The sequence below is a fragment of the Streptomyces sp. NPDC001980 genome, assembly GCF_040296885.1.
Lineage (GTDB): Bacteria > Actinomycetota > Actinomycetes > Streptomycetales > Streptomycetaceae > Streptomyces.
Genome location: NZ_JBEOYD010000059.1, coordinates 1 through 51,510 on the forward strand (window position 1 = coordinate 1; position 51,510 = coordinate 51,510).

43 protein-coding genes and 3 pseudogenes are annotated in these 51,510 nt (G+C 71.4%); 24 read left to right on the plus strand and 22 right to left on the minus strand.

Going from position 1 to position 51,510, the window contains the following annotated elements; genetic code table 11:
* Together ABT137_RS46185 and ABT137_RS46190 are read right to left on the minus strand one after the other, a co-directional pair.
* Nucleotides 1-683: maltotransferase domain-containing protein (locus ABT137_RS46185; protein WP_351718983.1), on the minus strand; the 683-nt coding region annotated here is incomplete at its 3' end.
* Between the two features lie 254 nt (nt 684-937).
* Complete coding sequence (locus tag ABT137_RS46190; RefSeq protein WP_351718986.1) at nt 938-2,176, minus strand: S8 family peptidase; 1,239 nt, start codon at nt 2,174-2,176, stop codon at nt 938-940.
* A gap of 196 nt (nt 2,177-2,372) precedes the next feature.
* Here ABT137_RS46190 and ABT137_RS46195 point away from each other — a divergent pair, with 196 nt between their 5' ends.
* The gene (locus ABT137_RS46195; protein ID WP_351718988.1) at nt 2,373-4,997 is read left to right on the plus strand and encodes a glycosyltransferase family 1 protein; all 2,625 of its coding nucleotides are present in this window, start codon (nt 2,373-2,375) and stop codon (nt 4,995-4,997) included.
* A 44-nt stretch (nt 4,998-5,041) separates the two neighbouring features.
* On the opposite strand, the gene ABT137_RS46200 is transcribed toward ABT137_RS46195, so the two are convergent.
* The 9 genes from ABT137_RS46200 to ABT137_RS46240 form a co-directional block, all read right to left on the minus strand.
* On the minus strand, nt 5,042-8,614 hold the full coding sequence (locus ABT137_RS46200; RefSeq protein ID WP_351718990.1) for a trypsin-like peptidase domain-containing protein: 3,573 nt from the start codon (nt 8,612-8,614) through the stop codon (nt 5,042-5,044).
* Between the two features lie 4 nt (nt 8,615-8,618).
* Nucleotides 8,619-8,960 (minus strand): trypco2 family protein, encoded by a 342-nt coding sequence (locus tag ABT137_RS46205; RefSeq protein WP_351718993.1) that lies wholly within the window; start codon nt 8,958-8,960, stop codon nt 8,619-8,621.
* Nucleotides 8,961-9,066: 106 nt separating this feature from the next.
* The gene (locus tag ABT137_RS46210; protein WP_351718995.1) at nt 9,067-9,582 is read right to left on the minus strand and encodes a DUF1990 domain-containing protein; all 516 of its coding nucleotides are present in this window, start codon (nt 9,580-9,582) and stop codon (nt 9,067-9,069) included.
* Between the two features lie 71 nt (nt 9,583-9,653).
* Nucleotides 9,654-11,297 (minus strand): M4 family metallopeptidase, encoded by a 1,644-nt coding sequence (locus ABT137_RS46215; protein WP_351718996.1) that lies wholly within the window; start codon nt 11,295-11,297, stop codon nt 9,654-9,656.
* Nucleotides 11,298-11,547: 250 nt separating this feature from the next.
* Nucleotides 11,548-13,593, minus strand: coding sequence for a M4 family metallopeptidase (locus ABT137_RS46220; RefSeq protein WP_351718999.1), 2,046 nt, complete (start codon nt 13,591-13,593; stop codon nt 11,548-11,550).
* A gap of 336 nt (nt 13,594-13,929) precedes the next feature.
* Nucleotides 13,930-15,681 carry an ABC transporter ATP-binding protein gene (locus ABT137_RS46225; RefSeq protein ID WP_351719001.1) on the minus strand — a complete coding sequence of 584 codons (1,752 nt, stop codon included), beginning with the start codon at nt 15,679-15,681 and terminating at the stop codon, nt 13,930-13,932.
* Entirely contained in the window at nt 15,678-17,462 is a 1,785-nt protein-coding gene (locus ABT137_RS46230; RefSeq protein ID WP_351719003.1) for an ABC transporter transmembrane domain-containing protein, read from the minus strand. The genes ABT137_RS46225 and ABT137_RS46230 overlap by 4 nt, the downstream gene beginning before the upstream one ends.
* A 32-nt stretch (nt 17,463-17,494) precedes the next feature.
* Entirely contained in the window at nt 17,495-19,363 is a 1,869-nt protein-coding gene (locus tag ABT137_RS46235) for an ABC transporter ATP-binding protein (RefSeq protein ID WP_351719005.1), read from the minus strand.
* Entirely contained in the window at nt 19,360-21,303 is a 1,944-nt protein-coding gene (locus ABT137_RS46240) for an ABC transporter ATP-binding protein (protein WP_351719007.1), read from the minus strand. Before ABT137_RS46240 ends, ABT137_RS46235 begins: the two co-directional genes overlap by 4 nt.
* Before the next feature lie 192 nt (nt 21,304-21,495).
* On the opposite strand from ABT137_RS46240, the gene ABT137_RS46245 reads away from it, so the two are divergent.
* Genes ABT137_RS46245 through ABT137_RS46265 form a run of 5 tightly spaced genes read left to right on the plus strand, consistent with a single transcriptional unit; the run spans nt 21,496 to nt 26,011 of the window.
* Nucleotides 21,496-22,404 carry an ABC transporter ATP-binding protein gene (locus ABT137_RS46245; protein WP_351719010.1) on the plus strand — a complete coding sequence of 303 codons (909 nt, stop codon included), beginning with the start codon at nt 21,496-21,498 and terminating at the stop codon, nt 22,402-22,404.
* Entirely contained in the window at nt 22,401-23,135 is a 735-nt protein-coding gene (locus ABT137_RS46250) for an ABC transporter permease (protein WP_351719012.1), read from the plus strand. Before ABT137_RS46245 ends, ABT137_RS46250 begins: the two co-directional genes overlap by 4 nt.
* Nucleotides 23,136-23,163: 28 nt before the next feature.
* Nucleotides 23,164-24,420, plus strand: a complete 1,257-nt coding sequence (locus tag ABT137_RS46255; RefSeq protein ID WP_351719013.1) for a sensor histidine kinase — start codon at nt 23,164-23,166, stop codon at nt 24,418-24,420.
* Nucleotides 24,410-25,054: a response regulator gene (locus ABT137_RS46260; RefSeq protein ID WP_351719015.1), complete on the plus strand. Its 645-nt coding sequence runs from the start codon at nt 24,410-24,412 to the stop codon at nt 25,052-25,054. The genes ABT137_RS46255 and ABT137_RS46260 overlap by 11 nt, the downstream gene beginning before the upstream one ends.
* 39 nt (nt 25,055-25,093) lie before the next feature.
* Nucleotides 25,094-26,011: a dihydropteroate synthase gene (locus ABT137_RS46265; protein WP_351719017.1), complete on the plus strand. Its 918-nt coding sequence runs from the start codon at nt 25,094-25,096 to the stop codon at nt 26,009-26,011.
* Here the strand turns inward: ABT137_RS46265 and ABT137_RS46270 are convergent.
* On the minus strand, nt 26,008-27,423 hold the full coding sequence (locus ABT137_RS46270) for a sulfatase family protein (RefSeq protein ID WP_351719019.1): 1,416 nt from the start codon (nt 27,421-27,423) through the stop codon (nt 26,008-26,010). The two genes, ABT137_RS46265 and ABT137_RS46270, sit on opposite strands and share 4 nt — an antisense overlap.
* A gap of 105 nt (nt 27,424-27,528) precedes the next feature.
* A complete protein-coding gene (glgX, locus tag ABT137_RS46275) occupies nt 27,529-29,808 on the minus strand; it encodes a glycogen debranching protein GlgX (RefSeq protein ID WP_502984693.1) in 2,280 nt (759 codons plus the stop codon).
* 243 nt (nt 29,809-30,051) lie between these two features.
* Here glgX and ABT137_RS46280 point away from each other — a divergent pair, with 243 nt between their 5' ends.
* The 7 genes from ABT137_RS46280 to ABT137_RS46310 all read left to right on the plus strand — a co-directional run bounded on the left by ABT137_RS46280 (nt 30,052) and on the right by ABT137_RS46310 (nt 37,128).
* Entirely contained in the window at nt 30,052-31,287 is a 1,236-nt protein-coding gene (locus tag ABT137_RS46280; RefSeq protein WP_351719020.1) for a L,D-transpeptidase, read from the plus strand.
* Nucleotides 31,288-31,442: 155 nt separating this feature from the next.
* Complete coding sequence (locus ABT137_RS46285) at nt 31,443-32,678, plus strand: L,D-transpeptidase (protein ID WP_502984695.1); 1,236 nt, start codon at nt 31,443-31,445, stop codon at nt 32,676-32,678.
* Nucleotides 32,679-32,766: 88 nt separating this feature from the next.
* On the plus strand, nt 32,767-33,534 hold the full coding sequence (locus tag ABT137_RS46290; protein ID WP_351719024.1) for an enoyl-CoA hydratase/isomerase family protein: 768 nt from the start codon (nt 32,767-32,769) through the stop codon (nt 33,532-33,534).
* Between the two features lie 290 nt (nt 33,535-33,824).
* Nucleotides 33,825-34,328 (plus strand): ATP-binding protein, encoded by a 504-nt coding sequence (locus tag ABT137_RS46295; protein ID WP_217547724.1) that lies wholly within the window; start codon nt 33,825-33,827, stop codon nt 34,326-34,328.
* 150 nt (nt 34,329-34,478) lie between these two features.
* Nucleotides 34,479-35,249: a polysaccharide deacetylase family protein gene (locus ABT137_RS46300; RefSeq protein WP_351719026.1), complete on the plus strand. Its 771-nt coding sequence runs from the start codon at nt 34,479-34,481 to the stop codon at nt 35,247-35,249.
* On the plus strand, nt 35,249-36,442 hold the full coding sequence (locus ABT137_RS46305) for a YncE family protein (protein WP_351719029.1): 1,194 nt from the start codon (nt 35,249-35,251) through the stop codon (nt 36,440-36,442). Before ABT137_RS46300 ends, ABT137_RS46305 begins: the two co-directional genes overlap by 1 nt.
* A 77-nt stretch (nt 36,443-36,519) precedes the next feature.
* The gene (locus ABT137_RS46310; protein WP_351719031.1) at nt 36,520-37,128 is read left to right on the plus strand and encodes an ADP-ribosyltransferase; all 609 of its coding nucleotides are present in this window, start codon (nt 36,520-36,522) and stop codon (nt 37,126-37,128) included.
* A 3-nt stretch (nt 37,129-37,131) separates the two neighbouring features.
* Here ABT137_RS46310 and ABT137_RS46315 read toward each other — a convergent pair whose 3' ends face one another.
* Nucleotides 37,132-37,767, minus strand: a complete 636-nt coding sequence (locus tag ABT137_RS46315; protein ID WP_351719034.1) for a GNAT family N-acetyltransferase — start codon at nt 37,765-37,767, stop codon at nt 37,132-37,134.
* 64 nt (nt 37,768-37,831) lie between these two features.
* On the opposite strand from ABT137_RS46315, the gene ABT137_RS46320 reads away from it, so the two are divergent.
* Both ABT137_RS46320 and ABT137_RS46325 read left to right on the plus strand, forming a co-directional pair.
* Nucleotides 37,832-38,746, plus strand: a complete 915-nt coding sequence (locus ABT137_RS46320) for a helix-turn-helix domain-containing protein (protein WP_351719036.1) — start codon at nt 37,832-37,834, stop codon at nt 38,744-38,746.
* A gap of 47 nt (nt 38,747-38,793) precedes the next feature.
* Complete coding sequence (locus ABT137_RS46325; protein WP_351719038.1) at nt 38,794-39,006, plus strand: EF-hand domain-containing protein; 213 nt, start codon at nt 38,794-38,796, stop codon at nt 39,004-39,006.
* 133 nt (nt 39,007-39,139) lie between these two features.
* Here the strand turns inward: ABT137_RS46325 and ABT137_RS46330 are convergent.
* Both ABT137_RS46330 and ABT137_RS46335 read right to left on the minus strand, forming a co-directional pair.
* A pseudogene (locus ABT137_RS46330) lies at nt 39,140-39,319 on the minus strand (ATP-binding cassette domain-containing protein); the annotation flags it as partial.
* Between the two features lie 7 nt (nt 39,320-39,326).
* Nucleotides 39,327-39,634 (minus strand): annotated as a pseudogene (locus ABT137_RS46335) (hydroxymethylglutaryl-CoA lyase-like TIM-barrel protein); the annotation flags it as partial.
* Here ABT137_RS46335 and ABT137_RS46340 point away from each other — a divergent pair.
* Nucleotides 39,632-40,102, plus strand: a pseudogene (locus ABT137_RS46340) (FCD domain-containing protein); the annotation flags it as partial. The pseudogenes ABT137_RS46335 and ABT137_RS46340 sit on opposite strands and share 3 nt — an antisense overlap.
* Here ABT137_RS46340 and ABT137_RS46345 read toward each other — a convergent pair.
* On the minus strand, nt 40,099-41,130 hold the full coding sequence (locus ABT137_RS46345; protein WP_351719041.1) for an AraC family transcriptional regulator: 1,032 nt from the start codon (nt 41,128-41,130) through the stop codon (nt 40,099-40,101). The pseudogene ABT137_RS46340 and the gene ABT137_RS46345 sit on opposite strands and share 4 nt — an antisense overlap.
* 90 nt (nt 41,131-41,220) lie before the next feature.
* Here ABT137_RS46345 and ABT137_RS46350 point away from each other — a divergent pair, with 90 nt between their 5' ends.
* A complete protein-coding gene (locus ABT137_RS46350; protein WP_351719043.1) occupies nt 41,221-42,222 on the plus strand; it encodes a zinc-dependent alcohol dehydrogenase family protein in 1,002 nt (333 codons plus the stop codon).
* A gap of 95 nt (nt 42,223-42,317) precedes the next feature.
* A complete protein-coding gene (locus ABT137_RS46355; RefSeq protein WP_351719045.1) occupies nt 42,318-43,016 on the plus strand; it encodes an NADPH-dependent F420 reductase in 699 nt (232 codons plus the stop codon).
* 84 nt (nt 43,017-43,100) lie between these two features.
* Here ABT137_RS46355 and ABT137_RS46360 read toward each other — a convergent pair whose 3' ends face one another.
* From ABT137_RS46360 to ABT137_RS46370, 3 genes are all read right to left on the minus strand, one after another.
* Entirely contained in the window at nt 43,101-43,661 is a 561-nt protein-coding gene (locus tag ABT137_RS46360) for a glycoside hydrolase family 25 protein (RefSeq protein ID WP_351719047.1), read from the minus strand.
* A 98-nt stretch (nt 43,662-43,759) separates the two neighbouring features.
* The gene (locus ABT137_RS46365; protein ID WP_351719048.1) at nt 43,760-44,803 is read right to left on the minus strand and encodes a phosphatidylinositol-specific phospholipase C domain-containing protein; all 1,044 of its coding nucleotides are present in this window, start codon (nt 44,801-44,803) and stop codon (nt 43,760-43,762) included.
* Between the two features lie 133 nt (nt 44,804-44,936).
* Nucleotides 44,937-45,182: a hypothetical protein gene (locus ABT137_RS46370; RefSeq protein ID WP_351719066.1), complete on the minus strand. Its 246-nt coding sequence runs from the start codon at nt 45,180-45,182 to the stop codon at nt 44,937-44,939.
* 496 nt (nt 45,183-45,678) lie between these two features.
* On the opposite strand from ABT137_RS46370, the gene ABT137_RS46375 reads away from it, so the two are divergent.
* Nucleotides 45,679-46,299: a TetR family transcriptional regulator gene (locus ABT137_RS46375; protein WP_351719050.1), complete on the plus strand. Its 621-nt coding sequence runs from the start codon at nt 45,679-45,681 to the stop codon at nt 46,297-46,299.
* A gap of 42 nt (nt 46,300-46,341) precedes the next feature.
* On the opposite strand, the gene ABT137_RS46380 is transcribed toward ABT137_RS46375, so the two are convergent.
* On the minus strand, nt 46,342-46,992 hold the full coding sequence (locus ABT137_RS46380) for a ScbR family autoregulator-binding transcription factor (RefSeq protein ID WP_351719052.1): 651 nt from the start codon (nt 46,990-46,992) through the stop codon (nt 46,342-46,344).
* A gap of 173 nt (nt 46,993-47,165) precedes the next feature.
* Entirely contained in the window at nt 47,166-47,936 is a 771-nt protein-coding gene (locus tag ABT137_RS46385) for a response regulator transcription factor (RefSeq protein WP_351719054.1), read from the minus strand.
* Nucleotides 47,937-48,064: 128 nt separating this feature from the next.
* On the opposite strand from ABT137_RS46385, the gene ABT137_RS46390 reads away from it, so the two are divergent.
* The 5 genes from ABT137_RS46390 to ABT137_RS46410 all read left to right on the plus strand — a co-directional run.
* Nucleotides 48,065-48,196 carry a hypothetical protein gene (locus ABT137_RS46390; RefSeq protein WP_351719056.1) on the plus strand — a complete coding sequence of 44 codons (132 nt, stop codon included), beginning with the start codon at nt 48,065-48,067 and terminating at the stop codon, nt 48,194-48,196.
* 185 nt (nt 48,197-48,381) lie between these two features.
* On the plus strand, nt 48,382-49,305 hold the full coding sequence (locus ABT137_RS46395; RefSeq protein ID WP_351719058.1) for a ScbA/BarX family gamma-butyrolactone biosynthesis protein: 924 nt from the start codon (nt 48,382-48,384) through the stop codon (nt 49,303-49,305).
* Nucleotides 49,306-49,330: 25 nt separating this feature from the next.
* Entirely contained in the window at nt 49,331-50,263 is a 933-nt protein-coding gene (locus tag ABT137_RS46400; protein ID WP_351719060.1) for an NAD-dependent epimerase/dehydratase family protein, read from the plus strand.
* Nucleotides 50,264-50,371: 108 nt separating this feature from the next.
* Entirely contained in the window at nt 50,372-51,364 is a 993-nt protein-coding gene (locus tag ABT137_RS46405; protein WP_351719062.1) for an aldo/keto reductase, read from the plus strand.
* Nucleotides 51,365-51,418: 54 nt separating this feature from the next.
* The coding region (locus ABT137_RS46410; protein ID WP_308427085.1) for a biotin carboxylase N-terminal domain-containing protein at nt 51,419-51,510 on the plus strand (92 nt) is incomplete at its 3' end.

The following is a 51,510-nucleotide window of genomic DNA, read 5'->3' on the forward strand; positions in this document are numbered from 1 at the left end:
TCGTACCAGGAGCCGTACAGGGCCCGTTCACGCTCCACGAGCAACGGCAGCGGCTCCGAGGCGGTCACCAGCTCCCGCAGCGGATGCCGCGCCAGGACCTTCTCCACCTCGGGGGTGAGAGCGGCGGCCAGGCGCCAGGGGGCGGGCCGTTCCTCGTCGCGGAGGGCGGCGGCCGCGGTCACCAGGATTTCCCGTTTTTTTGCCTTCGGGACCCCGGCGGCGGCCCGTTCCAGGAGCCGGGCGCCCTCCTCCAGGACCAACTCGGTGTCGATGCCCGCGGGTATCTTGATCTTCGCGTGGTGGCGCCAGGTGGCGACCGGATCTCCCCATGCCTCGACCTGGTAGGTCCAGTGGCCCGGTTTCCCGTCGACGGTGACGGTGGCGCCCCAGCGGTCGGTGCCGGGGGCCAGCTCCCGCATCGGAGTCCAGGGGCCGGGGCGGCCCTTCGGGTCCTTCAGGACGACGTTGGCGGCGACGGCGTCATGGCCCTCGCGGAAGACGGTGGCGGTGACCTCGAACGACTCCCCGGTGACCGCCTTGGCGGGCCGGCGCCCCTGCTGGATCAGCGGACGGACGTCGAGGACGGGTATGCGGCCGACGGCGGTGGCCTCGTCCGCGAGGGGCGGCGCGCCGGGTGACGTGCGCCGGGTCGGAAGTGCTGACGGTTGGTGCGTGGCGGGCATGACCGCTCCTGTCCGCGGCAACGAGGGTGTGGGCGGATGGGTGGTGGGGAGGTGGGTCCTGCGGGGTGTACCTGGTGTTGTACCGCTGCCTGGTGTCAGTGCTGTGTCTGTGGGGTGTACCGGAGGAGCCTTCCCACCCTATTCGGGTGGGCAATCCGGCACTTTGTTAACTACTCAGCCGTATGTCTACGCACAAGACCGGCCCCGTTCACGGCGAACGGGGCCGATGGCGTGATCGCATACCAGAAACCGCTTTACGACTCCGGCACCCGCAGGAGCCTGTTCGGCGACCCGCGCCCCGCACCCGACACCTTCCCGCTCGCCGCCCCCGCAATCAGGGCCTTGGCGACCTGGGCCGGGGTGGCCTTGCGGTGCCCGGCGAGGTAGAGGGCGGCGGCGCCCGCGACGTGCGGTGCCGCCATCGACGTACCGGAGTAGGTCGCCCTGGCGGTGTCGCTCGCGTTCGCGTCCGAGGTGATCGCCACACCCGGGGCGAACAGGTCCACCGCGGAACCGTAGTTGGAGAAGCCCGCGCGGGTGTCGGTGCGGTCGGTGGCGCCGACGGTGAGGGCCTGCGGCACGTCGGCCGGTGAGGAGCGGGCGGCCGGGAGGCCGTCGTTGCCGGCGGCGACCGTGTAGGTGACCCCTGCCTTGATCGAGTTCCGTACGGCGGTGTCCAGTTGGGCGCTGTGGTAGCCGCCCAGGCTGAGGTTGGCGACCGCCGGTCTGCGGGCGTGCGCGGTGACCCAGTCGACACCGGCGATGACCTGGGCGGTGGTGCCCGCCCCGGTGTCGTCCAGGACCCGCACGGAGACCACCCGGGCCTTCTTGGCGACGCCGTACCTGGTGCCGGCGATGATGCCGGCGACATGGGTGCCGTGCCCGTTGCCGTCGCCGGCGGACCCGTCGTTCCCGACGAAGTCCCAGCCGTAGCTCGCGCGTCCGCCGAAGTCGGCGTGCGTGATGCGGACACCGGTGTCGATCACGTACACGGTGACGCCCGCGCCCGCCGACCCCGGCGAGGTGTACGACCTGTTCAGCGGGAGCCTTGCCTGGTCGACGCGGTCCAGGCCCCAGGACGGCGGGTTCCTCTGGATGTTCTTCCGCGTGTTCCGTTGGGTGTTCGTCCGGGTGCGCGTCAGCCGCACCCGGCTGTCCTGGACGACGGAGGCGACCCGCGAGTCCGCGGCGAGCCGCCTGGCCTGTGCAGCGCTTGCTTCGACGGCGTAGCCGTTCAGCACAGTGCCGTAAGTATGGCTTATTTTCGCCCCATACCGGGCGGCGACGTCCCCCCCGGCCGCCGACGCGCCCCTGATCCCCTCCTTGAGCGTCACCAGATAACTCCCGCCGACCGAACCGGCCCGGCCGGCGTCGACGATGGTCCCCTCCGGTACGGCGTGCGCGGGCAGGGTGGCCGTCGACAGCACCGCGGCCGTCACGACCGCGGTCAAGCCCCCCACCAGACGCAGCCGCCGGGTACACGTCCGTGCCATGGCTGCGAGTCCCCCTCCTCGGCTCAGGGGGGCAGGGTCTCGTACGGGGGCGAAGGCCGACAAGAAGGCATCTGGGGCCGAAGCGGGGGTCTGAGGGCGGCAGCCCCCAGCGGTACCCCCGACACCGGTACTGTCGGACAGACGCCGAGCCGCACAGGGTTGTACGGCTCCCCTTGCGAACTGCACGAGGTGGAATGTGAAGGCGATCCGTCGGTTCACCGTCCGTCCCGTTCTCCCCGAACCCCTCCGCCCCCTCAGCGACCTGGCCCGTAACCTGCGCTGGTCCTGGCACGCCGAGACCCGTGACCTCTTCCAGGCCGTCGACCCCGAGCGCTGGGCCGCCTCGGAGGGCGACCCGGTGCGGCTGCTCGGCAGTGTGCCGCCGGCGCGCCTCGCCGAGCTGGCCGGTGACCGTCGTTTCCTGCGCCGGCTGACCGCGGTCGCCGACGACCTGGGCGACTACGTGACCGGCGACCGCTGGTACCAGACCCGGCCGCCGTCGGCCGATCTCCCGGCCGCCGTCGCCTACTTCTCACCCGAGTTCGGCATCACGGCCGCCCTGCCCCAGTACTCCGGCGGACTCGGCATCCTGGCCGGCGACCATCTCAAGTCGGCCAGCGACCTCGGCGTGCCGCTGATCGGCGTCGGCCTGCTGTACCGGCACGGCTACTTCCGGCAGACCCTGTCCCGGGACGGCTGGCAGCAGGAGCACTATCCCGTCCTCGATCCCAACGAACTTCCCGTGGCCCTGCTGAAGGAGGCGGACGGCACCCCGGCGCACGTCTCCCTCGCGCTGCCCGGCGGCAGACTGCTGCGCGCCCGTATCTGGCTGGCCCAGGTCGGCAGGGTGCCGCTGCTGATGCTGGACTCGGACGTGGAGGAGAACGACGTCGGCGAACGCGGGGTCACCGACCGGCTCTACGGCGGCGGCAGCGAGCACCGGCTGCTCCAGGAGATGCTGCTCGGCATAGGGGGCGTGCGGGCCGTACGGACGTACTGCCGGCTGACCGGCCACCCCGAGCCGGAGGTGTTCCACACCAACGAGGGCCACGCCGGCTTCCTGGGCCTGGAGCGGATCGCCGAGCTGGTCGCCGACGGGCTGGACTTCGACGCGGCGCTGGAAGCGGTCCGGGCCGGTACCGTCTTCACCACCCACACCCCTGTCCCGGCCGGCATCGACCGCTTCGACCGGGAGCTGGTCGCCCACCACTTCGGGGCGGACGCCGAACTCCCCGGGATCGGGGTGGAGCACATCCTGCGGCTCGGCATGGAGACCTACCCGGGCGGCGAGCCCAACCTGTTCAACATGGCCGTGATGGGGCTGCGGCTCGCCCAGCGCGCCAACGGGGTCTCGCTGCTGCACGGCAACGTCAGCCGGGAGATGTTCTCCGGGCTGTGGCCGGGCTTCGACCCCGACGAGGTGCCGATCACCTCGGTGACGAACGGGGTGCACGCCCCGACCTGGGTGGCCCCGGAGGTGGTCCGGCTGGGCGCCCGGCAGCTCGGCGACCGCCGCACCGAGGAGGCGCTGACCGTCGGCGGCCCGGACCGCTGGGACGCCGTCGCCGAGGTCGCCGACCAGGAGATCTGGGAGCTGCGCCGCAGCCTGCGGGAGCAACTGGTGCTGGAGGTGCGGGAGCGGCTGCGGGCGTCCTGGCGGCAACGCGGCGCCGGTACCGCCGAGCTGGGATGGATCGACGGCGTCCTCGACCCCGACGTGCTCACCATCGGATTCGCGCGGCGCGTCCCCTCGTACAAACGTCTCACGCTCATGCTGCGCGACCGCGACCGGCTGATGGACCTCCTGACCCACCCCGAGCGGCCGATCCAGATCGTCGTGGCCGGAAAGGCGCACCCGGCCGACGACGGCGGCAAGCGGCTGGTGCAGGAACTGGTCCGCTTCACCGACGACCCGCGCGTCCGGCACCGGATCGTCTTCCTGCCCGACTACGGCATGGCGATGGCGCAGAAGCTCCTGCCCGGCTGTGACATCTGGCTCAACAACCCGCTGCGCCCCCTGGAGGCGTGCGGGACGAGCGGGATGAAGGCGGCGCTCAACGGCGGCCTCAACCTCTCCGTCCTGGACGGCTGGTGGGACGAGTGGTTCCAGCCGGACTTCGGCTGGGCGATCCCGACGGCGGACGGCGCAGGCACCGATCCCGACCGCCGGGACGACATCGAGGCCGCCGCGCTGTACGACCTGCTGGAGCAGCGGGTGACCCCGCGTTTCTACGAGCGCGGCCGCAGCGGCCTGCCGGACCGCTGGATCGAGATGGTGCGGCAGACCCTGACCCTGCTGGGACCGAAGGTGCTGGCGGGCCGCATGGTCCGGGAGTACGTGGAGCGCCTCTACACCCCGGCGGCCCACGCCCACCGGTCCATGACCCCGGACACGGCCCGTGAACTGTCCGCCTGGAAGGGGAGGGTGCGGGCGGCCTGGCACGGCGTCTCGGTGGACCACGTCGAGACGGCCACCGCCACGGCCACCGCCGAACTGGGCACGACGCTGGCCCTGCGGGTCCGCGTCCGCCTCGGCGACCTCGCCCCCGACGACGTGGAGGTCCAGGCCGTCTCCGGCCGGGTCGACCCGGAGGACCGCATCACGGACGCGGCCACGGTGCCGCTGAAGCCGATCTCCGGCCCCGACCTGGAGGGCCACTGGACCTATGAGGGCCCCCTCTCCCTGGACCGCACGGGCCCCTACGGCTACACGGTCCGCATCCTCCCCACCCACCGCCTGCTGGCCTCCGGCGCGGAGCTGGGGCTGGTGGTGGTGCCCGCGGAGGGGGCGGTCACGGGGGCCGGGGTGCTGCTGCGCTGACGGACTCGGTGCGGTTCGGGACCGGCCCCCGGACCGCACCCCCCTCAGACGCGGTCGCCCTCGTCCTCCTCGTAGATGAGCGGGCCGAGGTCCTTCAGCTCTTCGAGCAGCTCGGCACCGAGTTCCCGCGCCCAGGCGAGGCCGTCGCGCACCTGCATCCGCACGACGTCCGGAAGCTCCGGATCGGTGCCCGGGGTCTTTCTGAGCAGGTCACCGTAGGCGAGGAGCTCGCGGAACGCCATCCGGTCGCGGGCCTCCTCGTCCACTGCGGGAGCGACGTCGAGCATCGGCACGCTCATGTCCGCCGTGAGCCGCGGCAGCCACTTCGTCTTCCCTGTCCGTACCGTCCGGCGCCCCACCCGTAGCCGGATTCCGGTCAGCTGGCGCACCCGTGCCCGCCGGTGCCGCCGACGGGCGTCGCGCACCTGCCACAGCCTTGCCCGGGCGCGGCGCTCGGCGGCGAACCCGTTGGCCTCGGCGATCAGATCCCGCCAGCGCAGCGCCCCGGTCTTCTGGTCCCTGGTCTCGAACGCGTCCCAGGACACCCACGCGGCTTGCCGCAGCGTCGCCTCCAGGGCCGCGCCGAACTCCTCGGGCTGCCTCTGGGCCAGCTCACGGTAGAGCAGCAGCGCCCGGTGGACGGTGCGGCTCGCCTCGACGTGCCCGCCGATCTTGTTGTGCACCCCGGCCCTGGTCCGCAGCACTTGAGCCAGCAGCGGACGGTAGACGACGGGCTGGTCCTCCACCAGGTGCAGGATCACCCGCAGACATTCGTCGATCACTTTGGCGGCGCCCGAGTACCGGTTCAGCGCGGCCAGCTCCAAGGCCTGGTTGTGGAGCGACTCCATCAGGCTCGGCAGGTACTTGTCCGGGTGCACCTGGGCCAGCCGGCGCCGGATCAGCACGGCGTGGGTCGCCGTCTCCAGTGCCTTCTGGCCCGGCGAGCGGCGGTTGGCGAGGTTGTGGAGCGCCGCGGCGAGAAGGGCCAGATGGTGGCGGGTGGGGCGCTCGTGGACCAGCTGCTCCAAGATCTCCACGGCCTCCTCCCCGGCGACCAACGCCTCGTGCCGCAGGTCGCGGGCGGCCAGTACCACCGACAGGCTGCTGAGGGCCTGCGCCAGCCGTGCCCGGTGCGGCATCAGCTCGGCGTGGCCGTGCCCGTCCGGCTCGTCCGCCACCAGCCGCCGGTTGACCCTGACCGCCTCCGCACAATCCGTCAATGCCTGCCGGTAGCGTCCGAGTTCGGAGAGCGCCGCCCAGCGCACCCCCAGCGACTCGGCGAGAAGTGGCAGATAGCGGTCGGGGTGGGCGCGGGCCAGCCCCCGATAGAGCCGTACTGCCCGGCCGCCGGATTCCACGGCCTCTTCCCACCGGCGTACGGAACTCAGCCGAACCGTCAGATTGTGCTCGGCGCGCGCCCACTCCGCCCGCACGGCCGCCGGGGCCAGCGCCCCGCCCGAGAGATGAACACGCCGTCGGCGGACCCGGGCGAGCCGCCCGGCGATGTCCAGTGCCTGCTCGCCCAGCAGCCGACTGCGTTCGGGCACGGCCGCGTGCAGATGTTCCAGCAGGTCGAGGGGCAGATCCGGACGCTCGATCAGCAGTCGCAGCGCCTCCAGCAGAAAACCGGGGTTCTCCGAGCGCCCCGCCACCACGACCGCTGGGACGGCGAGCGCCTCGGGGTGAGCGACGATCAGTGCGCGGACCTGTGCGGCCAGCTCCCTGTGCGGGCAGGTTGGCTGGGCCGCCGCCCGGGCCAGGACGGTCAGTGCCCGTTCCGCCTCTCGATCGGCGAGTTCGGGCAGCACGGCGGCGAGCAGACCAGGATTCTCCCGGGCCCGCAGCGCCACCTGGTACTCACCGAGCAGGTCGGGCTCCAGCGATCCCCAGTACGCCCCCTCGGCCGACGGGTACAGCTCGTGCAGCCACTCCGCCGCCGCGCTCCGGCCGTCCGCGAGGCCGGGCAGAACGGCGAGCAGTTCGGCGGCCCGCTCCGGTGCAGCCACCCGGGTCAGTGTGGCCACCGCCACCGCGTCCCCCAGGGCGTCCTGGCAGACCCCCTCCAGCTTCGGCCAGGAGGCCGCGGTGCGCTGCCAGTACCGCCGTTCGTGGCCGAGGAGTTCCGCCTGGACGTCCGGCTCCCTGCCGTTGTCCCGGTGCGGGCGCGCGGTTCCGCCGGTGGCGACCTGGCGGTCGGCGGCCGTCAGCAGGTCCAGCAGGGCCCGCATCTGCAGGTGCAGCGCCGAGCCGTCGGTGAGCCGGCGCTGTGCCCCGCCCGAGGACACCGCGCGAACGACCGAGGCCCAGTCGACCCTGGCGTACTCCGGCAGGTCCTTCAGTGCGGGCAGCCGCCGGCCCAGCGCCCGCACTGCCTCCCGATACATCAGGGCGCGCTCGGCCGGCGTCGGCGCCAGGTCCGTCAGTTCCACAGTGCGGGCACCACTGAGCACTCCGGCGCTGCGCGGGGTCGCGCCCGGCAGCTGCTCCCACCATTCGCCCGCGCTCCGGGCGATGAGCACCATCCGCACGGGATGGTGGCCGCCGCGTGCCTGTAGCGTCTCCAGGACGTTACCGACCAGTTCGGGGCTGGTCTCGGCGTAGTCCATCACCAGCAGCATGCGCTGGTCGACCGCAGTCAGCGCCTGCAGACCCCGCACCAGCTCGGCGCGTTCGGAGCCCGACTCGCGCAGCTGCGCGGTCAGCCAGCCGTTGCCGGCCATGGTCACCGACAGCTCCCGGGCGAACCGTGACTTGCCCTGTCCGCCCCGACCCGTGATCAACCGGGTGGCGAGGCCGCCGCCGTCCGCGCACCAGTCCTGGAACTCGGTGAGGCTGTCGGTACGGCCGGTGAAGGGCACTGCCTCGGCCTGAGGGCGCAGCAGTTCCGACGGCAGGCGAGGGCTGCGGCTGGGCACCGCCGGCTCGCACAGGGCCTCCAGCTCCACGGCCTCGGCGATCGGCAGGTATCCCAGCTCCCGGCCCAGCAGTGCCCGCAGGTCCGGCTCGCGCAGCAACCGGTGGGCGGGTACTGCCTGGAGCTTTCCGTGCTGCCAGTGCGCGAGATCCACCACCACGACCCCGCACAGCAGCTGCCCGCTCCACAGGGCGGATCCGGACATCCCGCTCCATGGGGAGGTGCCGAGACCGGCCGGGGCCCGGTGGACAGCCAGTTCCCAGTGCCCGCCGAGCAACCCGTCGCCAGGGCTGACCGCACCGGCGACCTGGGCGGTCTCCAGGCCGTCGGGCCGTCGGGCACCCTGCACGCGGGCGAAGCCCAGCGCGTTGGCGTCCTGCCCAGCCCGCAGGGTCGCGAACTGGCCGAAGCGGACCGGCGCGTCGGCGACGTCCTGCGGCCAGTGCCGTGTCGCCACCCGCAGCAGGCAGGCGTCCAGACCCGCCGTACGGCCGTCCCAGGCCACCTCTGCGGGCAGCAGCCGGCCGGTGGTGAGGAGTTGTACCTGTACGTGCACCTGACCGGGGGCCATCGCCGCGCCCCGCGGTTGCAGGGCGTGGCCGGCCGTCAGCACCAGTCCGGGGGCGATGACACAGCCCGAGCTGAGGCGGGGGTGCTTGCCCTTGACGCTGGTGCGGACTGCGGCCAGTCGGCTTCTGTTCATGAGGTCAGAACGGGCCGGGCGGTGTGAACAGGGATTCCACCTCGCTCCCGGCATCCGAAGAGTCCGCGGAGATCTCCAGCGAGCGGCCGTCGGACGGTTTCGGGGTGAGGGTGAGCGACACCTTGTGGGTGCGGGTGCGGCCCGCCTTCGCCTCGGCGTCGGCCGAGACGACCCACGCCTTGAAACCAGCCTTCGCGCTCACGTCGCGGCGGATCTCGACCGCGAACTCCATGGTGATCGGGCCGACTTCGAAGCGCAGGTTCTCGCGCGCGGCGGCGGACGAGGCACTCAGCAGTTCGTCTCGCACCAGCTGTACGGCCGCGGCCAGTTCCAGCTCCTCGGGCATCTCGTCCCCCTCGTCCGGTGTTCCGGACGCCCCGTGCGCAAGGTGATCCGGAGTGTCCCGTGGTCAGGGGGCCAGAGTGCCAGAACGGCGGGCCGCAGGAGCCCCTTCAGAGCGAATCGGCCTCGTCCCCGCACAGATTGCGCAACACCTTGCCGCACCTCCGCGCATACGCGTGCTGCAGCCCTCGGGTCGCGGCGCCGCCCGCGCGGGCGTACCACTTGGCGGGTCTGCTGAAGGCCGCGACCGTGAGCCAGACCGTGCCGTCGCCGGTGCGGTCGACGACGAAGGCCTCTTCGCCGGATTCGGGGTGGCCGGTGAGGGTGCCGTAGGCCCAGCCGGCGCGGCGGGACTCCTCGGCCGTCCAGACGATGCGGCAGGGGGCCTTGATGAGGCCGGCCAGGGTGACGGTGACGTCGACGCCGGGGGCCGCGCGGTCGGCGGCGGCGTCGATTCCCACGCCGAGGGCGCGGTGGAGTTCCCAGGTGAGGACCGCCTCGGCGGCCCGGTGGAAGACTTCCCGGCCCTCGCCTATGCGCGTGCGCACGTGCAGGGGGTGGAAGCCCGGTGGGCAGGCGGCGAGGTTCTCGCGGGTGGCGCCGACCGCCTCGTACGTGAAGGACATGGGAGAGAGCGTAGGGCGGGCCCCCGGGACGCCTTCTCCCCGGGGGCCCACCTGCACTGCTGGGGGCGGGGTCAGCTGACGTTGACCGCCGTCCAGGCCGCCGCCACCGCGTTGTACTCGGTGGAGCCGGAGCCGTACAGCGCGGCCGCCGCGGACAGCGTGCCGGTGCGGGCCGACTTGTAGTTGGTGGTCGACGTGAAGTACGTCGTCAGCGCCTTGTACCAGATCTGGAGCGCCTTGGCCCGGCCGATGCCGGTGACCGTGGAGCCGTTGTAGGTGGGGGAGTTGTAGGACACTCCGTTGATCGTCTTCGCGCCGCTGCCCTCGGACAGCAGGTAGAAGAAGTGGTTGGCGACGCCGGACGAGTAGTGCACGTCGAGGTTGCCGACCGAGGAGGACCAGTAGTTGGCGGAGCCGCCGTCCTTGCTGGGCTGGTCCATGTAGCGCAGCGGGGTGCCGTCGCCGTTGATGTCGATCTTCTCGCCGATGAGGTAGTCACCGGGGTCGGAGGCGTTGTTGGCGTAGAACTCGACACCCGTGCCGAAGATGTCCGAGGTGGCCTCGTTGAGGCCGCCGGACTCGCCGCTGTAGTTGAGGCCGGCGGTGTTGGCGGTGACGCCGTGGCTCATCTCGTGGCCGGCCACGTCGAGCGAGGTCAGCGGGTGGGTGTTGCTGGAGCCGTCGCCGTAGGTCATGCAGAAGCAGCTGTCGTCCCAGAACGCGTTCACGTAGGAGCTGCCGTAGTGGACGCGGGAGTAGGCGCCGACGCCGTTGTTCTTGATGCCGCTGCGGCCGAAGGTGTTCTTGTAGAAGTCCCAGGTCTCCTGGGCGCCGTAGGCGGCGTCCGCGGCGGCGGTCTGGTCGGTGGTGGAGCTGGAGGCCGCGCCGGTGCCCCAGACGTTGTCCGCGTCGGTGAACAGCGTGCCGGTGCCGGACGTGCCGTGCTTGAGGTTGTACGTCTTGTGGCTGCCGCGCGTGGCGTCGGTCAGGCTGTACGTCGAGCCCGACAGAGTGGTGTCGAGGCTGACGGTGCCCGAGTACAGGGTCTTGCCGGTGCCCGTGGCGTTCTCGATGCCCTGGTACTCGAAGAGCTTCTTGCCGGTGGCGGCGTCGGTGATGACGTGCAGCTGGTTGGGGGTGCCGTCGTCCTGGAAGCCGCCGACGATCGTCTCGTAGGCGAGGACGGGCGTGCCCGAGCCGGCCCAGATCACCTTGCGGGCGCCGTCGGCGGCCGACTTGGTGGAGCCGAGGGTCTTGGCGACGCTCAGCGCCGACTTCTCCGCCTTGGCGGTGCTGATCTGCGGCTTGAGGGAGGCCACCTTGATGGTGGTCTTCGTCGCCTTGGTGACGCCCTCGGTCTTGCCGGCCTTGGAGGTGTGCACGACGAGGTCGCCGCCGAGGACGGGCAGGCCCGCGTAGGTGCGCTCGTAGCGCGTGTGGACCGTGCCGTCGACGTCCTTCACGACGTCCTTGACGACCAGCTTCTCCTTGGCGCCGAGGCCTATCTGCCGGCCCGTCTCGGCGACGTTCGCCTCCGCCTTCTGGATGAGGGCGGTGCGGGCGGAGTTGGAGAGCAGCGTGGGGGCGGCGGCCAGCGGCTTCTTGTCGACGGCCGAGGCGTTCGCGGTCATACCCGTGGTGAGGAGGGCGCCGGCGGCGACAGCGGTGGCGATGGCGAGCGTGGTGCGCTTGTGACGCGCGTAGAGGGGGCTCACTCAAGCTCCTTCAGGATGTGGGGAGTCCGGGCGGAGTGGGGTTACCGGCCCGGCTTTGGTGATGTGAAGTTGCTGTGCTGTGCGACGGGTGAAGGAAGAGTGACATCAAGGTCGCGTACATGTCAGGACCCTGAAGTGATGTTGGCCGAAAAGCAGGTGTTGGGTGAACGTTGCGGCCATGTAAAACGGGCGCCGCCCGCGGGGAATCTCCCCGCGGGCGGCGCCGGGTGCGCGTGACTGTTACCTGGGGTTACGGGAAGGTCAGCTTCCACCCGTTGATCGTGCCGACGTCCTGTGCGGCCTGGTCCTGGACCTTCAACTTCCAGGTGCCATTGGCCGATTCCGACGAGGCGTTCACCGTGTAGGTGTCCGTCACGTTGTCCGCTGAGTCGGAGGAGCTGAAGCTCTTCAGCCGGTACGACGTCCCGGACGGACCGACGAGGTCGACCACCAGGTCGCCGCGCCACGTGTGGCTGATATTCGGCGTTACCTGCAAGGTGCTCGGCGCGTTGCCGGTCCGGCCGGAGACGGTGATCGACGAGGTGACCGCCGGGCCGTTGTCCGGAATCGACACGGGTGTGGTGCTCTCGTACGACGTGCCCGTACCGCCGCCACCGCCCGACCGCGAGCCGACCGCCACGGCCGCCCAGGCGTCCTGCACCGCCTTGTACTCGGTGCTCGTGGTGCCGTACAGCTCACCCGCCGCCGCGAGGGTGCCGGTGCGGGCGGCCGCGTAGTTGGTGGTCGAGGTGAACTTGGTGGTGAGCGCCCGGTACCAGATCTGCAGCGCCTTGTCCCGGCCGATGCCGGTGACCGGAAGGCCGTCCTTCGTGGGCGAGTTGTAGCTGACGCCGTTGATGACCTTGGCGCCGCTGCCCTCGCTCAGCAGGTAGAAGAAGTGGTTCGCCACGCCGGACGAGTAGTGCACGTCGAGGCCGCCGACCGACGAGGACCAGTAGTCGGCCGAACCGCCGTCCTTGCTGGGCTTGTCCATGTAGCGCAGCGGGGTGCCGTCGCCGTTGATGTCGATCTTCTCGCCGATGAGGTAGTCGCCGACGTCGGACGAGTTGGCCGCGTAGAACTCCACGCCGGTGCCGAAGATGTCGGAGGTGGCCTCGTTGAGGCCGCCGGACTCGCCGCTGTAGTTGAGGCCGGCGGTGTTGGCGGTGACGCCGTGGCTCATCTCGTGGCCGGCCACGTCGAGGGCGGTCAGCGGGTCCGCGTTGCCGGAGCCGTCGCCGTACGTCATGCAGAAGCAGCCGTCGTCCCAGAACGCGTTCACGTACGAGTTGCCGTAGTGGACGCGGGAGTAGGCGCCGACGCCGTTGTTCTTGATGCCGCTGCGGCCGAAGGTGTTCTTGTAGAAGTCCCAGGTCTCGGCGGCCCCGTAGTGCGCGTCGGCACCCGCGGTGGCGGCGTTCGACGTGGTGCCGTTGCCCCAGGTGTTGCTCGACTGCGAGAACAGCGTGCCGGTGCCCGAGGTGCCGTGGTTCAGGTTGTACGTCTTGTGGCCGCCGCGGTCGCCGTCGGTCAGGTTGTACGTCGAGCCCGACTGGGTCGTCGACAGCGACACCGTACCGCTGTACTGGGTGTTGCCGGTGCCGGTGACGTTCTCGATGCCCTGGTACTCGAAGAGCTTCTTGCCGGTGGCGGCGTCGGTGATGACGTGCAGCTGGTTCGGCGTGCCGTCGTCCTGGAAGCCGCCGACGATCGTCTCGTAGGCCAGGACGGGGGTGCCGGAGCCGGCCCAGATGACCTTGCGGGCGCCGTCGGCGGCCGACTTGGTGGAGCCCAGCGTCCTGGCGGCGGCGAGGGCGGTCTTCTCGGCGCTCGCCGCGCTCTTGGCCGGGGTGAGGTCGGCGACCTTGAGCGTGGTGTTGTTCGCCTTGATGACGCGCTCGGTGGCGCCCGACTTGGCGGTGTCGACGACCAGGTCGCCGCCGAGCACCGGCAGGCCCGCGTAGGTGCGCTCGTAGCGGGTGTGCAGGGTGCCGTCGGCGTCCTTGACGATGTCCTTGACGACCAGCTTCTCCTGGGCGCCGAGGCCTATCGCCTTGGCGGTGGCGGCCCGTTCGCCGCTCGCGTCGCGGAGCAGCTCCGCGCGCTGCGACGGCGACAGCTTGACGGCCGCGTGGGCCGGGTTGACGCTGCCGAGCTGCGGGGCGGCCGGGGCGGCGCTGGCGGCGCCCGACTGGACGGCGGCGGCGATCAGGGCGCCGACCCCGGCGAGGGCGACGGCCGCGGTGCGGCGGTACGTGCTGTGGGGGGTGCGTCTGCGAGAGGAACTGCTTCTCAACACTGACTCCTTCTGCGTGGCCGCGGGTCACACGGCCAGGGGAGATCCGGACGGCGGGTGGGCCGGCCGGGCAGAACTGGGCGGAACGCGGAACCATGTGCGTGTGCAGTGCCGGACCCGACAGCGATGGTGGGGTGAAGCTGTGGGGTTGCTGTGAGTCGGCCGTGGGAAGAGTGGCAGCAGAAAACGCCACCTGTCAGGACCGCGTCAGAAACTTGGCCGGAAATCGTCCGTTGACCGGATGTTCATGTTCGGTATGCGGATTGTTGAGGGGGCGTCAAGGGTGTCACTGCGTCAACAGCGTCACTGCGTCAAGGGCATCAGGGCTGCAGCGGCTCAGGGCGCCCTGTCGCCGTGCCAGGTCGCCCACAGCGCCGCGTACGCCCCGCCCGCCGCCACCAGCTCCTCGTGCGTGCCGAGTTCGGTGAGGAGGCCGTCCTCCATCACGGCCACCCGGTCGGCGTCGTGGGCGGTGTGCAGCCGGTGCGCGATGGCGATGACCGTACGGCCTTCGAGCACGGCGGCCAGAGCGCGCTCGGTGTGCCGGGCGGTCGCCGGGTCCAGCAGCGCGGTCGCCTCGTCCAGGATCAGCGTGTGCGGGTCGGCCAGCACCACCCGGGCCAGCGCGAGTTGCTGGGCCCGGGAGCCGTCGGCGGCCGTGTCGCCCGCGCCGCCCGTGCCGAGCGGGGTGTCGAGGCCGTCGGGCAGGCCGCGCACCCAGTCGTCGGCGCCGACGGCGGTCAGCGCCGCCCACAAGTCCGGGTCGGTCGCGGCCGGTTCGGCGATCAGCAGGTTGTCCCGGACCGTGCCGAGGAAGACGTGATGCTCCTGGGTGACCAGGACGACCTGGCGCCGCAGCAGCTCCGGTTCCAGCCCGGCGATCGGCACCCCGCCCACGGTCGCCGTGCCCGACCCGGGCGCGTCGACGCCCGCCAGCAGCCGGCTCAGCGTCGTCTTCCCGGCACCGGACGGCCCCACCACCGCGAGCCGCTCCCCGGGCCGCACCGTGAGGTCCACCCCGCGCAGCACCTCGCCGCCGCGCTCGTAGGCGTACCGCACCCCGCGCACGTCGATCCGGTCGTCCGCCGGAGCCGGCGCGGCGCCGTCCGCCGCCGCCCGCGGGGCCTGCGCCAGCCCCTCCACCCGGGCGAACGAGGCACCGCTGGACTGGAGTTGCTCCATCCGCACCAGGATCTGGTCCAGCGGTTCGGTGAACTGCCGCAGATACAGCGCCGCCGACACCACCACACCGACGCCCGCATGCAGCAGCCCGCCGACCAGCAGCACCCCGGCCACCGGCACCGTGTACGACACCTCGACGGCCGGGAAGAACACGGTCCGCAGCCACAGGGTGTAGAACCGGGCCTTCCGGTTGGTCTCCAGAGCGTCCCGGCTCGCCGTGATCCGCCGCTCCTGGAGCCGGAACGCCTCCACCGTGCGGGCGCCCGTCACCGTCGCCGTGACGATCTCCGCGACCCCGGAGGTGGCCGCGCCCTCGGCGAGATAGCCGTCCCGGGCCCGGCGCAGGTACCAGCGCAGCGCGAACCAGACCGGGGTCAGCCCGAGCACCCCGAACGCGGCCAGCACCGGGTCGAGGACGAACACCGCGCCCATCACGAACAGCGCCTGCACCGTGGCCACCAGCAGCTCGGGACCGGCGTCCCGCAGGGTGGTGCCGACGGTGCTCACGTCGCCCGTGCCGCGCGCGGTCAGGTCGCCGGTGCCGGCCCGCTCCACGACCGACGCGGGCAGCGCGAGTGCCCGGTCCACGAACTCCTCGCGGACGCGGGCCAGCGTCCGCTCGCCGAAGCGGTGGCCGAGGTAGCGGGCGGAGCGGGCGAGCAGCAGCTCGGCGAGGGAGCAGAGCAGGATCCACCGGGCGAGGTGGTCCACGGCGCCGACCCCGCGGCCGGCCCGTACCTCGTCCACGATCCGGCCCACCAGCCAGGGGCCGGCGAGGCCGGCGCCGGCCGCCGCCGCGTTCAGCAGCAGCGCGGCGGCGAAGGGCCCGCGGTCCGCCCGCAGCAGGCGGAGGGTGGCCCGGCGTACGTCGGCGCGTCCGGCGACGGGAAGTTGACTGGTCGTCACCTTGCGAACTCCTCGTCCTCCGTGTCCCGGGCCACGAGGGCCCGGTATCCGGGTGCGTAGTCCAGCAGTCCCTCGTGCGTGCCGGTCGCGGCGACCTTGCCGTCGACCAGGAAGACCACCTCGTCGGCGTGGGCCAGCAGCAGCGGGGAGGTGGTGGTGAGAAGGGTGGTGCGGCCGGCGCGGGCGGTGCGGAGGCGCTCCGCCACGAGGGCCTCGGTGTGGGCGTCGAGGGCGGAGGTGGGTTCCACGGCGAGGAGGACCTCGGGGTCGGCCAGCAACGCCCGTACGAGGCGGATGCGTTGGCGTTGGCCGCCGGAGAGGTTGCGGGCCTGGGCGGTGAGTTCGGAGTCGAGGCCGTGGGGGAGGGCTTGGACGACGTCGTTGGCCGCGGCTGCGTGGAGGGCTCGGGCTGTTTGCGCGTCAGGGGGTGCGGCGGGAGGTGCGTCGGCGGGTGCGGGTGCGTGGGGGTTGCTCGCGCAGTTCCCCGCGCCCCTGGGGCGCGTTTCGCCTGCGTCTATTGCATTGCGCAGGGAGCCTGCGAACAGATCGGCCTCGTTGTCGGCCACCAGGATGCGGGTGCGTACCTCCCGGAGCGGTACGGCGTCCAGTCGTACCCCTCCCCATGTCACGTCCGACCGGCTGTAGCGGCCCAGGCGGTCCACCACCGCTCCCGCCTCCGTCGGGCGGGCGCTCACCAGGGCCGTCAGGCGGCCGGGGCGGACCCGTACGCCCGATTCGGGGTCGTGCAGGACGGCCGGCTCGGTCGGGGGCTGCTGGGTGCCCTCGTCCGGTTGCGGCTCATGGCGGAGCAGGCGGACGACCCTGCGGGCGGCCACCACGCCGCGGCTGAGCTGGTAGCCCATGTCGAGGAAGAACGCGACCGGGCCCACCAGGACCGCTACATAGCCGTACACCGACACCAGCTGGCCCACCGTGATGTCGCCGCGGGCGGCCATCCGGGCGGCGATCCAGGTCACCACCGCAAGGAACACCGTCGGCAGGCCCATGCCCAGCGCCTGGACCCAGCTGGCGACCGCGCCCACCCGGTAGCCCTGGGCGCGCAGGTGCTGGGAGTCGCGGCGGAAGGCGTCCGCGAACAGGCCCTTGCCGCCGAGGCCGTTGAGGACGCGCAGGCCGCCCGCGAGGTCGCCGATGCGGGCCGTGAGGACGCGCTGGCGCTCCCGGTACTCGGTCTCCCTGCCCTGCAGCCGCCGGGCCAGCGGGCCCGCGAGCAGGGCCACCACCGGCACTCCGAGCAGCACCACGCCGGTCAGCAGGGGCGAGATCGTCAGCAGGAGACCGGCCACCACCGCGTACACGACGACCGCGCCCACCCCGGGGCCGACGACGGTCAGCGCCTGGGCGATGGTGTGCACGTCGCCGACGCCGATGGTCACGACCTCCCCGGCGTCGGACCGGCGCGACAGCTCGGCGCCGAGCCGCACCGTCTGCCCGACGAGCACCTTGATCGTGCGGAAGTAGGCGTCCATCCGCACCCGGGTCATCGTGCGGTGGCGCATGATGCTGATCCAGGCGTTGACCGCCCCGAGGACGAAGATCGCCGCCGTCCACCCGGCCAGCACCCCCATCCGGCCCGGCACCAGGCCGTCGTCCACGGCCCGGGACATCATGTACGGCGTCGCGGCCATCAGCGTCAGCCAGGTGCTGGCCAGCAGCGCCCCGGCGAGCGAGCGGCCCTGCTGGCAGGCCACCAGCCACCACAGATAGGACCACCCGCCGCGCGTGTCGGGCGTGCCCGGATCCTCGTACGCGTCGATCACCCTGCGACCCCCGTTTTCCCGCCGTCTCCCGGCTAGGCCAGACTGTCCCGCCACGCCCGGTGCAGATCCGCGAACCGGCCCGTGCCGGCGATGAGTTCGGCCGGGCGGCCGTCCTCGACGATGCGGCCGTGCTCCATCACCAGCACCCGGTCGGCGATCTCCACGGTGGAGAGCCGGTGCGCGATCACCACCGCCGTACGGCCCTTGAGGACGGTCGACATCGCGCGCTGCACGGCCCGTTCGCCGGGGATGTCCAGGGAGCTGGTCGCCTCGTCGAGGATCAGCACCGCCGGGTCGGCGAGCAGGGCGCGTGCGAACGCGACCAGTTGGCGCTGCCCCGCCGAGATGCGGCCGCCGCGCTTGCGGACGTCCGTGTCGTACCCGTCGGGAAGCGCGGCGATGAACTCGTGGGCGCCGATCGCCTTGGCGGCCTGCTCGATCTCCTCGCGGCTGGCGTCCGGGCGGCCGATGGCGATGTTCTCGGCGACCGTGCCGGAGAACAGGAACGCCTCCTGGGTGACCATCACCACCCCGCGGCGGAGTTCGGGCACGGTCAGTTCGCGCAGGTCCACGCCGTCCAGGAGGACCCGCCCTTCGGAGGGGTCGTAGAAGCGGGCGAGGAGCTTGGCGAGCGTCGACTTGCCGGCGCCGGTGGAGCCGACGACCGCAACCGTCTGCCCGGCCGGGAGGGCGAGGTCGAAGACGGGCAGCACCTCGCCGCCGGTGCGGTAGGCGAAGCGGACACCGTCGAAGACGACCTCGCGGCCGGGGAGTTCGGTCGCCGGCGGGGGCAGTTCCTTCGGGACCGAGGGCTCCGGGACGGACGGGGTCTGGGCCAGCAGGCCCGCGATCTTCTCCAGGGAGGCCGCGGCCGACTGGTAGGAGTTGAGAAACATGCCGAGGCGGTCGATCGGGTCGTACAGCCGCCGCAGGTAGAGGACGGCCGCGGCCAGGACGCCCAGCTCCAGCGAGCCGGACGCCACCCGGTAGGCGCCCCACAGCACGATCACCGCGACGGAGGTGTTGGCGACCAGCCGGGAGCCGACCACGTACCGCGCCATTTCGAGGAGCGCGTCACCGTTGGTCCGCTCGTGGCGGCGGTTCAGTACGGCGAACTCGGCGTCGTTGGCGGCCTCCCGGCGGAACGCGCGCACCGGGCGGATGCCGTTCATCGTCTCCACGAACTTCACGATCACCGCGGCGATCGCCGTGGACCGCGCCTTGTACACCCGTACCGCGCGCCGCTGGTACAGCCGGACCAGCAGGTACAGCGGCACGAAGCTGGCCACCGCGACCGCGCCGAGGCCCAGGTCCAGCCAGAGCAGCATCGCCGAGATGTAGAGGAAGGAGAGGATGACCGTGACCAGCTCCTGGAGGCCCTCGGCCAGCAGCTCGCGCAGCGACTCGACGTCCGTGGTGGAGCGGGAGATGAGCCGGCCGGACGTGTAGCGCTCGTGGAAGTCGAGGCTCAGGGCCTGCGCGTGGCGGAAGATGCGGCCGCGCAGGTCGAGGAGGACGTCCTGGTTGACGCGGGCGGAGGCCTTGACGAAGGCGTACTGGAGGCCGCCGGAGAGCAGGGCGCTCAGGCCGTAACCGGCCGCGACCGCGAACAGCGGGCCGTGGTCGTGGCGGCGGAACGCCGGGACGGCCGTGTCGATGGCGTACGCCACCAGCAGCGGGCCCGCCTGGACCGCCGCCTGCTGGAGCAGCAGGAGGAGCGTGGTGACGGCGACCCGCGCCTTCAGCGGGGCGAGGAGCGAGCGCAGCAGGGTGGCCGTGGCGCCGGGCGGGGTGGGCAGGACGTCCCGGTCGAAGGGGTCGCCGCCGGCGCTGTCGGCCGTCTGCGGGTGCGGGCGTTCCTCGTCCTCGTCGGGGGCGGGGAGGGAGGTGGCTGCGGTCATCGGCGGTGATCCTCCCCGGACATCAGGTGGGCGTACTCGGCGTTGGTGCGCAGCAGTTCGTGGTGGGTGCCGACGGCGGTGACCCGGCCGCCGGAGAGCAGGGCGACGCGGTCGGCGAGCAGGACCGTGGAGGGGCGGTGGGCGACGATCAGCGCGGTGGTGTCGGCGAGTACGTCGCGCAGGGCGGCCTCCACGGCGGCCTCCGTGTGCACGTCCAGGGCGGAGAGCGGGTCGTCGAGGACGAGGAAGCGGGGGCGGCCGACGACCGCCCGCGCGAGCGCGAGGCGCTGCCGCTGGCCGCCGGAGAGGCTGAGGCCCTGCTCGCCGACCTGGGTCGAGGTGCCCTGGGGGAGGGCGTGCGCGAAGTCGGCCTGCGCGACGGCCAGGGCCCGCGCCAGCTCGGGTTCGCCGGCGCCGTCCTCGGCTCCCATGAGCACGTTCTCGCCGACGGAGGCGGAGAAGAGGGTGGGTTCCTCGAAGGCGACGGCCACGAGGGAGCGGAGTTCCTCGCGGGGCATGGCGGTGATGTCCCGGCCGTCGAGGGTGATCCGCCCCGAGGTGGCCTCGTGCAGGCGGGGGACGAGCGCGGTGAGGGTGGTCTTGCCGCTGCCGGTGGCGCCGACGAGGGCCATGGACTCGCCGGGGCGGATGTGGAGGTCGATGCGGGTGAGGGTGGGGGCGGAATCGGGGGCGGCGTCGGGGTAGCGGAACTGCACGTTCTCGAAGCGGATGCCGTCGGGTTCGGGAGCGGAGGGTTGGGGGCCGGGGCCGGGGCCGGGGCCGGGGTCGGGTGCGGGGCGGTGGGGGCTTGTCGCGCCCGCGCGGCGGAGCCGCATATTGTCTCGCCCCGCGCCCCTTACGGGGCGCCTCAGTGCAGCGCCCTGACGGGGCGCGGGGAATTGCGCGCTCAGCCCCCACGCACCCGCAGCCGACGACGAATCGGCGTCCTCCGGGACCGCGTCCCGCACCTCGAAATACCGCTCCGTCGCCGTCGCCGCCTCCTGGCTCATCGCCAGCAGGAAGCCGATCGACTCCACCGGCCACCTCAGCGCCAGCGCCGTCGACAGGAACGCCACCAGCGTCCCCGCGCTCAGCTCGCCCTCCGCGACCTGGATCGAGCCCCACAACAGCGCCGCCCCGATCGCCACCTCCGGCAGCGTCACGATGACGCCCCAGATCATCGCCAGCATCCGCGCCTTGCGCAGTTCCGTGCCGCGCAGGGTCCGTACCAGTTCGCGGAACGCGTGCGCCTGGCTGCGGTGGCGGCCGAAGCCCTTGATGATGCGGATGCCGAGCACGCTCTCCTCGACCACCGTCGTCAGGTCGCCGACCTGGTCCTGGGCGAGCCGGGCCACCTCCGCGTACTGCTTCTCGAAGATCACGCACGTCCAGATCACCGGGATCGTGGGGCCGAGGATGACCAGGCCCAGCGTCCAGTCCTGGGCCAGCATGATCAGCACGCCGACGAGGATCGTCACCCCGTTGACCAGGAGGAAGGTCAGCGGGAAGGCGAGGAACATGCGGAGCAGCATCAGGTCGGTGGTGGCCCGGGAGAGCAGCTGGCCGGAGGCCCAGCGGTCGTGGAAGGCGACCGGCAGACGCTGGAGATGGCCGTACAGGTCCGCCCGCATCCCCGCCTCGACCTGGGAGAGGGGCCGGGCGACCAGCCAGCGGCGCAGGCCGAAGAGCAGTGCTTCCGCGATGCCGAGCAGCAGCAGGTACAGCGCGCCGAGCCACACCCCGGCCGGGTCGCGGTCGGCCACCGGGCCGTCCACCATCCATTTGAGGACGAGGGGGATCACGAGCCCCGTACAGGAGGCGACCACCGCGACGAACGCGGCGATGGACAGCCGCACCCGCACCGGCCGTACGTACGGCCACAGACGCAGCAGGGTGCGGACGGCGGACCGGTCCTTGGTGGTTGCACGTGTCGGAGGCATCACGGGTGAGCCTACGGATCGGCACTGACAACGCCCACCGAGTTTTGGCCGGACCGGAATCGGCCGTTGGTCCTACGACCTGGGCGTTCGAGGAGTCGTACAGGTGGATCCGCGGCATCAGCCGATCGGTTGATGGCGGTTCCAGCGGGGCGGCCGATGTGGCGGACCGGGGGCGGACGGGACCCTCTGAGCATGCCAACCGTCATCGAAATGACAGACCTGCGGAAGTCGTACGGCGGCCGGGCCGTCGTGGACGGGGTGAGTCTCGCCGTCGAGGAGGGCGAGATCTTCGGGATCCTCGGGCCGAACGGGGCCGGCAAGACCACCACCGTGGAGTGCGTCGAGGGGCTGCGGGTGCCCGACGCGGGGCGGGTCCGGGTCACCGGGCTCGATCCCGTCGCCGACCACGAGCAGGTCGCCCGCGTCCTCGGCGCCCAGCTCCAGCAGAGCGAGCTGCAGCCCAAGCTCACCGTCCGCGAGGCCCTTGAGCTGTACGCCTCCTTCTATCCGACGCCGCTCGACTGGGCGCCGCTCGCCGAGCGCCTCGGGCTCGCCGACAAGCTCGCCACCCGGTTCGGCAAGCTGTCGGGCGGCCAGAAGCAACGCCTGTTCATCGCACTGGCGTTGATCGGGAACCCGCGGGTCGTCGTCCTCGACGAGCTGACCACCGGGCTGGATCCGCGGGCCCGGCGGGACACCTGGGAGCTGATCGAGGACGTCCGGGACCGCGGGGTCACCGTCCTCCTCGTCACCCACCTCATGGAGGAGGCGCAGCGGCTCTGCGACCGGATCGCGGTGATCGACAAGGGGCGGGTGGCCGCCCTGGACACCCCGGCCGGGCTGATCCGCCGCAGCGCCGGCGCCACCGTCATCAGCTTCACCCCGTCCGCACCCCTGGACGACCACGACCTCGCCGCCCTCCCGGCCCTCGCCTCGATCGAGCGCAAGGACGGCCGGATCACGCTCTCCGGCACCGACGAGACCGTCAACGCCGTCATCACCCTGCTCGCCCGGCACCGCATCACCGCCCACCAGCTCCGGGTCGTGGACGCCACCCTCGACGACGCGTTCCTCGACCTGACGAAGGAGGAAGCAGCATGAACACCGCCGTCCTGCGCACCGAGTTCCGGCTGTTCGGCCGCGAACCCGGCGCCGTCTTCTGGGTCTTCCTGTTCCCGACGCTGCTGCTGGTGATCCTCGGTTCGATCCCGTCGTTCCGGGAGGCCGACACGTCCCTGGGCGGGCTGCGCCCGGTCGACGCGTACGTCCCCATCGCCGTACTGATCGCCCTGATCATGTCCGGCGTGCAGACCCTGCCCCAGGCACTCACCGGCCACCGGGAGCGGGGCATCCTGCGCCGGATGCGGCTCACCCCCGTACGGCCCTCCGCGCTGCTGTCCGCGCAGATGGTGGTGCAGGGCACGGTCGCGCTGGGCTCGGCGCTGCTGGCGCTCCTCGTCGGCCGGCTCGCCTTCGACGTACGGCTGCCGAAGCAGCCCGGCGGATACCTGCTGGCCCTGCTGCTCGCGGCCGCGGCCGCCCTCGCCCTCGGCTCCGTCGTCTCGGCGCTGTCCCGCACCACGAAGATCGCGGGCGCGATCGGCTCGGCGGTGTTCTTCCCGATGATGTTCTGCGCGGGCGTGTGGATCCCGGTCCAGAAGATGCCCCACGCCATGGCCCGGGTGGTGCAGTTGACCCCGTTCGGGGCGGCGGCCCGCGCCCTGGACCAGGCCGCCGCCGGTCACTGGCCCGGCTGGGAGCACCTGGGCGTGCTCGCCCTGTGGACGGTCCTGCTGACGGCGGGTGCCGCCCGCTGGTTCCGCTGGGAGTAGGAGGCGGGCCGCCGTGCAGACTGGGGATATGACCGCGGAGGACGACCGGCTCGACCGGCGCTGGGAGCAACTGCACACCTGGGGGCCGTACGGGTTCCTCGGCGTCAGCATCGTCCTCGGGGTCGCCTCCGCCGATCCCCACACTCCCCAGGCGAAGTGGCTGACCGCCTGGTCCCTGGTCGGTGCCGCGGTCGCGCTCCAACTGTGGTGGCACGGCAGGCGGTCCCGTCGCCCCGACCGCGGCCGTACGCCCTCCCCGGCGGGGAGCGCGTACTACGTCGTCCGCTGGGCCCTCGCCTTCGTCCTCACCTGGCTCAGCCCGTTCTTCGCGTTCTACGCGGCCACCGGCTACATGGACGCCGACGAGCTGCTGCCGCGCCGCTGGCGGCGGCTCGGGCTGCTGGCGAGCGCCGTCACCGTGGCCGGTGCGCAGACGGGCGGGATGCCGCTGCGCAGCGTGCTTCAGTGGCTCCTCTTCGCCGTGCTGCTGTTCGCCAACTCCGCTCTCCAGGTGGGGATCGCCCACCTCGCCGAGCAGGAGAAACAGCGCTCCCTCGAACGCACCGAGACCATCTTGGCCCTGCGCCAGGCCCTCGACGAGAACGCGGCCCTGCACGCCCAACTCCTCCTCCAGGCCCGGGAGGCCGGCGTCGCCGACGAGCGCCGCCGCCTTGCCGCCGAGATCCACGACACCATCGCCCAGGGGCTGGCCGGGATCATCGCCCAGCTCCAGGTCGTCAGCAACACCCCCGATCCGGTATTGGCCGAGGAGCACGTGGGCCGCGCCCTCGCGCTGGCCCGGCACAGTCTGGGCGAGGCCCGCCGTTCCGTGCACAACCTGGCCCCGGTCGCCCTGGAGCACGACGGGCTGCCCGAGGCGCTGCAGAAGACGGTCGCCGAGTGGAGCGAACGCACCGGGATACGCGCCGGGTTCACCGTCACCGGCACCGCCGAGCAACTGCACGAGGAGGTCGCGGCCACCCTCCTGCGCATCGTCCAGGAGGCCCTCTCCAACACCGCCCGGCACGCGCACGCCTCCCGGGTCGGCGTCACCCTCTCCTACCTGGGCGACTTCCCCGGCGGCGAGGTCATCCTCGACATCCGCGACGACGGCACCGGCTTCGACCTGCTCGCCGTGCCCGCCCGCACCCGGGCCGGCGGCTTCGGCCTGGACGGCATGCGCGCCCGCGCCGAACGCATCGCGGGCTCCCTGACCGTGGAGTCCGAACCCGGGCTCGGCACGGCCCTGTCGGCACGCGTACCGTTGGTTCGCGATGACCGCTGAGACTCCGATTTCCCTGCTGATCGTGGACGACCACCCGGTGGTCCGCGACGGCCTGCGCGGCATGTTCGAGTCCGCCCCCGGCTTCACGGTCCTCGGCGAGGCGCCGGACGGCGCCGAGGCCGTCACGCTCGCCGCCACCCTGGACCCCGACGTGATCCTCATGGACCTCCGCATGCCGGGCGGCGGCGGAGTCGACGCCATCCGCGAACTCACCCGGCGCGGCGCCCGCGCCCAGGTCCTCGTCCTCACCACCTACGACACCGACTCCGACACCCTCCCCGCGATCGAGGCGGGCGCGACCGGCTACCTGCTCAAGGACGCCCCGCGCGAGGAGCTCTTCACCGCCGTCCGCGCCGCCGCCCAGGGCCGTACCGTCCTCTCCCCGGCCGTCGCCTCCCGCCTGGTCTCCGCCGTCCGCGCCCCCGGCGCCCCCGGCAACGAACCGCTCTCCGCCCGCGAACGCGAGGTGCTGGCCCTGGTCGCCAAGGGCACCTCGAACCGCGAGATCGCCCGCGAACTCTTCATCAGCGAGGCCACGGTGAAGACCCATCTCACCCACCTCTACGCCAAGCTGGGCGTCAACGACCGCGCGGCGGCGGTCGCGACGGGGTACCAGCGGGGGATTCTGGGGTAGCGCGGTGCTTCTCGGGCGTTCGTACAGGAATGAGGTCGGATGATTTCCCTTGCTCATTTGACAGATCTGGCGCGGCGCTTCGAGTGTGATCTTTCCTTACCTGTCGAACCACTTCGAGTGGGGGATCGGGAAATCGATGTCGACACCACCCCCGCCATCATGGGATGCATCAACCTCTCTCCGGACTCCACCTATCGAGAGAGCGTAGCGACCTCGACCGAGTCCGCTGTCAGGAAAGGTCGCATTCTTGCGGCACAAGGCGCCGATATCGTCGACATCGGCGCCGAGTCAAGCAATCCCCGCACTGGGCGGGTCTCCGTGCAGGAACAGGTGGCCGCCTTGGTGCCGGTCGTGAAGGGGCTCGCCTCGGAGGGTGTCGCCGTGTCGATCGAGACCTACGAGCCTGCCGTTGCCCGGTCGTGCCTGGAGGCGGGAGCGCTCCTGCTCAATTACTCCGGCGGGCCGGCATCGGACGGTGAGATGTTCCCCATGCTGGCCGACCATGAAGCGACCGTTGTCCTGTGCCATGTCGAAGGGAAGAACTCCCGGGACGTGCGTGCCAAGGGCATCGAGCAAGATCCCATCCCCAGGATGCTCGACTACTTCGAGAGGCGCGTGGATCACGCTCGCTCGGCCGGGGTCGATCGAATCGTCATCGACCCCGGGATCGGCTTCTCTCACGACAGACACATATCCGCCGATGCCCGTGTTCACTATCAGGGCCGTGCCCTCCTGAACACGTTCCGGCTTCGACGGATAGGTCTTCCCATCTGCCACTCCTTGCCGCATGCCTTCAGCCTCTTCGAGGACGAGTTCCGCACCGCCGAAGGCTTCTTCACGGTTTTGGCGCATCTAGGAGGAACAGGTGTCTACCGTACCCACGAAGTTCCTCGGACAAGGGCGGTACTTGCTGCTCTCCGAGCACTCGGCCCTCAATCCTTCGCTCCCGGAGCCTAGCCAGGGTACGGGAGAAGCCCGGCGGCGATCCTCTCCCAGGACGTCTTTAGCTCGGCCAGCAACTCCGGTTTGTCGGGGGCGAGGTCGGCCTGTTCGCGGAGGTCGGCGGTGAGGTTGTAGAGGTGGTCGGCGCCGTCGGCGTCCCGGTAGTACTTCCAGTCGCCGCGTCGCAGTGCACGGTTGGCCCGGACTCGCCAGAAGAGGTCGCGCTCGGGGAGGTGTTCGCCGTGGAGGAGGTAACCCGCGAGGCTGGTGCCGTCCAGGGGGTAGGCGGGGTCGGGGCGGGCGCCGGCCAGTTCCAGCAGGGTGGCCGTCCAGTCCGGGGTGAACACGGGCTTGTGGCTGACCTGGTGGCCGTCGACGCGGGCCGGCCAGCGCAGGATGGTCGGTACCCGGATGCCGCCCTCCTGGAGCACGAACTTCTCGCCGGTGAGGGGCCACAGGTAGGACCAGCGCTCGCCGCCGTTGTCGCTGGCGAACAGGACGACCGTGTTGTCCTCCTGTCCGGAGCGGCGCAGCGCGTCCAGCACCTCGCCGACGGCCGCGTCCAGGCTCTCCACCATCTCGGTGTACTTGGCGACCGAGCCGCCGTCGTAGTGGTTGAGCGCGTTGCCGACCTCCGCCTGGCTCTTGGCGGCCCGGATCTTCGCGGCGATCTCGGCCCCGGTCTCCTCGTCGCCCTCCGCGAGCCAGGGCCAGTGCGGAGTGGTGAAGTTGAGGTTCAGCAGCCAGGGGGAGTGGTGCTCGCGGCCGACGTACTCGACGGCCCGCTCGGTCAGCACGGTCGTGTAGTACCGCAGGTCCTTGTACTCGGCGTCGCCCTCGTAGAGGTCGTACGAGCCCAGTTGCCCCAGCTTGGAGAAGTATTCGAGGACCCCGCCGAAGTTGCCGAAGAACTCGTCCCAGCCGGACTTCGTCGGGCTGTAGTCGGGCAGCCAGCCGCAGTGCCACTTGCCGATGAGGGCGGTGGCGTAGCCGGACTTCTTCAGGAGGGAGGCGAGGGTGGGATGGTGGGGATCCAGGCCCTGGGTCCTGTCGGCGATGGGCTCGGCGAGGCCGCCCGGTGTACGCCCGGGATAGCGGCCGGTGTAGAGACTGAACCGGGTGGGGGAGCAGGTCGCCGAGCCGGAGTAGGCGTCCGTGAACCGCACGCCCTGGCGGGCCAGCCGGTCCAGGTTCGGCGTTCTGATGTGCGGGGCGCCGTACGAGGAGAGGTCGGCCCAGCCGAGGTCGTCGCCGAGGATGACCAGGAGGTTGGGGCGACCGGCGTGCGCGGACGCGGTACGGGCCGCGAAGGGGCGCTCGGCGGGAGCCGAGGCGGCCTCGGCGGGGGTGGCGGCGGCCCCGGCGACGGCGGTGACCGCGCCACCGCCGATGAGACCACCGAAGGTACGACGGGATATCTCAGGCATGGCTTCGATGTGATCAGCCGGGCCGCCCGGGACGCCAGGAATCCGGCGCTGATTTCATGCGCCTGAAACGTTGCCTCAGCCAACCACTCGTCGGTCAACGACTCGTCAGTCGACCACTTTCAGGAACAGCACCGCCCGCCCCGGAACCGTGATCACCGTCCCCCCCTCGTGCACCACCCCCGGCTCCGCGCCCTGTTCCTCCAGCGAGGTGTCCACCAGCACCTCGTAGCGCTCCGCCCACGGCGGGCCCGGCAGGACGAACCGCGTCGGGCGGTCGCCGGCGTGCAGGACGGTCAGGAAGCTGTCGTCCAGGACCGGGGCGCCCCGGTCGTCGCGGCCCGGGATGTCCCGGCCGGAGAGGTACATGCCGAGGGTGGCGGCGGGCGCGTACCAGTCGCCCGCGGTCATCTCCGCGCCGTGGGCCGTGAACCAGGCCAGGTCGCGCAGGCCGTCCGCCGAGTGCGCGCGGCCGGAGAAGAAGGCGCGGCGGTGCAGCACCGGGTGGCGGTGGCGGAGCCGGATGAGGCGGGAGGTGAGGTCGAGGAGGGGTCGCCAGGCGGGGTCGTCGAGCAGGCTCCAGTCCAGCCAGCTGATGTCGTTGTCCTGGCAGTAGGCGTTGTTGTTGCCGTGCTGCGTGCGGCCCAGCTCGTCACCGGCGACCAGCATCGGGACGCCCGTCGACAGCAGCAGGGTGGTGAGGAGGTTCCGCAGCTGCCGCCTGCGCAGCGCCCGTACGCCCTCGTCGTCCGTCTCGCCCTCCGCCCCGCAGTTCCAGGACCGGTTGTCGCCGGCGCCGTCCCGGTTGTGCTCGCCGTTGGCCTCGTTGTGCTTGCGCTCGTACGACACCAGGTCGCGCAGGGTGTAACCGTCGTGCGCGGTGACGAAGTTGACGGAGGCGTAGGGGCGGCGGCCGCCCCAGGCGTAGAGGTCGCTGGAGCCGGAGAGGCGGTAGCCGAGGTCGCGCACGTCCGGGAGGGCGCCGCGCCAGAAGTCGCGGACGGCGTCGCGGTAGCGGTCGTTCCACTCCGTCCACAGGGGCGGGAAGGCGCCGACCTGGTAGCCGCCCGAGCCCACGTCCCACGGCTCGGCGATCAGCTTCACCCGGCGCAGCACCGGGTCCTGGGCGATGACGGCGAGGAAGGGGGAGAGCATGTCGACGTCGTGCATCGAGCGGGCCAGCGCGGCGGCGAGGTCGAAGCGGAAGCCGTCCACGCCCATCTCCGTGACCCAGTAGCGGAGGGAGTCCGTGATCAGGCGCAGCACGTGCGGGCGGACCACGTGCAGGGTGTTGCCGCAGCCGGTGTAGTCGGCGAAGCGCCGGGCGTCGTGGTCCTGGAGACGGTAGTACCCCCGGTTGTCGATGCCCTTCAGGGACAGCGTCGGGCCCAGCTCGCCCGCCTCCGCGGTGTGGTTGTAGACGACGTCGAGGATGACCTCTATCCCGGCCGCGTGCAGCGCGCGCACCATCCGCTTGAACTCGCCGACCTGCTGTCCCGTCGTACCGGAGGCGGCGTAGGCCGCGTGCGGGGCGAAGTAGCCGATGGAGTTGTAGCCCCAGTAGTTCTTCAGGCCGCGCTTGAGCAGGTGGTCCTCGTGGGCGAACTGGTGGACGGGGAGGAGTTCCACGGCCGTCACGCCGAGGTTGACCAGGTGCTCGATCGCGGCCGGGTGGGCCAGTCCGGCGTAGGTGCCCCGGAGTTCCTCGGGTATCCCGGGGTGCAGTCTCGTGAAGCCGCGCACGTGCAGCTCGTAGATGACGGAGTCCGCCCACGGCGTCTTCGGACGGTGGTCGTCCGACCAGTCGTCGTCATCGTGGACGACCACGCCCTTCGGGACGTACGGCGCCGAGTCGCGGTCGTCGCGGACGGTGTCGGCGACCTGCTGGTCCGGCCAGTCCCGGACGTGCCCGTACACCTCGGGCGGCAGCGCGAACTCCCCGTCCACCGCCCGCGCGTACGGGTCCAGGAGCAGCTTCGCCGGGTTCCAGCGGGCGCCGGTCCACGGGTCCCAGCGGCCGTCGACCCGGTAGCCGTACCGCTGTCCCGGCAGCACACCGGGGACGAACCCGTGCCATATCTCGTGCGTGAGTTCGGTCAGTGGGATGCGGGTCTCCCGCCCCTGCTCGTCGAAGAGGCAGAGCCGGACCGCCTCCGCACCGGCCGCCCACAGCGCGAAGTTGGTGCCCGCCACCCCGTCCGGCCCGACCCGGAACCGGGCGCCGAGCGGTGTCGACGCCCCCGGCCACGCCGAGGGGACGGGGAGGGGCGTCCCGTTCACCGCGGGGGCATGCGCCGCGGGACCGTCCACCGCACGGCCTTCCACCGCGGCGCCGTCCGCCCTCGGGGCCCGCGCCGGTGCCCCCTGCTGCTCGGCTGCGCTCGTCACCTGTCGGCCCCTTTTTGTGTCCCGCGGCTCGCCGACCACCGGGGCGCACGCACCCGCGTCCGAGCAGCCGACAGCGCCCGGACTCCCGGTCCCGGGCACGGTCGGCGGCTCGCTACGGACGTGCCCGCGACGGCTCTCGCACGGGCACGGCGGCTCCCCAGCTCGTCGTCCTTCCCTCTGTTCTGCCCAGTGCCGGCGTCGCACTCACGTTTCCCCGGGGCATGCCCGCTCGTTGAGCCGCACGTGAGGCATCCACAAGGGCGCGCACGGCGCGCGGGGGCCGCGTTGGCCGCGGTACTGACATGGGCGGGGCTGCTGGCGGGAGCCGTCGGCTGCTCCTCGGACGGCACGGACGGACTCGGCATCGACCACGTCCTCGGCGGCAAACCCGCGGCCCCCGAGGACGTCATCCGCATCACCCCGGACGACGGCACCAAGGCCGTACGGCCCGACGGACGGCTGACGGTACGGGTGCCGAGCGGCCGCCTGGAATCCGTCAGCGTCGTCAGATCCCAGGACGCCCAGGACTCCCCGGTCCCCGGGCACATCGCCGCGGGCGGCACGATCTGGCGGCCGGACGACCCGAAACTCGCGCTCGCCGCCAAGTACACCGTCGACGCGGTCGCCGTGGACGGTGACGGTCACCGCTCGGCCCGCCACACCGCCTTCACCACGCTCGTCCCCGACGAACGCTTCATCGGGTACGTCACCCCGGAGAACCGGGCCACCGTCGGCACCGGCATGATCGTCTCCCTCGCCTTCAGCCGCGACATCGAGAACCGCGCCGCCGTCGAACGCGCCATCCAGGTGACCGCCAAGCCCGCGGTCGAGATCCGCCCGCACTGGTTCGGCCAGAACCGCCTCGATTTCCGCCCCGAGCGCTACTGGCAGCCCGGCACGGTCGTCACCGTCGGCCTGAACCTCCGTGACGTCGAGGGCGCCCCCGGTGTCTACGGCCTCCAGTCCAAGACGTTCACCTTCACCGTCGGCCGCAGCCAGGTCTCCCTCGTCGACGCGGCCGCCCACACCATGGAGGTCCGCCGGGACGGCGAGCTGCTCGCCACCGTGCCGATCACCGCCGGGGCGCCCGAGCACACCACCTACAACGGGAAGATGGTGGTGATGGAGATGCACGACGTGACCCGCATGAACAGCCGCACGGTCGGCTTCGGCGGCGAGTACGACATCCCCGACGTCCCGCACGCCCTCAAACTCACCGACTCCGGCACCTTCCTGCACGGCAACTACTGGGCACCGGACGCCCCCGGCCACGTCAACGTCAGCCACGGCTGCGTGGGCCTGCGCGACGTGAAGGGCGGCAGCTCGGACACGCCCGCGGGCTGGTTCTACGACCGCAGCCTGATCGGTGACGTGGTCGAAGTCGTGAACAGCAAGGACAAAATGGTCGCTCCCGACAATGGCCTCGGGGGATGGAACATGGGGTGGAAGGAGTGGAAGGCGGGCAGCGCGGTCAAGTAACCAGGTGGGGGGCGGGTCGGTGGGGGCGAGAAGTTGCGACGCAACGGTGACATTCGCCCAACACCAAGCTCAAAACCCTGCGGTTACTATGCGCCAGAGCGCGCGCCTGACGCGCCGGGGTGGGCCTGACCAGGCCCTGGGAGGGGAGAACGACTTTGAACGAGCGGCCGATATCGGGGGCGTCGGTTCGGGGGACGCGGCGGAAGCAGGGGATGGCGGTCGTCGCCGGCGTCCTGCTCATGGCCGTCACCGCCTGCGGCGGGGGCGGCTCCTCCGACAAGGGGGCGGACCAGGGCAAGACCAAGGACTCCACCACCCAGGCGAGCAAGCAGTCCGTGGCCACCGTCAGCATCAGCCCCAAGTCCGGTGCGACCGGCGTGGACACCAGCGGGGCGCTCAAGGTCAGCGCCGCCAAGGGCAAGCTGACCGACGTCGAGGTCAAGGACGCCAAGGGCAAGGAGATAGCCGGGGCGGTCGCGGCCGACGGCGCCAGCTGGACGCCGTCGACGCACCTCGCCAACTCCACGAAGTACACCGTGCACGCGGTGGCGAAGGACGCCGACGGCCGTGAGTCGGCGGAGGACTCCAGCTTCACGACGCTCACCCCGAAGAACACGTTCATCGGCTACTTCACGCCGGAGGACGGTTCCACGGTCGGTGTCGGCATGCCGTTCTCCGTCCACTTCACCCGGGGCATCACCGACCCCGCCGCGGTGGAGAAGGCGATCACCATCAAGACCGAGCCCGCGGTCGACGTCGAGGGCCACTGGTTCGGCAACGACCGGCTCGACTTCCGCCCCGAGAACTACTGGAAGTCCGGCACGAAGGTCTCCGTCTCCCTCAACCTCAACGGGGTCGAGGGCCGGGACGGGGTGTACGGCGAGCAGGCCAAGACCGTGAAGTTCACGATCGGCCGCAGCCAGGTGTCCGTCGTCGACGCCAAGAAGCACACGATGAAGGTCATGCAGGACGGCAAGGTCGTGAAGACCCTCGCGGTCACGACCGGCAAGCCGGGCTACGACACGTGGAACGGCCAGATGGTCATCAGCGAGAAGCTGCGCGTCACGCGCATGAACGGCGAGACGGTCGGCTACGGCGGCGAGTACGACATCAAGGACGTGCCGGACGCGATGCGGCTGACCACGTCCGGGACGTTCATCCACGGCAACTACTGGGGCGGCGACGCGTTCGGCAACTACAACGCGAGCCACGGGTGCGTCGGCCTCCGGGACATCCGGGGTGGGGGTGACCGGGGGTTGCCGGCTGCCTGGTTCTTCGATCACTCGATCATCGGGGACGTGGTGACGGTGAAGAACTCGAACGACCAGACCGTTTCGCCCGACAACGGGCTCAACGGGTGGAACATGTCTTGGAAGGAATGGACCAAGTAGTCCGTCGGCTGCGGGCCGGTGGGGGTTGTTCGCGCAGTTCCCCGCGCCCCTGTCGGGGCGCTGATGAACCGGCGTTAACCTGCTGGGCATGACTGTGACCCTCGAAGTCTCTGAAGGCGTCGGCACTCTCCGCCTCGACCGTCCGCCGATGAACGCGCTCGACGTCGCCACCCAGGACCGGATCAAGGAGCTGGCGGGAGAGGCCACCCGTCGCGAAGACGTTCGTGCCGTCGTCATCTATGGCGGTGAGAAGGTGTTCGCGGCGGGAGCCGACATCAAGGAAATGCAGCACATGGACCACGCCGCCATGGTTCTGCGCTCCCGTGACCTCCAGGACTCCTTCACAGCCGTCGCCCGGATTCCCAAGCCGGTCGTCGCCGCCGTCACCGGTTACGCGCTCGGCGGCGGTTGCGAGCTCGCCCTCTGCGCGGACTACCGCATCGCCGCCGACAACGCCAAGCTCGGGCAGCCCGAGATCCTGCTCGGACTCATCCCGGGGGCCGGCGGCACCCAGCGGCTGCCGCGGCTGGTGGGCCCGTCGAAGGCCAAGGACCTGATCTTCACGGGCCGTATGGTCAAGGCCGACGAGGCGCTCGCCATCGGGCTCGTCGACCGTGTCGTGCCCGCCGCAGACGTCTACACCGAGGCGCATGCCTGGGCGGCGAAGCTGGCGCAGGGCCCGGCGATCGCGCTGCGGGCCGCCAAGGAGGCGATCGACACCGGCCTGGAGACCGACCTGGAGACCGGCCTCGCCGTCGAACGGAACTGGTTCGCCGGGCTGTTCGCGACCGAGGACCGGGAGCGCGGGATGCGGAGCTTCGTCGAGGAGGGGCCGGGCAAGGCCAAGTTCCTGTGATCTTCGCCCTGCTGTGAAAGCCCCCGAACCACTTGCAATTGACGCGATGTCTGATTCCGGGTCCCCCGATGGGGCGGATTATGGGAGCCTTAAGGCAACCCTAAGTCCGCCTTGTCGAGGGGGTCTGGCGATTGCCCGGAGATGGGACGTCTTCGCAGGTCGGACCGGCTGCCGATGGCTCCGGAATGCCGATGGCATATGCCGATCACCCGGTGACGGACGGAAGCTTTGCGGGGGCGTATTCCCCGGGAACGGCCACGGAGGGCGCTCTCGGCGGCCATGATGGGGGCATGGCGGGGCTGGAGGGCATCGAACAGCCGCGGGGACACAGCCGTGCGGCCGCGGCGCGCTGGTCGCCTGCGGTCGAGGACGAGCGGGCGCTCAAGGCGATCGAGCTGTTCGGCAACCCGACGGACGCGGAGGTTCCGCTGCCGTCCCGCCCCGAGTCCGCGGCGACCGCCCGCCGGCTCGCCCAGGTCGTCGTCCTCCGCCAGTGGCGGCTCAGCCCCAAGATGACGGAGGACGCGGTCTTACTCGTATCGGAGTTGGTGGGCAACGCCGTGCGGCACACCGGCGCCCGGGTGTTCGGCCTGCGCATGCGCCGCCGCCCCGGATGGATCCGGGTCGAGGTGCGCGATCCGTCGCGAGGCCTGCCCTGTCTGATGCCGGTTCAGGAGACGGACATCAGCGGCCGCGGCCTGTTCCTGGTGGACAAGCTGTCGGACCGGTGGGGCGTGGACCTGCTGCCCCGGGGCAAGACGACGTGGTTCGAGATGCGGGTCGCTGATCGATAGAGGGCAAGGGAAATGCACCCCTTCAGGGGCGCGGGGTCCTAGCGATGTGCGGCTGCCGCCGCGTGGGCGCGATCAACCCCCACCGGCCGCGACTTGCGAAAATAACCCTTATCGGGTCAATAGCCCACTTTCTTACCTACCCCGCCTTAAATGGTGCAGGTGACCCCCACCCTCCGACGCGACCTCCTCCGCGCAGGCGCCGCCTTCACCGCCGGAGGCACCTTCGTCACCGGTTGCGGCACCACCGGTACGGCCACCGCAGCATCGCCCGCCACCACCCCCACTCCCACCTCACTGCCACCGTCGGCTTCCCCCACCCGGCTCCCCTTCCAGGTCACCCACGGCCCCCGCACCACCGCGTCCGTCGCCCTCACCTTCCACGGCCAGGGCGACCCCGCCCTCGCCGACCGGCTCCTCGCCACCGCCGAGCAGCACGGCGCCCACCTCACCGTCCTGGCCGTAGGCAGCTGGCTCGACGCGTACCCCGCCATGGCCCGCCGCGTCCTCGACGGCGGCCACGACCTGGGCAACCACACCCAGCGGCACGTCTCCATCAACGCCATGGCGGAGGCGGACGCCCGCAAGGAGATCACCGACTGCGCGGAGCGGCTCAGGCGGCTCACCGGATCGATCGGGAGCTGGTTCCGCCCCTCCAGGGCGCCGACCGCCTCCCCGCTCGTCGCCCGGCTCGCGGCCGAGGCCGGCTACCCGCACGTGCTGTCGTACGACGTGGACTCGCTCGACTACACCCGGCCCGGTGCGTCGGCCATCACCCGCAAGGTGCTCGCGGAGGTCACGGGCGGCTCGGTGGTGAGCATGCACTTCGGGTATCCGGACACGGTCGCCGCCCTCCCCGCCGTCCTCCAAGAACTCCACCGCCGTGGACTGCGCGCGGTCACCACCACGGAGCTGCTCAGCTGATGCGAACCACGAACGCCGCCCGTCTGCTGTCCGCCGGTGCCGTCCTCGCCGTCCTGGCGCTGCTGCCCGCGTGCAGCGGCGGATCCGACAGCCCCGCGGCACCGGCCGTCGGCACCACCGCGGCCGTGCAGCCGCCGGCGAAGAAGGCGGAGCCGGCCGTCGACGGACTGCCGGGGATGCCCCCGGTCCTCGACCCGAAGGACGTGTACGCCGCCGACCGCCCCGGCAGGCTCTCACCCGTCGTCAAGGGCTTCCCGTCCCTGGTCTACGTCCCGAACACCAACTCCGACACCGTCTCGGTCATCGACCCGAAGACGTACCGGGTGATCGGGACCGTCCGGGTCGGCCGGCAGCCGCAGCACGTCGTGCCGTCCTGGGACCTGAAGACGCTGTGGGTCAACAACGACCTGGGCAACAGCCTCACCCCCATCGACCCGAGGACCGGCCGGGCCGGCAAGCCGGTCGCCGTGCACGACCCGTACAACCTGTACTTCACGCCCAACGGCAGGTACGCGATCGTGATGGCCTCCAACGACCGCCAGCTGGTCTTCCGGGACGCGCACACCATGCGGACCGTCAAGGCCGTCCCGGTCAGCTGCTACGGCGTCAACCACGCCGACTTCTCCCTCGACGGCCGGTACTTCATCGTCTCCTGCGAGTTCAGCGGCGAGGTGCTCAAGGTGGACACGGAGCAGATGAAGGTGCTCCGGCAGGAGAAGCTGCCGTACCACGGCGCCATGCCGCAGGACGTCAAGGTCTCGCCGGACGGCAAGCGGTTCTACATCGCCGACATGATGGCCGACGGGGTGTGGATCCTGGACGGCGACGCCTTCACCAGGCCGACCTTCCTGCCCACCGGCAAGGGCGCGCACGGGCTGTACGTCAGCCGGGACTCCCGCGTGATGTACATCTCCAACCGGGGCGAGGGCACCATCTCCCTCTTCGACTTCGCCCAGAACCGGCTGACCGGGAAGTGGCGGCTGCCGGGCGGCGGCAGCCCCGACATGGGCGGGGTCTCCGCCGACGGCAAAGTGCTGTGGCTGTCCGGCCGGTACAACTCCGAGGTGTACGCCATCGACACCCGCACCGGCACCGAACTGGCCCGCATCCACGTCGGCAGCGGCCCGCACGGCCTCGCCGTCTATCCGCAGCCGGGCCGCTACTCGCTCGGCCACACCGGCATCTTCCGCTGACCTCGGGCCGGTCGGACACGCCGCCGATCGAGTGACGATCCCCGGTACGCCGTCACCGGTCCGACATCGTGCTGCCCATGATCACCACTCGTCTGCGGCGGCGGGCCGCTGCCGCCGTCCTGTCCCTCGCCGCCGTCCTCGCGACCACGGCCGCCGTACCGTCGACCGCGGTGCCCGCCGTCTCCGCGAAGGCCGCCGCGCCCGTCTGTCCCCAGTTCGAGGACAAGATCAAGGCGGCGGCCGACCGCCGCGTCGACGTCGACCGCATCACCCCGACCCCCGTCTGGCGCACCACCTGCGGCACCCTCTACCGCAGCGACAGCCGGGCGCCCTCGGTCATCTTCGCGGAGGGCTTCCTGCCCAAGGACGTGGTGAACGGGCAGTACGACGTGGAGCAGTACGTCCTGGTCAACCAGCCGTCGCCGTACGTCTCCACGACCTACGACCACGACCTGTACAAGACCTGGTACAAGTCCGGCTACAACTACTACATCGACGCGCCCGGCGGCGTCGACGTCAACAAGACCATCGGTGACACCCACAGGTGGGCCGACCAGGTCGAGGTCGCCTTCCCCGGCGGGATCCTGCGCCAGTACGTCATCGGGGTCTGCCCGGTCGACAAGAAGACCAAGACCGAGATCATGGACGACTGCCAGGACAACCCGAACTACGTGCCCTGGCGCTGAGGTTCAGGCCTTGAGGAGCAGCGCCTCGGCGCCCACCGGCACATAGCCGGCCGCCTGGAACGCCCGGACGCTGCGGGCGTTCCCCGGCGCGACCTGCGCCCACAGGGGTTCGTCCGCGAGCTGCCGGGCGGCGGCCACCAGGGCCCGGCCCAGCCCCCGCTGCCGTACCCCCTGGTCCACCTCCACCGAGACCTCCAGGCGTCCCGCGACCCCGCGCCCCAGCGTCAGCACCCCGCCCGCCACCGCCCAGGCACGCACCTCGTCCCGGCGGGCCCGGGCGTAGGCGACCCGGGAGTGGTCGGGGCCGGTGAGCTCGGTCAGGGGGAGGTCCGGGCGGCCGGGCAGCGGGCCGGCCACCAGCAGCGCGTCGATCGTCTCCTGCTCGCGGCCCGTGCGGTCCATCAGGGCGGTGAGGAAGCGCGAGTTCATCGTCGCGGCCAGCGGGTCGCTGGGGGTCGCGCGCAGGGTGTCGTACACCCACTCCGGGTCCTCGTCGACGAAGACGACCGAGTGGGCGGTGAAGGAGAGGACCCCCGCGTCCCGGGGGGACGGCTGCGGTACGACCGTCGTACGGCCGTCGGGCGGCGGGAAGACCCCCTGGGCCGCCGCGTCCAGAATGTCCCGCAGGCTCTCTGCCACCGTGCTCCTCGACTCCCCGGGACTCCTTGAGTCTCCACCCACTGGAAGGCCCACACTCGCAGACATGATCGACGACGGCACCGGACTTTTCACCATCGGCGAACTGGCGAAGGCCACCGGGCTGACCGTGCGCACCATCCGCTACTGGTCCGACGAGGGCGTGCTCACCCCGGTGGCCCGCTCCGCCGGCGGCTACCGGCTCTACGACGCCGAGTCGTTCGCCCGCCTGGAGCTGATCCGCACCCTGCGCGAGCTGGGGCTCGGCCTCGGGCACGTGCGTGCGGTGCTCTCCGGCGAGCAGACCGTGGCCGAGGTCGCGGCCGCGCACGTGGCGGCGCTGGACGCGCAGATCAGCTCGCTGAAGGTGACCCGTGCGGTGCTGTCGACGGTGGCGCGACGTGGTTCGACCGCAGAGGAGATGACACTCATGAACAAGCTGGCGCGGCTGTCGGCAGCCGAACGGAAGCGGATCATGGAGGAGTTCGTGGCGGAGCTGTTCCACGGACTCGACGCCGTGGACCCGGCCATCGAGGAACGGATGCGCTCCATCGCGGTGGACCTGCCGGAGGAGCCCACCCCCGAGCAGGTGGACGCCTGGGTGGAACTGGCGGAGATGGTCCAGGACCCGGAGTTCCGGGCGGAGATGCGGAAAGTCTTCGAGTTCAACGTGTCGGACCAGGACCGCAGTGCCGTCCGCGGGCGGTCCACGTGGTTTCCCATGCGGCTGGTGCAGCTGGGTGCGGAGGCCCGCGAGCGCGGCATCGCCCCCGAGTCGCCGGAGGCGGAGGCGATCGTGCGGGAGGTACTGGGGGGCGGCGACCTGACCGTCGTACTCGAACGCATGGAGTCGGCCTCCAACGACCGGCTCGCCCGGTACCGGGAGTTGCTGTCCACGCTGAAGGGCGGGAGTCCCGCGGCCGCGCACCGTGCGGAGTTCGCCTGGGTGGTCGCCGCACTGCGTGCTCGCGCGGCCGGTTAATCTGACCTTCGTCAACAGGCAGTAAAGCGTACGAAGGGGCGGATCCGGTGGCGGACATCGAGGAAGCACGCAAGCAGTTCGAGCGGATCGATACGGACGGTGACGGGGTCATCACCGCGGCCGAGTTCAAGGCCGCCCTGGCCCAGGGGGGCGACTGGAACGTGACCGACACGGTCGCGGAGGCCATCATCAAGACCCGGGACCTCAACGGGGACAAGGTCCTGTCGTTCGACGAGTTCTGGGCGTACCTGAGCAAGTAGGCGCCAGGAGTGCAGGGGGCCCGCCGGATCGCGGGCCCCCTTTCTCATGCCCCGGGCTTTCTCACGCCCTGGGCTCGACGCGGACGGTCCAGCGGCCGCCGTGCCGTTCCGGGGTGAGCGGCAGGTCGAAGCACTTGCCGACCTGGTCGCCGGTGAGGACCTCCACCGTGCCCCGCGTCGGATGCACCAGAGTCCCGAGCAGACCGAGCAGGGTGGACTTCCCGGCGCCGTTGGGCCCGAGCAGCGCCCAGTGCTCGCCGGACCGGACGGTCAGGGACACCTCCTGGACGAGGCGCGCGAACTCGGGGCGCATCCGCTCCGGGCAGGTAGGGGACGGACCAGGGAACCAGGGGCTCGGGAACCCCCAACTCCTCGGCCTTGCGGGGGTGCACGGGAAGCCGGTTGCACTCCTCGACCGTCCGCCGGACCGCGTCGACGTCGCGGAAGTCGACCATCGGATCGACCCCTTGGGCGAACAGGTTGAGCGCGAGGGTCACCAGGTCCACGTTGCCGGTGCGCTCGCCATTGCCGAACTGGCAGCCCTCCACCCTCCCCCAGACTTCGTCCGGGGGGACCCCCAGGCGCCGGCCGGCACGGCGAGTTCGGCGCAGGCGACCCCGGTGCCGCGGGCGTCTTCGTCATCGCGACCGAGGCCGCCGAGGACTGGCCGACGCGGCTGCGCCGGGCCGCGGTGACCGACGTGTACGAGGTCCGGACGGCGGTCGAGGTGCACGCGGCCCGGCTTGCCGCGGAGCGCCGTACGGCGGCGGACGTGACGGCGATCGAGGCGGCGCCGGCGGGCCGCCGGGCGGCCGGGGACGCCGACGACGCGGCCTTCGTCGACGCCGACATCGCCTTCCACGCGGCCGTGGTCGCCGCCGCGCACAACCCGGTGCTCACCGATCTGTTCGCCGAGTTCAGGCCGGTGCTCCGGGAAGGGCTGATCGAGCTGCTGGCCCTGACCGGACTGCGCACCGCCGACCCGGACACCGGGGACGCGGCCCACGAGGCGCTGGCACGCGCGGTGTCCGAGGGCGACGCGGAGGCGGCGGCGGAGGTACTGCGGGCGGAGCTGGCGGATCCGTTCGCGGGTTAGCCGGCGGGGCGGGCAGGGCGGGCGGTCGTGTCCGCGGGTAGGTCGGTGGTGCCGGGCGCGGGTCGGTCCGCGGTGTCGGCCGCGGGTCGGTCGGTGCTGCCGGTCGTGGGGCCGCCGGTGGCTCTGCGGTACCGGCCCGGTGCCGTGCCGTACTCCCGTTTGAAGGCCTTGGCGAAGGCGAACTCCGAGGCGTAGCCGGTGCGTTCGGCGATCTGGCGCAGGGTGAGGGTGTTGTCGCGCAGGAGCCGGCCGGCACTGGTCATCCGCCACCAGGTCAGGTAGGCCAGGGGCGGTTCGCCCACGAGCGCGGTGAAGCGGCGGGCGAAGGCCGCCCGGGACAGGCCGCCCCGGGCGGCGAGCTCGGCCACCGTCCAGGGATGGGCCGGGTCGCCGTGGACGGCGCGCAGCGCCGCCGAGACCGCGGGGTCGGCCAGCGCGGCGGACCAGCCGCTGCCCTGCCCGTCGCCCCGCTCCCGCTGCCACCAGGCGCGCAGGATGTAGAGCAGCAGGGTGTCGAGCAGCGAGGTGACGATGGCGTCCGTGCCCGGCTGCCGGTCCTCCAGCTCCGTCCCGAGCAGCTCCACCGCGGCCCGCAGCGAGCGCTGGGCGCCCACCCGGGCGGGCAGATGGACCACCTCCGGCAGCTCGGAGAGCAGCCGGTGGGCGCGGGAGCGGTCCAACTGGTAGGCGCCGCACAGCAGCACCGTGTCCGGCTCCGCCTCCCGCGCCGTACGCGGCGGTTCGGGCCAGCGGCCGTCCGGTCCCGGGCGCACGTCCGTCAGCGGTACGTCCGGTCCGCTGGCCAGTGCGTGGCCGTGTCCGTGGGCCAGGAACACCACATCCCCGGGCCCCAGCGCCACCGGCTCGCCGGCCGCCGGCAGCAGCCACGCCGACCCGCGCAGCACCACATGGAACCCGGCGCCCTCCGAGGCCGCGAACCGCATCCCCCAGGGCGCGTGCTTGTCCCGGCGGGAGGAGTGCGGCCGCCCGGTGCGCATCGCGGCGACCGCGTCGCTCAGTACGTCCATGTCCACACCGTAGCCCGGCGAGACGCTCGGACAGGAAGGCGAGACAGTAGGGCATGGATCGTCTCGCGGGCGCCGCCTAGCGTCGATCGCATGTCGAACACCGCACGCACCGTGCTCTTCCACGAGACCGGCGGACCCGACGTCCTGACCATCGAGGACGTGCCGCTCCCGGACCCCGGCCCCGGCCAGGTCGTCGTACGCGTCGAGGCGCTGGGCCTCAACCGGGCCGAAGCCCTGTTCCGCTCGGGCACCTACTACTACCAGCCGACCCTGCCCGCCTCCCGGCTCGGCTACGAGGCCGCCGGGATCGTCGAGGCCGTCGGCGAGGGCGTCACCGAACCGGCCGTCGGCGACCCGGTGACCACCGGCCCCGGCATCGAGATGAGCGCGCGGGGCGTGTACGCGGAGCGCGTGGTGCTGCCCGCGGCCTCGGTCGTCCCGCGCCCCGCCGGCGTGGACGCGGTCACCGGCGCCGCGGCCTGGCTGACGTACACGACGGCGTACGGCGGGCTGCTGGAGACCGCGGGGCTGCGGCCCGGCGACCACGTCCTGATCACCGGGGCGTCCAGCGGCGTCGGCACCGCGGCGATCCAGGTCGCCCGCCGCATCGGCGCGGTCCCGCTCGCCACCACCCGCACCGAGGCCAAACGCGAGCGGCTGCTGGAGCTGGGCGCGGCGGAGGTGATCGTCACCGGGGAGTCGACGGCGGAGGCCGTGGCGAAGGAGGTCAGGCGGCTCACCGGGGGCAGCGGCGCCGCGGTGATGTTCGACGCGATCGGCGGCCCGGACTTCCGCCCGCTGGCGGAGGGACTCGCCGCGGGCGGCTCGGTGGTGGTCTACGGCTGGCTGGACCGCCGTCCCGCCGAGATTCCCTGGAACTGGCCCTTCACCATCCACACCTACGCCAACCAGGCCCTCACCTCGACCCCGGAGGGCCGGCGCCGTTCCACCGCCTTCCTCAACGCGGGCCTGGCCGACGGCGGCTTCCGCCCGGTCGTCGGTGAGGTGCTGGACGGCCTGGACCGCATCCGGGACGCGCACCGCCTGATGGAGTCCAACACGCACATCGGCAAGATCGTCGTGCGGATCTGAGAGGCGGGACCCGTGGGCCGGAACCGGGCCTCACCCGTTCGGCCCAGCCGTGGAATAGGCCACGCACGCCCGAGGTTGTCGCCGCACAGCAGCGTATGCATGCAAGCGCATGGACTCTCGAAAGGCGTGTCATGAAGATCGGCATCATCGGCGCGGGCAACATCGGCGGCAACCTCACCCGGCGGCTGACGGCCCTCGGTCACGACGTGTCCGTGGCGAACTCGCGGGGCCCCGAGACGCTCGCCGGGCTGGCCGCGGAGACGGGAGCGGCGGCGGTACGGGCCGAGGAGGCGGCGCGGGGCGCGGAGGTCGTCGTGGTCACGGTGCCGGTGAAGGCGGTCCCGAACCTGCCGTCCGGCCTCCTGGACGGCGCCGCGGACAACGCCGCCGTGATCGACACCGGCAACTACTACCCGCGGGAGCGGGACGGCCGGATCGCCGGCATCGAGGACGAGGGCATCGCGGAGAGCCGCTGGACCGAGCGGCAGATCGGCCACCCCGTGATCAAGGCCTTCAACGGCACCTTCGCCCAGGACATCCTGGACCGCGGCCGCCCCGCCGGTGACCCCGACCGCCAGGCCGTCCCGGTCTCCGGCGACGACGAGGCCGCCAAGCGGGTCGTCCGTGCCCTGATCGACGAGCTCGGCTTCGACACCGTCGACAACGGCGGCATCGACGACTCCTGGCGCCAGCAGCCGGGCACCCCGGTGTACGGCCTGCGGGCGGATGCCGAGGGCGTACGCAAGGCCCTGGCGGAGGCGTCCCCGGAGCGCCCGGAGAACTTCCGCGGCTGACGGCTCCGCCGGGTCCCGCGGGGTGGCCGGCGGCGGGACCGAACCGGGGAGCCCGGTCCCGCCGCCCCGGACCGGCGCCGCTGCTCAATCCTCCTTCGACGCCCAGGCCTTGAGGGCGGCCTTGCTGGCGAAGTCCGCGACGTCCTTGTCGTGCGGGTCGCTGGTGTACTGGTGGAAACGCCAGTCGGCCTGGATGCGGGGGTGGCCGGCGCTGACGTAGTCGGCGATCCAGAGGCCGTCGCCGGCGTACGAGGTGGTGTCGATGTTGAGCCAGAAATTCCGGTTGGTGTAGAGGACCACCCGGTGGCTGGGCCGGAGTGCCTTCACCTTGCGGATGAAGGAGTCCTTCTCGGCGTTGCTCGCGTGGGTGCCGTCGCCGGTGGTCTCCCAGTCGACGGCGAGGATCTCGCCCGCCTTCTCGGGGGCGTGCTGGACGAAGTACTCGGCCTGGGCGGTGAGGTTGCCGGGCCAGAGGAAGTGGTAGTAGCCGACGACCAGTCCGGCGTCGCGGCCGGTCTTGGTCTGGGCGGCGAGCTTGGGGTTGACGTACGAATGCCCCTCCGTCGCCTTGATGAAGACGAAGGAGAGGTCATCCGTGTCGTAGCCGGAGGACTGGTACGCGCTCACGTCGATGCCGTGCAGCATGGGGGACTCCCTGGGTGCCAGTGGGGTGACACGAGTTGCAACTGCGTATGTCGTATTCCCCGCCGCGCCGAGAGGGATCCGCGTGGGCGCGTGAATTGTCAGCTCCGGGCCGCCACCTCGCTGAGCACGGCCGCCGACTTCGTCGACCAGTCGGAGGTGATGATGCTGGCGTGGTCGGCGGCGAGCAGCGCCAGCCTGGCCGCGACCTCGGCGTCGGTCGGGGCGGTCGACGAGATCGCCGGTGAGACGTTGTAGGCGTCCGTCATGATCAGGATGTAGTGGTTCGCGGCGTAGAACGACGTGTCGTAGCCGTTGTTCACGTACGTCGCCGCGTCCCCGTCGAAGAACACGAACCAGGGCTGGATCGAGGCGTCGTACCTGCTGGTCCGGGGATCCCCGTTCGCGGCGCCCAGCACGGCGGGGAAGGCCTGGGCCTGGGAGATGTTCCCGGCCGCGTACAGGTCCCGCAGGTGGTCGCCGTACTCCTGGTCCGTCCAGTAGTGGTCGAACGGGTTGGCCTGCTCCACCGTGCCCGGGATCAGCTCGAAGATGAACTTGCCCTTGAGCGCGTCACGGGAGGGCCAGGCGTTGGCCTTCGCGGCGGCGTCGAGCGTGGAGTAGGAGGAGCCGAGCAGGTCGGCCGGCTTGTACACGCTGCTGCCCAGCTTCTGCGAGACGAGCGTGTCGAACGCGGTGGGCCCGAGGCCGATGGTCTGGTTGAACCCGACCTTCATCTCGACCTTGACGACGACGGGCGCGTGGTCCGGGTGCAGTTGCTCCCAGGCCGCCATGTTGTCGAGGCAGCTGCCGAGGTCCTGGCTGGTGGCCTGGCTGTACAACTTGCTTGGCGTGTTGGCGTATTCGCAGTTGTTGTCGTCGCCCCACGGGTTGCTGTGGCTGACCCGCCACCGCTTGCTGATGCTGTCGACGTACACGTCCAGCTCCAGCAGCGAGGCCCCGGAGTCCATGGCCTGCGCCCAGTAGGTGTACTTGTCCTTCTCGTACGCGTTGTGCGTGCCGATGGAGGTGGTCTCGGAGAACTTCGCCGCGTTCAGGCCCGTGTCCGCGTGGGCGGCGGAGCCCGCCATCACGAACAGGGCCCCGGCGCCCACGACCGCCGCCAGCCGTCTCAGTACACGCATGACCCAACTCCCTTGGGTTGGTGATGAGTTGGCGGCAGCGTAGAAGCAGACGGTTACTGTTCGGTAGTCCCTGGGGGAACATCGGCCTCCGGAAGGCGCGTCCGCCACCAGAGACTCACGGTTCCGTCGGCATTCACGGTGGCCGGCAGGCGCGGCGTCGGACACGTCCGTGTTCGATCGGCACGAAGACCTCGTCGAGGGCCAGGGTGTCACTGCCCGTGCCGCGCATGCCGACCGTGTCCCAGGTCCGTTCGATGCCGTAGGCGGCACGCGGCACCAGGAGGAAGCGCGTCTGTGCGTGCCGGGCGGCCAGGGCGGACGCTCGTTCGGGGCGCGGGTAGTCGTACGTGCCGAACGCCTCGTCGGCCTGTGCCGGCAACTTCCTTGTGAACTCCTCCGCCGGAAGGGACTTCTCAGGCACTTTCGGCCCGTGGCGGTCCTCCAGCCAGGCGTCCATGGCAGGGGGTGTCTTTTTCTTTGTGCAGGCCCGGTGCTCTGTCAGGGCACCTCCAGGGCCGAGTTCTCGGGCCTCGCGGCTCGCCGGGGCCGGCATGCGCGTCCTGACGGACCGGACGAAACGGTATGGGCGGACTGGGCCCTGCCGGGGGAGTGCCCCTGCCTCATCCTCGCCCCCACCCCTGCTGTGCAGAACATACAGACTTGTATGTCTGTTGACCAGGCCAGGGCGAGGGAGTTCGCCGTCTGGCGGAGCTTGTCGGTGAAAACCGGCAGGATTTCGGCGGAATCTGCGATTCAGACCCTTGGAGGGTGCCCAAGAAACAGGCATGGTTGTATGGTTCTTGCGGGTGAAGGCGCTGTCCGTGCCTGCTCGCCCTCGTACTGGGAGCTGTCGTATCAGGCAAGGGGCATGCGCGATGCAGAAGCGGTCGCAGACTTCCCGTCAGGCGCTCGTGCGTGCCGCCGTCGAACTCATCGCGACCCGTCGGCTCGCCGACGTGGGGCTGGTCAACATCTGCAACACCGCAGGTGTGACCCGCGGCGCGCTCTACCACCACTTCCGTTCCATCGCGGAGTTGGTGGGGGAGGCCCACGCGCAGGCCCGGGAGCGTGCCCTCGCATTGGCCGACGAGAGTTTCACCAAGGGTGGCGCGGACGCCCCGGCGCGCTTCAGCATCACCCTCGGGAAGGCGCTGATGGAGGATCAACTGGTCCGTGCGGGGCTGCGGTTGGCGCCCGACGGCACCGAGGATCCGCCGCGGCTGCGGGAAGAGGTGCTGGACCGAATGCACGCCGAGATCATGTCTCAGGCGCCCGCGAGCACCGGCCGGTCGGTGCTCGCGGACCTGGCGGTCGTGGTCACCGCGGGCCTGGAGTCCCTCGGCTACGCCGACACGGACTGGTGGAGCGAGGAGCGTGCCGGGCGGATATGGGACACGCTGCTGCCGCTCTTCACGGAAGCCTGGCCGGGTGACGCCAACCATGAGGAGGATCTTTCGCCGGCCACCGCCGAGGGTGTTCCGGGCCGGTCGCGTTGATCACCCGGTCCGGCCGCCGGCCGGGTGCGAACCCGGCGCGGCCTACGAGACGGCCTCGGCCCGGGCCCGGTCGTCGGCCACGACGGCGTCGGACGGCGGGGTGACGCGCAGGGTGCCGATCAGGCCGGGCGTGACCAGGCCCGGCAGCAGGAACCGCCACATCGCGCTGAGGCGCTCGGGCAGGTCCCCCCGCTCCGTGTAGACGTGCGACATGGCCTGCAGTCCGGTGAACGCGCCGATGATGACGGTGGTGGCGTCGGTCAGGTCCAGGCCGGGCAGGGTCTCGCCCTGCAGCCGGGCCTGGTCGAGCAGTTCGTGGACGACCTCGGTCGACTGCTCGTACGGGGTGACGGCCGGACGTGGGAACGACGTCTTCTCCACCGCGAGGCGCACGCTGGCCCGCAGCACCGGATCGCGCTGGAGCTGGGCAGCGAAGGCGAAGGTCAGGTCGATGATCGACTGGAGCTTGGTGGACCGCTCGGGGGCGGCGAGGGCTGCGCTGTGCGCGTCGAACAGCGCCGCCGCGATCGACTCCTTGGAATGGAAGTGGTGGTACAGGGCCCCACGGGTCAGACCGCTGCGCGCGAGGATCTCGTTCGTGCTCGCGGCGTCATATCCGCGAAGGTCGAACACTTCGGCGGCGGCCTCCAGGATCGCTTGCCGGGATCGCGTTCCGCGTTCCTGTTTCGCCATGCCCGTTCCTTGCTCCTAGCTGACTATCAATACAGACAAGTCTGCATTCTACTTGGATACGCCGGACTCACCAGGGGTGCGCGAAGGGAAAGACGGACACGTCACTCGGTTCCGGTGAACGTGCTGGCGCCGGACGGCTCCCGCCGCCGGCGCCAGGACGGGTACGGCCCCGGTCACGGGCTGCCCAGACGGAAACCGACACCGCGGACCGTTACGATCCAATGGCTGGATCCGAGCTTGCCGCGCACGCTGCTGACATGCGTGTCGATGGTACGACCCTTGTGTGACCAGGCATCGTCCCAGACCTGGGACATCAACTGCCGCCGGGAGACGACAGCACCTGGCTGGATCGCGAGGGCGTACAGCAGGTCGAACTCCTTGCGTGTGAGGTCGACGGGGTGGCCGTGCAGGGTGACTCTGCGGACATCGGCATCGATGCGCAGCGGGCCGTGCTCGATCGTGCGGGCCGCCGGGGACGGTCGGGCCCGGCGCATCACCGCCCCTATGCGGGCGAGCAGTTCGTGGAATCCGTAGGGCTTGACCATGTAGTCGTCCGAGCCTGCCTGCAGCCCGAGGACGCGGTCGAGCTCGCTGCCGCGTTCCGTGACGGCGATGATCGGGGTGTCGCTCATCGTGCGGATGGTCCGGCAGACCTCCAGGCCGTCGAGGTCGGTGAGGTCGAGGTCGAGCAGGATCAGGTCGGCCTGGCGGTGTGCGCGCAGGGCCTGGCTCCCGGTGTTCACGCTGTCGGCGCGGTACCCGCGCCGGATCAGGTCCTGTACCAGGGCCTTCGCGGAACGCTCCTCGTTCTCGACAACCAGGATGCGCAGCGCGGGGTGCTCGACCGGGACGTGCAGCCGTGGCGCGTCCGGATGGGTGTGCTGGGGCACGGGGTGGTGCCGCACGGTTGGGGAGTCGGACAGGTTCGCTACCTGCTGGTTCAACTGGTCCTCCTGGAGCGTGCGGGCGTTGGCCCATTGCAAATGCTCGTGTCGAAGTTCAGATGTTCTAGGAACATACCAAACAGACTTGTCTGATTGTCAATGAGGGGTCAGACACCCTGCTCTGGTTCATGACATGGGATCTGAACTGGCCTGATCGTGAAGAAGTGACGATTTGCGTCGTGCTCGCCGCGCAGGTCGTGCACCCCAGCGTGATGGCGAAGAACAGGCAAAGACGCCTGTACTTCAGTCTCGTGGCGTGACGGGTCTGGCACGCAGAGTGTGTGAAGGTATGCGGATTTCGCCCATCCGCTACGCGCCACGCCCGGCCTCAACTTTTTACTTGCTTTCCCCTACAGACTTGTCTGTATTTTATTGAGCGTGTGGACGGGGGGCTGTTACCACACCGCAGCTCCCTCCTGCCCGACTACCGACAGGAGTGCCAGCCATGACCGCGATGCTCGAATCCGCTCTCTCCGCGTTCACCACCACGGTCCCTCGCCAGTACGTGCACCGGGCGGCCGTCTCCGAAGTCCTGCTCACCGGCTGGCGGCCGGCGGACGCACCGCACGCCTTCGTGGTGGGATCCCAGTGGCCGCGCGGTCACGCGCTCTTCGCCCAGTCGGGTGGCTACCAGGACCCGATGCTCCTTGCCGAATCGGTTCGCCAGACGGGGGCGCTGCTCGCGCACGCCGAATTCGGAGTCGAGTTCGACAACCAGTTCCTCATGGGGTCGATGTTCTTCGCCGCCGCGGCGCCCCTGTTCGTCGCCACGCCCGTACCGACCGAGGTCGAACTGCACGCGGTCTGCCACGACATCGTGCGGCGGGGCAAGGCCCTCGCCGGCATGCGGTACGAAGTGACCGCGATGGTCGACGGCGTGGCACTGGCCACCGCGGGAGCGACCATGAACTGCATACGGCCCAACGTCTACCAGCGCCTTCGCGGCGAGCGGCCCACCCGCTGCGACCGCCTGCCCGGGCTGCCGATCGACCCGGCCCTGGTGGGCCGCACCGACCCGCAGCACGTGGTCCTGTCCGAGCTCCCGGGCGGTGCCAGAAACCAATGGGAGCTGCGCGTCGACTGCAACCACCCGATCTTCTTCGACCATCCCGTGGACCACGTGCCCGGCATGGTGCTCCTGGAAGCCGCCCGGCAGGCCGCCCACGCCGCCACCGGCATGCCCGACGCCCTCGTGGTCGGCCTGGACAGCTCCTTCGAGCGGTACGCCGAATTCGACGAGCCCTGCGTGGTGGAGGCCGAGCCGATCGGGGTCGACGCCGTCGGCGACGTCCAGGTACGGGTGGGCGGACTTCAGCGTGGCGGGCCCGTCTTCGACGCCTGCCTCACGCTCCGGACGCGCAACCACTGACCCGCGACGCGACCGGAGCGCCCACGTGCAGAACTTCCTGATCACCGGAGCGGGCGGGTTCGTCGGAGCCCACGTCACCCGCGAAGCGGCCGGCCTGGCAGGGCGGTTGACCCTGGCCTCGCACCGCAGGACGCCCCAGGCACCCGGCGTGGACCGGGCCCGGATCGTCCGGGCGGACCTGGCGGACCCGGACTCCTTGCGCGGCCTGTGCGACGGCGCCGACGTCCTGGTGCACTGCGCCTCGCAGATCGGCGGGAGCGCCGAGGCCAACGAGGCCGTCAACGCTCGGGGAACCGCCGCGCTCGTCGCCGACGCGCAGCGCGCCGGAGTGTCCCGCATCGTGTACCTCAGCACCGCCTCCGTCTACGGGCGCGGCATCTTTCGCCGCGCCCGCCCGGAACAACTCCCGCGCAGGCCACGGTCGCCCACGTCACGGACCCGGGCCGAGGCCGAGGACACCGTCCTGGCCGCCGGGGGGATCGTCGTACGGCCATACCTGGTCTACGGGCCCGGCGATGCATGGGTCGTACCCGGGCTCCGGCGACTGCTGCGGACGCTGCCCGGCACCCCGACCGGCTGGGAGGCCAGGCTCTCCGTCATCGCCGTGGCCGAACTGGCCGCGTTGCTTGTGGCGATCGGCCTCGCCCCGCGCGAACGGCTGTCGTCGTCCGTCTACCACGCGGCGTATCCCGAACCGGTCACGGCCTGCGAGCTGTTGCGCGCGGTGGCCGCCGGCATGTCGCTGCCGCCGGCCCGCTGTAGCGTAGGTCTCGCGCAGGCCCGGGCCCTGCCCACCGAGAACGGGGCCGCCACCGGGGCCGTGGACATGCTGGCCACCGACCACTGGTTCGACAGCACGCCGCTCTGGGCCGACCTGGGCCGGGCGGCGGGCTCCGGATGGGAGGCGGACGCCGCGCGCATCAACGAGTGGTACCCCGACCTCAGGGCAGCGGCCTGATCCCGCTCCCCGCCGCGCGCCCCCGGGCTCGCGCGGCACCCAGAGACCCGACCGCCCCGGCACGGTGTGCGGTCGCAGATCCACCACTACCCGTAAGGACTGGCACGCGTGGAATACACCAACCTCGGCCGTAGCGGACTGTCCGTGTCCCGGCTCGTACTCGGCACGATGAACTTCGGGACGCAGACCCCCGAGGCAGACAGCCGCACGATCATGGACCGGGCGCACGAGCGTGGCATCAACTTCTTCGACACGGCCAATGTGTACGGCACCCGCCCGGGCGAGCAGCCCACTGAGCCGATCATCGGCCGTTGGTTCGGCGGCGGAGGCGGGCGGCGCGAAAAGACCGTGCTGGCCACCAAGGTCTATCTCCCGACGGGCGGTTGGCCCAATGAGTCGCATCTGTCGGCGCTGAACATCCGGCGCGCCTGCGAGGCGTCGCTCAAGCGCCTGGGAACCGACTACATCGACGTGTACCAGATGCACCACGTCGACCGGAGCACGCCGTGGGAGGAGATCTGGGAGGCGTTCGGCGTGCTGCGCCAGCAGGGCAAGGTGCTCTACTTCGGCTCGTCCAACTTCGCCGGCTGGCACCTCGCCCAGGCGCAGGAGGCCGCACGGTCGCGGCACTTCCTCGGCCTGGTCAGCGAGCAGTCGAGGTACAACCTGATGACCCGCTGGGTCGAGCTGGAAGTGCTGCCCGCGGCGCGCCACTACGGCCTCGGCCTGATCCCCTGGGGGCCGCTGAACGGCGGTGTGCTCGGCGGCGTCCTGCGCAAGCTGAAGGAGGGCGGCGCGGCCCGCGGCACCACCGGGCACTCGGCCGGCCTGCTTGCCGAGCACCGCGACACCATCGAGGCCTACGAGAAGTTGTGCGCCGAGATCGGCGAGGACCCCGCACACGTCGGACTGGCCTGGCTGCTCGCACAGGACGGGGTGACGGGCCCCATCATCGGCCCGCGCACGACCGAGCAACTCGACAGCTCGCTGCGCGCGCTGACGATCACGCTCGACGCCGACACCCTGGCGAAGCTGGACCAGCTGTTCCCGCCGCCCGGCCCGAACGGGGCCAAGCCGGCGCCCGAGGCGTACGCGTGGTGAGCATCCAGCAGCCACACCCGTAAGTATCCGAACTCTCCAGGGAATTGAGGCATCGTGCGCAAGGTGCTCATCGCCAACCGTGGCGAAATCGCTGTCCGCGTGGCCCGGGCCTGCCGGGACGCCGGGATCGCGAGCGTGGCCGTCTA

What these genes read in the sequence shown, in the direction of transcription:
- ABT137_RS46190 (WP_351718986.1), bottom strand. Translation starts at nt 2,176, where the DNA reads ATGGCACGGACGTGTACCCGGCGGCTGCGTCTGGTGGGGGGCTTGACC.
- ABT137_RS46200 (WP_351718990.1), bottom strand. Translation starts at nt 8,614, where the DNA reads ATGAACAGAAGCCGACTGGCCGCAGTCCGCACCAGCGTCAAGGGCAAG.
- ABT137_RS46205 (WP_351718993.1), bottom strand. Translation starts at nt 8,960, where the DNA reads ATGCCCGAGGAGCTGGAACTGGCCGCGGCCGTACAGCTGGTGCGAGAC.
- ABT137_RS46210 (WP_351718995.1), bottom strand. Translation starts at nt 9,582, where the DNA reads ATGTCCTTCACGTACGAGGCGGTCGGCGCCACCCGCGAGAACCTCGCC.
- ABT137_RS46235 (WP_351719005.1), bottom strand. Translation starts at nt 19,363, where the DNA reads ATGACCGCAGCCACCTCCCTCCCCGCCCCCGACGAGGACGAGGAACGC.
- ABT137_RS46240 (WP_351719007.1), bottom strand. Translation starts at nt 21,303, where the DNA reads ATGCCTCCGACACGTGCAACCACCAAGGACCGGTCCGCCGTCCGCACC.
- ABT137_RS46245 (WP_351719010.1), top strand. Translation starts at nt 21,496, where the DNA reads ATGCCAACCGTCATCGAAATGACAGACCTGCGGAAGTCGTACGGCGGC.
- ABT137_RS46250 (WP_351719012.1), top strand. Translation starts at nt 22,401, where the DNA reads ATGAACACCGCCGTCCTGCGCACCGAGTTCCGGCTGTTCGGCCGCGAA.
- ABT137_RS46255 (WP_351719013.1), top strand. Translation starts at nt 23,164, where the DNA reads ATGACCGCGGAGGACGACCGGCTCGACCGGCGCTGGGAGCAACTGCAC.
- ABT137_RS46260 (WP_351719015.1), top strand. Translation starts at nt 24,410, where the DNA reads ATGACCGCTGAGACTCCGATTTCCCTGCTGATCGTGGACGACCACCCG.
- ABT137_RS46265 (WP_351719017.1), top strand. Translation starts at nt 25,094, where the DNA reads ATGATTTCCCTTGCTCATTTGACAGATCTGGCGCGGCGCTTCGAGTGT.
- ABT137_RS46270 (WP_351719019.1), bottom strand. Translation starts at nt 27,423, where the DNA reads ATGCCTGAGATATCCCGTCGTACCTTCGGTGGTCTCATCGGCGGTGGC.
- ABT137_RS46290 (WP_351719024.1), top strand. Translation starts at nt 32,767, where the DNA reads ATGACTGTGACCCTCGAAGTCTCTGAAGGCGTCGGCACTCTCCGCCTC.
- ABT137_RS46295 (WP_217547724.1), top strand. Translation starts at nt 33,825, where the DNA reads ATGGCGGGGCTGGAGGGCATCGAACAGCCGCGGGGACACAGCCGTGCG.
- ABT137_RS46300 (WP_351719026.1), top strand. Translation starts at nt 34,479, where the DNA reads ATGGTGCAGGTGACCCCCACCCTCCGACGCGACCTCCTCCGCGCAGGC.
- ABT137_RS46305 (WP_351719029.1), top strand. Translation starts at nt 35,249, where the DNA reads ATGCGAACCACGAACGCCGCCCGTCTGCTGTCCGCCGGTGCCGTCCTC.
- ABT137_RS46310 (WP_351719031.1), top strand. Translation starts at nt 36,520, where the DNA reads ATGATCACCACTCGTCTGCGGCGGCGGGCCGCTGCCGCCGTCCTGTCC.
- ABT137_RS46320 (WP_351719036.1), top strand. Translation starts at nt 37,832, where the DNA reads ATGATCGACGACGGCACCGGACTTTTCACCATCGGCGAACTGGCGAAG.
- ABT137_RS46345 (WP_351719041.1), bottom strand. Translation starts at nt 41,130, where the DNA reads ATGGACGTACTGAGCGACGCGGTCGCCGCGATGCGCACCGGGCGGCCG.
- ABT137_RS46350 (WP_351719043.1), top strand. Translation starts at nt 41,221, where the DNA reads ATGTCGAACACCGCACGCACCGTGCTCTTCCACGAGACCGGCGGACCC.
- ABT137_RS46355 (WP_351719045.1), top strand. Translation starts at nt 42,318, where the DNA reads ATGCATGCAAGCGCATGGACTCTCGAAAGGCGTGTCATGAAGATCGGC.
- ABT137_RS46360 (WP_351719047.1), bottom strand. Translation starts at nt 43,661, where the DNA reads ATGCTGCACGGCATCGACGTGAGCGCGTACCAGTCCTCCGGCTACGAC.
- ABT137_RS46365 (WP_351719048.1), bottom strand. Translation starts at nt 44,803, where the DNA reads ATGCGTGTACTGAGACGGCTGGCGGCGGTCGTGGGCGCCGGGGCCCTG.
- ABT137_RS46375 (WP_351719050.1), top strand. Translation starts at nt 45,679, where the DNA reads ATGCAGAAGCGGTCGCAGACTTCCCGTCAGGCGCTCGTGCGTGCCGCC.
- ABT137_RS46380 (WP_351719052.1), bottom strand. Translation starts at nt 46,992, where the DNA reads ATGGCGAAACAGGAACGCGGAACGCGATCCCGGCAAGCGATCCTGGAG.
- ABT137_RS46390 (WP_351719056.1), top strand. Translation starts at nt 48,065, where the DNA reads ATGACATGGGATCTGAACTGGCCTGATCGTGAAGAAGTGACGATTTGC.
- ABT137_RS46395 (WP_351719058.1), top strand. Translation starts at nt 48,382, where the DNA reads ATGACCGCGATGCTCGAATCCGCTCTCTCCGCGTTCACCACCACGGTC.